The organism is Micromonospora sp. NPDC005197, assembly GCF_040608295.1.
Lineage (GTDB): Bacteria > Actinomycetota > Actinomycetes > Mycobacteriales > Micromonosporaceae > Micromonospora.
The window spans coordinates 1-44,924 of sequence record NZ_JBEXHY010000044.1; the positions used below are offsets into that span (position 1 = coordinate 1).

Genomic DNA, 44,924 nt, shown 5'->3' on the forward strand with positions numbered 1-44,924 from the left:
GGGGTTCGGCCGGGTCCGGGGGAACGATGGGACCCGGCCGGCGGACGGCCTGACACCCACGGTCAGGCCGGGGTGGGCCGGTCATCTGGCCAACGCAGCGGGTCGACCGGCCCACCCCACCGCCCGGACTGAAGACTGCCGCGAAAAAGCCCAGAAATTCGGGCTGTCGCGGGATCACACCAATGAGGATGACGGAGTAACGTACGTCACCGGAGAGGCCGCTCCCCCCGTGGCGGCCTCTCCACTTTTTATGCCCGCCGGGGCCCCTTCCCGGCCGGCTCGTCGGGCCGGATGTCCGGGTCGCCGGTGACCGGGTGACGCAGCCCCGGGTGCCCGGTCGGCAACGACCGGCGCAGCACCACCCAACTCACCGCGAGCGCCGCCGCGACCAGCGGCCAGGTCAACGCGATCCGGGCCACCACGAGCGCGAGCACCTGCCCACTCAGGTACAGCGGGACGAACACCGCCACCCGCACCACATAGGTAGCCGTCCACACCCAACTCGCCCGGCCGTACCCGCGCAGCAGCGCCGGATCCCGCCGCCACCGGGCCCGCTGGCCCAGCGCCGCGCCGACCAGCACGCCCAGCAGCGGCCAGCGCACCACGATGCTCACGGCCCAGGCCAGCGCGCTGGCGGCGTTCGACAGCAACTGGATCAGAAAGAAATTCTCGGCCCGGCCGGTCCGCACCGCGATCAGCGCCGCGACGCAGACGGCGAGCAGCCCGATCAGCACTGAGCGCGGCCGGTCGCCCCGCCGCAGCCGTACGCCGGCCACCACGACGCCCACGGCGAGCGCCGCGCCCACCCCGGCCCACAGCGACTCGCCGCCGATCAGCCAGCCCAGCGCGAACGCCACCGGCGGCAGGGTGGCGTCCACCGCTCCCCGCCGCCCACCCAGCAGGTCCGCCAGGGACTCGGCCGGGGCCGCTCCGCCGGCCTGCCGACCGGCCGTCGTCGCCCGGTCCGGGCCGGGCTCGACCTGGCCGGACTCCCGCTCCGGTGTGCCGCCCACCGCCACCTCCTCGCCTCCGCCTCAACCTAACCGCCGGGAGCCGGTGGGCCACCGGCCGACCGGCCGGCGCCGGCCGCTACGGTGTGCGGATGCGCGCGACGGCACGGGGTTGGACCGCGGTCTGGTTGGTCGTACTGGCGCTCGTCCAGGCGGCCGCCTTCCTTGCCGTCTGGCGGGTGGCCGTGCACACCGAGATCGGTCAGTGGGTCGACACGGTCGCCCTGACCGGCAACGAGATCGGCCACGACCGCATCGACGGGCCGGTGGACCGGATCCTCAACGCGATGTCGGTGGTCTCCCTGCTCGCCGCCACCGCGATGATCGGCTTCATCGCGCTCATCCGGGGGCGGATCGCCCTGGCCGTCACCGCGACCCTGCTCATCGCCGGGGCGAACGTCTCCACCCAACTGCTCAAGTACGGCCTGAGCCGGCCCGACCTCGGCCTCGACCCGGAGCGCGCCGCGGTGGGCAACAGCCTCCCCAGTGGGCACACCGCCGTGGCCGCGTCGGTGGCGGTCGCGCTCATGCTCGTCCTGCCGCCCAAGGTGCGGGCCGTCGGCGCCTTCGTCGGCGCGAGTTACGCCGCCATCGCCGGGGTGGCCACCCTGTCCGCCGGTTGGCACCGACCCAGCGACGCGGTCGCCGCCTACCTGGTGGTGGGCGTCTGGGCGGCGCTGGCGGGACTGGTCCTGCTGATCACCCAACGCGAGCAGGCCCAGATCGCGCCCGGTGACGCCCACCGCGTCGCCGCGGTCGTGCTCGGCGTGGCCGGCGTGCTCGCCCTGATCGCCTCCGGACTGGCCCTCACCTGGCTGGTGGACCTGCGCGGGACCGGCCCGGAGGAGTTGAGCCGCCGCCCGCTCTTCGTCGGGTACGCGGGCAGCGCCGCCGGCATCGCCGGCACAATGGCGCTGGTGATGGCGCTGGTGCTGACCGTCGTGCACCGGCTGGTGCCCCGGGTCAAGGGTTGAGCCGACCGGTGGACCCGGTTCGCGCGGCGTTCCGTGCCGAGTGCGTACGGCTCACCGAGATCCTGGCCGAGGTGGACGCCGTCGACCTCGACCGGCCCACCCCCTGCCCGCCGTGGACCGTCCGGGAGTTGCTCGCGCACGTGCGCACCGGCGCCGGACGGCTGGCCGACATGCTCGCCGCCCCCGCCCCGCCGCGCGCCGAGGTGGACGCCGCCCGGTATTTCGGCGCGGCGAAGTTCACCCCGCAGGTGGACGCCGACCGCATCGCCGGCGGCCGCCGCGACGCGCGGCAGGTACACCGGGAGGCGTTGGCGACCGGGTTCGAGCGGGCCTGGCGGGCCGCCGACGCGGCGGTCGCCGTGGCCCCGCCCGATCGGGTGGTCCGGACCCGGCACGGCGACGCGATGCTCCTCACCGAGTTCCTGCGGACCCGGGTGGTCGAGGTGGGCGTGCACGGCCTGGACCTGGCGGCGGCGCTGGACCGCCCGCCGTGGCTCACCCCGCGTGCGGCCGCGGTGATCGCCCAACTGCTCACCGCAGGGCGACCCGCACCGGCCGCGTTGGGCTGGGACCGGCTGACCCTGATCCGCAAGACCACCGGCCGTGCGGCACTGACCGTCCTGGAACGGGCCGCGATCGACGCCGCCGGTTTCCGCTGGCTCGCCTTCGGCCGCTGACCCCGACCGCCGTCGCGAGTCGCCCGCGCTGGCTCGTCACCGGGTGCCGCTGACGCCGGCCCGGTCGGTCAGCTCGCCGGTCGGGGCGCGGGAACGTGCGGGGCGACGCCCCGCAGGTGCGTGAGCACCACCGGGTCGATGCGCCCCGGCACCAACCGCTCCTCCAGGTTCTCCAGCCCTGCCCAGGAGACCAGCGCCGCCTCCGTCCCGGCGTCGCCGACCGGGTGACCGAGCGCGGTGAGCAACGTCGCCACCTCGTCGGCGACCGCGCCGCTCAGGTCGAGCAGGGTCGCCGGGTCGGGCCGGCTGAACAGCATGGTGTGCACGGCCAGCAGCCGACCCAGCTCGGTGACCGGGTCCGGATGGTCGTCCACCCGCAGGTCGATCAGCACGTCGCTGGTGCCGCCGTACCCTCCGCCGCGCTCGACCACCAGCAGGCCGGCGCTCTGCCGGCCGCGCCGGTCCCCGCCGGCCTCGTCACCGGCGCGCAGCGCCGCGACCAGCCGCTCGGCGAACGGCAGCGCCGAGGAGGCCAGCCACGCGTCGCCCAGCGCGTCGACGACCTCCGGGCCGGTGAGGACGTTGCCCTGCGCGGCCCAGCCGTCGCCGGTCCGCCCGCCGGCCCACGGGTGGCAGGCCGGGCCGGTCCAGCTCGCACCCGGGCCGCTGACGCCCACCACGCCGAGTTGCCGGTGCTCCCGCTCGGCGTCGGCGGCGATCAGGCCGGCCACCACGTCGGCGGCGGCCACCCCGGTGCGGAGCAGCGTCAGCCCCTGCGGGCGGTAGGCGAGGTTGACGTGCGCCTGGGTGGCCAGCGCGCCGACCTCGGCCTGCGCGGCCGGCACCAGCGCCCCGGCGGCGAGGAACTTGCTGGCCACGACGACGCCGTGGCGGCGGCCGTCGGCGGAGCGGGCGACGAGGGAGAAGGTCACCCGCCGAGACTAACCGGCTGTTGGGCGTACGCCGACGGTCAGAACGGGGTCGCGGCGGCCTCCGGCGGCGCGCCCCGCGCCCGGCGGGCGTCGGCGACCGCGACGCCGCCCAGCACGAGCACTCCGGCGGCCAAGGCGGCCAGCCCCGGCAGGAACAGCAGCGGTACGACCACCGCCGCCAGCACCAGGATGGCGATCCACCGCGACGGGGAGACCCGCCCGAACACCTCGTACTCGAAACGGGCCCGGCCGGCCAGGAACAGCGCGGGTCCGCCGAGCACCATGGCCAGCCACGCCCCCGGGGCATGGCCCAGCGGATGATCGATGATCAGCTCGTAGCCGACCGCCGTGGCGGCCAGGCCGACCACCATGACCAGGTGCGTGTCGGCCGCCGAGCGGCCGATGTTCGCCGGGTGGCGGGCCGTCATCACGGCCTCGCCCAGGATCTGCCCGGCGCGCTGGACGTAGATCCGCCACAGCATGATCGACGTGGCCACCGAGAGCGCGAAGGCCCACGCGTGCCCCGACTCGTACGGGCCCTTGCTGTACGCGAAACCGGCCACCAGGATCGTCTCGCCCAGCGCCACGAGAAAGAACTGCTGGTACCGCTCGGCCAGGTGCTCCCCGGCGATCTCCCACTTCGAGACCGTCGACCGGCCCAGGCCCGGCACCGGCCAGCCGCACCGCGCCGCCAGGTACTCGATGAGCAACGCCAGCGCCCAGAGCATCACCTGCCCGTTGATGGGCAGCAACGCCCCACCGATCCAGAACACCCCGCTGACGGCGAACACCACGGTCATCCGCACCTTCAACCGGCGGTACGGATGCGGTCCCAACGCGATCGACAGGATCAGCGGCCGGGTCACCTGCGCGACGACGTACGCTGTCGCGAACGTCAGCCCGGTCTCGCTGAACGCCCGGGGGATCGCGACCCCCATCACCATGCTGGCCACGAGCGCGGTCAACACCACGGTCTGCAGCGGTGCCCGGTACGGGTCGTAGCGGCTGGTCGTCCACGCGGTGCCCTGCCAGACCGCCCAGAGCGCCAGCAGCAACAGCAGCGTCTTGCCGCTGCCGGTGACCGCCGGCCAGCCCAGCTGCGCCGGGCTCTCGGTCAGGTCCTCGAACGCACGCGCGGAGATCCGGGTGAGCGCGAAGACGTAGACCAGGTCGAAGAAGAGCTCCAGGAACGTGGCCCGACCGGGCGCGGTCGCCGCCGGGACCGGCTCCAGGTGTCCCGCCGCCCTGGAACCCATGGTCAGCGGCCTGCGCCGGTGCTCCGGTCCACCTCGAAGTCGTAGCACCTCGGCCGGCACGCGCGGCCGCGAACCGGCGATTCTGCCCACTTCGGGGATCTTGCTCGCAGGCCCCGTCAACGGGCACGATCGATCGGTGACGAATCGATGGGGCATGACGGTGCCGTTGGGCGGGATCCCGCTGGCCGATCACCAGGCGGTCTACGCGACCCTCGATAGCGCCGGGTTCACCGACGTGTGGTCCTCCGAGGTCGCCGGGACCGACGCGTTCACCCCGCTGGCCCTCGCCGCGGCGTGGCAGCCGCGGCTGCGGCTGGGCACCGCGATCACCCCGGTCTTCACCCGCGGCCCCGGGCTGCTCGCCATGAGCGCGGCGGCGCTCGCCGAGGCGGCCCCGGGCCGGTTCGCGCTCGGCATCGGCGCGTCCTCGCCGGTGCTCGTGCGGGACTGGAACGCGGTGCGGTTCGACGAGCCGTTCCGACGTACCCGCGACGTCCTGCGGTTCCTGCGCGCGGCGCTGCGCGGTGAGACGGTGGACGAGGTCTACGACACCTTCACGGTGCGCCGGTTCACCCTCGAACGGCCACCGGCGGTGCCGCCGCCGATCCTGCTCGCCGCGCTGCGCCCGGGCATGCTCCGACTCGCCGGCGCCGAGGCCGACGGGGTCATCCTCAACTGGCTCAGCGCCGAGGACGTGCCGCGGACCCTCGCGGAGTTGGGCGAGCGGCGTGCCGGCTTCGAGGTAGCCGCCCGGATCTTCGTCTGCCCCACCGAGGACGCCGCGTACGCCCGCACGCTCGGCCGCCGGCTGATCACCAGCTACCTCACCGTGCCGGCGTACGCCGAATTCCATCGCTGGCTCGGCCGCACCGAGGCGCTGGCGCCGATGTGGGAGGCCTGGGCCGCGGGGGACCGGCGTGCCGCCAGCGCGGCGGTGCCCGACGAGGTGGTCGACGCCCTGGTGCTGCACGGCTCGCCGGAGCGGTGCCGGGCCCAGGTCCGCCGCTACGCAGACGCCGGCGTGGACGTGCCGGTCCTCGCGCTGCTGCCCACCCCCGAGGTGACCGCCGGCAGCGCGGCCGCGCTGATGACCCTCATCGCCCGGTTGGGCACCGAGCCCGTGGGAGCGTCCCAGTGAATCTGACCGACCGGATCGCGGTGGTCACCGGCGGCGCCGGCGGCATCGGGGCGGCACTGTCACGGCGCTTCGCCGCGGAGGGCGCCGCCGCGGTGGTCGTCGCCGACCTGGACGCCGAGGCGGCCCATGCCGTGGCCGAGGGCATCGGCCCGGTGGCGCACGCCGCCGCCCTCGACGTCACCGACGAGGCCCAGGTCCGCGCGCTCGTCGACGACACCGAACGGCGCTTCGGCCGCATCGACCTGTTCTGCGCCAACGCGGGGGTGACCACCGGCGGGGGAATCGAGGTCGACGACGCGGCCTGGGATCGCGCGTGGCGGGTCAACGTGCTCGCCCACGTCTACTCGGCCCGCGCGGTGCTGCCCGGCATGCTCGCCCGCGGCGGCGGCCACCTGCTGCACACCTGCTCGGCGGCGGGCGTGCTGACCGCGGTGGGCGACGCCGCCTACACCGCGACGAAGCACGCCTCGGTGGGTTTCGCCGAGTGGCTCGCCATCACCTACCGGGACCGGGGCATCCGGGTCAGCGCCCTCTGCCCGCAGGGTGTGGACACCCCGATGCTCGCCGACGGCATCGTCGAGGGCCACCTGGGCGCCCGGGTGATCGCCGCCTCCGGAGCGGTGCTCACCCCGGACCAGGTCGCCGAGGCGACCATCGCCGGGCTGGCCGAGGAGCGGTTCCTCATCCTGCCGCACCCGGAGGTCGCCGACTACGCCCGCCGCCGCGCCGAGGACCCGGACGGCTGGCAGGCCGGCCTCCGCAAGCTGGTCCGCCGACTGACGGCCTGACGGTCTGGGGCTTTGACACACGTCCTAGCGGCCCGGAACGCGCCCGGCGGCCAGGAGGTGCGCGCTCGATCCGATCAGCGCCGGCTCGGTGCTGTAGACGCGGGCCAGATCCAACGCCGCGGAGAAGACCGTGTCCTGCGCCGGCCCACCTGCCGCGGCCTCCGCCGCCGTCCACGCCGGGCCCTCCACCCCGTGTACGACGACGTCGGTCAGCCCTGCCGCCGAACACTCGTCGGTGATCTCCTCGACCCGGTGGAAGTACGCGTGGGTGAAGCCGGTCCGTGGATCGTTGGTGCCGTCGGTCAGCAGGTTCCTGGCCTCGTCGAGCAGCCGCTCGTCGAGGCGTGCGGTGGCGGCGAAGTCCAGCGGACCGGCGAAACGGGAGATGACGGCCGCCACGATGAGACCGCCGGGGCGGGTGACCCGGACGGCCTCCCGTAACGCCTGAACCCGGTCGGCACGGTCCAACAGGTGGTAGAGCGGCCCCAGGAGCAGCGCGGCGTCGTACGCGTCGTCGGCGTCGGGAAGCGCTCGCGCGTCGGCGACCCGTGCCTCGACGGGTGGCTGCCCGCCGCGTGCCTGCGCGACGTGACTCGGCACCAGGTCGACGAGACGGACCTCGTAGCCGGCAACGGCGAGGGCCCTCGCGTACTCGCCGGTGCCGCCACCGATGTCCAGCACACGGGCACCCGGGCCGGGCAGGAGATCCCGCAGGAGCTGCGTCGTGCGGATCCACTCCAGTCGTGCCTGCGGGCGGGCGGAGAGCCGCTGGTCCTCGCGGTAGCGCAGCGTGTAGTAGTCGACGATCTCGCTCGTGTGCTGATCCACCCCCTGATGCTCGTCGTTACGCCGTACCCGCCGCCACCGTGTTTCCGCTCCGGCATGCGGCCGCTACCTCGGCTGCGGGAGCGCATTCACCTCTGTCACGTCCCGCTGGTCGCCCGGGCCCCCGGGTGACAGCCGTGGCCGCCGACTACGGCCGCCGCGCCCGGCTCCGCTCCCCCCGATCCGTCACCGGTGATCAAGAGGTTCGCGTCAGGAACGGGTCCTGAGATGACGCGAACCTCTTGATCACCGCGGGGGGCGGCGGGGGTGGGAGTGGGGGGACCGGCGGGCCTGGCGGAGGGGGGAGGGGTGCACGGACCAGAGCAGGCGGCGCCACCAGGGGCGAGCCGCGCGCAGGTTGGCGATGTAGACCGTGGCCACCTCGGCGGCGCGGGCCGCCTGATCGGCCGCCGCGGCGCCGGGGGCGAAGCCCACCTGATTGAGCAGGATCGCCAGCTCGTCGACTGTCGGCTCGTCGCCGGGCACGCCGCTGCCGGTCGCGTCGCTGCCGTTCGTGCCGCCTCTGGTCGTGGCTGCTCGGGCGTCGGCCAGGGTCTGCCGGGCCTGCGCGGCCACCTCGGTCGCCGCCAGGTCGTCGCCGACCGGGCGGCCGGCCAGTCGCAACGCGTCGGTGACCTCCCGCCAGGCGCCGGCGATGCGCTGGTTGGGGTCACCCCCCGCCAGTCGCTTGCGGGTGAGGGAGCGGCGCATCGCCAACAGGGTGAGCAGCAGCGTCCCCACCACGAGCAGCAGACCACCGCTGCCGCCCGCGACCAGCACCGGCGTGGACACGTCACCTCGTGCGGGCGGCCCGTCGGGGGCGGCCACCGGCTCCGGCGACGCGGTCGGCTCCACGGTGGGCGCCGGTGCCTCCGACGGCGGCGGGTCTTCCGGGGTCGGGCGGAAGTCCTCCTCCACCGGCCTCGGCTCGTTCTCCGGGCGGGGCAGCGGGTCGAACGCCACCCAGCCCAACCCGTCGAAGAGCACCTCCGGCCAGGCGTACGCGTCACCGGCCCGCACCGGCCCCTGCCCACTGCAGGAGAAGCCGACCACCACCCTCGTCGGCAGACCGGAGAGCCGGCCGAGCACCGCGAACGCCGCCGCGAACTGCTCAGACGTTCCCCGCTGCCCGCCCCCGTTGCGCGGACCGAAGAGAAAGAAGGCCAGGTTCGGGTACGCGTGCCCGCTCGGCGCGTCGGCCACCACCCGGTAGTGCTCGGCCAGGAACTGCTCGATCGCCGACGCCCGCGCGTACGGGGCGCCGTTCTCCTCGGCGAGCTGCGCGGCCAACCGGCGCATCGGGTCGGGCACCCCGTCGGCGACCCGCAGCACCCGGGCCACCTCCTCGCCGGCCGGCACGTTCGCGGTGGCCAGCAGGTTGTTGTCCGGGCGTTCCCGGGCCGACGTCACCGTGTACCGCAGCCCCGGTGTCAGTCCCTCCGGCCTGATCAGCGTCCCCGTCGCCGGGTCGTACGCCACCCGCGCCCCGCTGACCTCGCGCGGTGTCGCCACGGCCGGGAGCAGCCGGCCGCTCAGCTCCGCCACGGTGATCTCCTGCCGAACGGTCTGCACCGTGCTGTCCCGGGCCGGCGCGGTGGCCGGCAGGATCCGCCCCGCGTTGCGGTACGTCGCACCGACCCGCCAGGTGATCCCGTCGTAGTCGCTGAGCACCGCCAACCGGATCTGTACGCTGCGGCCCGCCTTCGGGTCGTCCGCGTCGCCGGTCGCCGTCGGGTCGTCCGCGCCGCCGGCCGGTGGGGTGGCACCCACCGTGCTCACGTCGAGGAGCTTCTGCTCCGGTCGCAGCGCCCACCCGGAGATCCGGATCAGCGGGTTCTCGTCGAGCGTCTGCACCTGCGGTGGCTCCACGTACCGGCGCGGGTCCACCGGCCGCCCGTCGACCTGACCGGCGACCACCGGGCCGAGCAGCGCGACCAGGCCGATCACCAGCGCGACGCCGAGCGCAGCCGAGGCCGCCAGCCGAAGTCGTACCGCCGCGCGCATCCCCGGGGCGAGACCGGCCGTCGGGTCACCGCCGGCCGGCGGCGTACCCGTCGGCGCGGCGAGCCCGACCGCCGCGACCGCGACGAAGGCAACTGTCGTCCCGATCGCCGGTTCGGCGTTCGGGCCGACCACGTAGAGGGCCGCGGCGTAGAGCCCTGCCGCCGGCAGGTAGCCGAGCAGCACCCGGCCGGTGCGCAGCGCCACCTCCGCCCCGGCCAGACCGGCCAGCCACGCGGCCACCACCGGAACCAGCACCGTGTCCGGTGTGGGCTCCACGGGAATCATCGCGGTGAGCAGCCGGGGAATGCCGTTGCGTGCGGCGTCCGCGCTCACCTCCAGCAGGCTGCCCGGCAGGTCGGCGCGGGCGGCGGCCAGCCGCAACGACCACAGCGTCCACCCGGCCAACGCCGCCACCGACACCGGTGCGACGAGCCAGGACGGCAGTCGTCGGGCGGCGACGCTGACCAGCACCGAGCCCACCGCCGCGCCGATCACCAGCCGGGTCAGCAGGTCGCCCGCGTACACCCGGCCGAGCACCACCCCGGCGAGCGCGGTGAGCGCGATCAGCGCCAGCGGCACGACGGCCGCCCGCAGCGCGCGGACCACCCGCCCGGTCGCGTCGCCGGCTGCCGACGGCGCCTGCCGCGGGTCCGTCGCCACGTCCGGCGCGCGCTGCGGCTCGACACCCGTCACCACCGGCGCACCCCGTCCCACTCGGCGGCGAACTGCGCGCCGTCCACCGCGTCGACCACCACCAGGCCGGCCGTGCCCGCCGGCGTCGGCTCGGCCGCGCCGAACACCCCGACCACCACCGACGGGTACGCGCCGCGTAGCGCGCCGACATGTCCCAACCCGTCCCGCCCACTCGGGCCGGTCAGGAAGATCAGCGTGTCGCCGAGCCGGTCCTGGCGCAGCCGGGTGGTGACCGCGCGCAACGCGTCGTCCTCGTCGGACAGGTCGGCGGCGGCGAGCCGGTCCAGGGGCCCGACCTCGGCGTCCCCCGCCGGGCCGCGCTCGATCAGCTCCGGGCCGACCAGCAGCATCACCACCGGCAGGTCCGCGCGGTGCGCGGCGGTGACGACCGACGCCGCCGCCTCACACGCGGACTCGAACGACTCGGCCACCCCGTCGGACCGGTGCGGATGCGCGGCAGAGCGGTTGTCCAGGAGGACGACAAGGCGGGGCAGGCTGGTGTCCACGTTCTCGCGCACCATCAGCTCGCCGACCCGGGCGCTCGTGCGCCAGTGCACCCGACGCAGCTCGTCACCCACCACGTACTCCCGCAGCGAGTCGAACGTGATCGACCCGTGCGGCACACCGTCCACCCGGCCGTCGAGGCTGCGCCCCGCGCCGGTGGGCACCGCCGTGAGCGGATGGACCCGGGGATGCACCCAGACCGGCGTCGTCTCGCCGTACGGGCGGGCCAGCGCCACCAGACCCAACGGGTCGCGCCGGGTCACCCGCAGCGGACCGACCGGCACCACCCCGCGACGGTCGGTCGGCACGTCGTAGCGGACCTCGGTGTCCCGACCGGGTCGCAGGCGCAGCAGCGGCACCGGCACGACACGGCTCCCGCACCGGTCCTCGGCCAGCAGGTTCGCCGAGCGCAGCCGGCCGGCGTTGCGCACGGTCAGCGTCATGCTCGCCGGCTCCCCGCGCGCGACCCGGTCCGGGTCCGCCCGGCGGCCGACCACCAGCCGGGGCCGCCAGGCCGCGGTCAGCGCCGCGTAGCCCACCGCCGCGCCGGCCGCCGCGCCGAGCAACGTCAACTCGGGGTACGCGAAGCGGAACCCCAGGCCGAGCAGGACGACGGCGGCGACGAGCAGCCCGATTCCGCGGGCGGTGATCCCCATGGCGCTGCTGCCGGTCAGCCCTGCACCGGGGCGGGCTGCCCCGACGGCAGCGGCACCGGCACCGAGGCGATGGCCTGGCGCAGCACCTCCGCGGCGGTCACCCCGCGCACCTGCGCGTCCGGGGTCAGCAGCAGCCGATGCGCGAACACCGGTTCGGCGAGCGCCTTCAGGTCCTCCGGCATGATCCAGCCCCGACCGTCGATCAGCGCGTACGAGCACGCCGCCCGGGTCAACGCGATCACGCCCCGAGGGCTGACCCCGACGCGTACCTGCGGATGGGTGCGGGTGGCGGCGGCCAGCCGGACCGCGTACGCGTAGAGCGGCTCGGCGATGTGCACCCGACGGGCCATCCGGACCATCTCCCCGACGGTCGCGGTGTCGGTGACCGGGGCGAGCGCCTCGGGGGAGCGGACCGTCGCACCGCGCAGCACCTCGACCTCGACCGCCTCGTCCGGGTAGCCGACGGACAGCTTCACCAGGAAACGGTCGAGCTGCGCCTCGGGCAGCCGGTAGGTGCCGTCCATCTCGACCGGGTTCTGCGTGGCGACCACCAGGAACGGCGCCGGCACCGGGTGCCGGACACCGTCCACCGTGACCGTGCGCTCCTCCATGACCTCCAGCAGCGCCGACTGGGTTTTCGGCGACGCCCGGTTGATCTCGTCGGCGATCACGATGTTGGCGAACACCGGCCCCGGGTGGAACTCGAAGTCCCGGCTCGCCTGGTTGAAGATGGTCACGCCGGACACGTCCGAGGGGAGCAGGTCTGGCGTGAACTGGATGCGCCGCCACTGACCCTTCACGGTCGCGGCGATGGCCCGTGCCAGGGTCGTCTTACCGACCCCCGGCACGTCCTCCAGCAGCACGTGACCCTGGGCGAAGAGCGCGGTCAGCGCCAGCCGGACCACCTGCGGCTTGCCGAGCACCACCGCGTTGACGTTCTCGGCCAGCCGGGCGGCCAGGGCGGCGAAGCCCTGCACCTCCGGCTGGGTGAGCGGCTCGTGGGTGTTCACGGTCGGCGGTGCTCCTCGGCTGGTGGTTCAGCAGGTGGGCAGGACGTTGATGTTGTCGCCGCCCTCCAGGTTGAGCCAGGCCCAGGGAATGTAGTTCTTCCCGCTGTACTCGACCTGCACCCACCAGGTGCTCTGCTTCTGGTTGTTGTAGATCCACGAGTCGACGTTCTCGCCGGACTTCTTGCAGTACGCCTTCAGTCGGGTGCCGGGCTTCGCCCAGCCGGCCTGCTGGTCGTTGTCCTGCCGGGTGACCTTGAAGATCTCGTTGCCGTTGCGGCCGTCGACGTCACTGTTGCAGTACGTCCGCTGGTCGCCGTCGGGCCCGTTGTTGCACGTCGCGATGCCGTACAGCGGCTCGGTGCTCTCAGCCTTCTGCGCGGTGCCCTTGCCGGCGGCGTTGCTGGCGGTGACCGTGAACGTGTACGCCGTGCCCGGCGTCAGCCCCGTCATCGTGATGCTGGAGCACGCCCCGGCCTTCGCCGGCTCACCCGACGTACTCAGCGAGCAGGTGGCCTTGCCGCCGCCCGCGTCCACGGTGAACGTGACAGTCGCCGACGTGGCCGTCGCCGACGAACCGGTGACGGTGACCCGGGGCGCGGCGACCGTACGGGCCGTGGCGGTGGCCTCCGGACCGGGCCCGGCCTCGTTGACCGCCTTCACCTTCACCGTGACGTTCTGGCCGTTGCCCAGCCCGGTGACGGTGGTGCGGGTCTCGGTCACCTCGCTCGTCCTGCCACCGACGTCCACCAGGTACTTCGTCACCGGCCGGCCGTTCGCCTCGGCCGGCGACCACTGCACGGTGACCGCGCCGGGCTGGTCGGCGACCGTCCCGGCCTGCAGGTCGAGCGGCCGGCCCGGCGCCGCGAACGGCACCACGGTGTTGCTCACCGGCGACGCGGCCGAGCCGGCACCCTTGTCGTTGACCGCCACGACGGTGAACGCGTACTGGGTGCCGAACTCCAGCTCACCGGCCGGCACCACCAGCTCCGTCTTCGTCGACTCGCCGGCCGGCGCGTTCGTCCCCGCCGACGTGGCCGTCACCGCGTACTTGGCGATCTTGTTGCCCTGCCCGTTCGCGGCCGGCCACTTCACCACCACCGTGCCGTCCGGCCGCTCCTGCGCCGTGACGCTGGCCGGTGCATCGGGCACCGCCGCGGTCGGGGTCACCGGGTTGCTGCTGCGCGCCGGGCCGTCACCCTTGGCGTTGACGGCGTGCACCGCGAAACGGTACGTCTCGCCGTTGGTCAGCCCCTTGACCTCCACCGAACGCTGGTTGGCGCCCACCTCCAGGCGTTGACCGGCACCCTGCACGACGTACTTGATGATCTCGGCGCCGTTCGCGGCGGCCGGCCGCCAACTCACCCGAGCCTGGGCGTTGCCGGCGGCGGCGGTGACGCTGCGCGGCGCGCTCGGCTTGCCCACCCGAGGCTTCTTCGGCGGGGGCGGCGGCGGGGGAGCCGGCGGCGGGTCACCGCCCAGCACGTCGTTGGCGTACTTGTCGACCTCGCGCACCTGGTGCTTGTCGTCCACCACCCGGGCCGTCGCCGAGTCGGGCGAGTTGATGAAGAGGTGGTTTTCCCGCACCTCCATCTCCAGTGGCCCGTTCGCCCTGCCCTTGATGGTGTCGACCAACTGGCCGCCCGCGTCGAAGGAGTAGATGGTGCCGGTCGCCTCGTCGGCGCAGTAGAACCGGTCGGCCCAGGCCACCGCCGGGCTCAGCCGGTCGCCGCTGCCCGGCACCGTGAACGCCCGCTCCTCACCGACGTCACCCACGACCAACACCCGCCGCTCGGCCGGTACCGTCACCGGCACCCGCGGACCGGAGGTGCGGGTCGGCATCGCCGCCGGGCCGGGCAGTGTCAACGGCGTCGGGCGGACCTCACCGCGCTGCACCCGCACCAGCCGGGCGGCCGTGCGGTCGAGTACCGCCACCCCGTCGTCCAGGGTGGAGACCACCAGCTCGTGGCTGGCGTCGGCCACGTCGTACGTCTCGACCCGTTCGGGGCTGAGCCCGCCACCCGCCGGCGCGGCCGAGGCCGGCGCGGACGGCAGCTTCGCGGCGGTGATCGCCGAGACGGTGCCCTCGCTGGGCACCGCGATCCAGAGTCGGCCCTCGCCGTCGAACGTGCCGCCGGTGATGCCCGGGGGATAGCGCACCGGCTCGCCGACCGGGCTCAACGACCGCGGGTCTAGCTGCCGCACGATGCCCTGCACGGCGTCGACGACGAACGCCGCGTCCTCGTGCAGGGCGACGCTCACACCCAGGCCGGGGGTGGTCGGCGTGGTCGCGGTGAGCTGCAGGGTGGCCAGGTCCAGCGAGCTGATCTGCCCGGTCTGCAGATCACGCAGGATCAGCAGCCGATCGGTCTGGGCGACCTGCATCGGATGCCGGCGGGCACCGGGAACCTCGGTGCGGGTGTCCACCCGGGCGGTGACCCCGTTGACCCGGGCCAGCTCGCTGCGCACCGCGCTCCACAGCCACGAACTCGCGTCGTAGTTGGCCACCGCATTGTCCGCCGCACCCAGCCCCAGGACGGTCAGCCCCATGGCGGCCAGCAGCGCGGTGACCGTGCCGACCGTCACCAGCCCGCCGCGCAGTCGGGACCGGGAACGGGGGGCGTCGGTCCGCTCGGCGTCGTCGATGCTGGCCACAGCCGGCTGCCTTCCCTGAGTCGTGGCAGGTGGCGTACGCCTCGCGGCGACCCCTCCCCTGAGCCGGGTGCCATCATATGGCCCGGCCGGGAACGGGGGAACCCGCACCGTCACCCCTGTGGATACCGAGCGTGCGCAGTGGACGCCCAGCTCAGCTCGACGATCGCGAACCCGACTGTGTCGACTCGGCGGCGTGGACCGCTCGCGATCAGCTTGGCGGCGTGGACCGTTCGCGGTTGGTGCAGACCTGGCTCGACGTGGCGAAGCTGTCCGTGGAGTAGACCGCGAGCACCGTGAAGCAGTAGTCCACCCGCGAGCTGAGCCCGTTGACGGTGTGGCTGGTCCGCCCCGGTTCCACGGTGGCCATCACCCCGAGCGCCAGACCGGCCCGTCCGCCGGCGACCATGAACGGCACCGCCCCTCCGGACGGGTCCGTCCAGGTCAGGGTGATCGTCACGACGTCGTCGCGCAGCTTCAGGTCACCGGGAGGGGGGCCGGTCACCGCCGGCGCCGCCGTCACCGCACCCCCGGTCGGGGGCGGCGCGTCGTCGCGGTTCAGCACCACCGCGCCCAGGCCGGCGACCGCGACCAGGGCAACCCCGGCCGCCACCGCCGCACCGATCAGCGTCGCCCGGCTGCGGCCCGCCGAAACACTCTCATCGGCGTACGCGGCCGAGTAGGTGTCCTGCTGGTACCGCTGCCCCGGGTACACCTCGTGGCTCTGCTGATAGGGCTGCCCCGGGTACTGCTGACCGGACGGGTACTGCGCGGCGGGCGGGTGCGTGAGGGTGGCCGGCGGCCCGTAGGTCACGGGCGTCAGGGACGCCGCCGTCGTGTCCTGCGGCGGGGCCGGTGCCGGCCCGACGGCCGGGAACACCTCCGTGGACGCGGACGCGAACCCCGACGGCTCGCCCTGCACTGTCGACATCGTCGCGCTCGCGACCAGCATGCTCTCGCCGCCCGCTGTGGACTGGCCGTCCATGGTGGTCGCGCTGCTCGGTGTCGCCTCGCTGTCCGGTGTGGTCTCTGCGGTGTCCGTACGGGACGGGTCCTCGGGGTCGCCGCCAGCCGTGGGCAGCGGATGCGGGGGCGCGCTGCTGCTCCAGGGCGGGGCGGTCAGTCCCCAGGGCGGCGCGCTCACCGGCGGCGCGGAGACGGGTGGTCCGTAGCCGGGTGGTCCGTAGCCGGGTGGTCCGGACACCGGCTGGGCGTGGGCCGCCGGTGGGCCGGAGGCGGGGTGGGGCTGGTCGGGCGGTCCGGAGACGGGTTTACCGTGGTCGGGCGGAGCCGACACTGGATGCGAAGGGCCCACGGCCGGTGCGGAGGCTGGGCCGACGTGCACGGGCGGCGCGGAGACCGGCTGCGGCGCGGTGGGCGTCGCGGCGACCGCGTGGTGCAGGGGTGGCCCGCTCACCGGCCGGGAGGGCGCCGCGCCTGGAGTCGTCGGGATCGCCCCGGAGCGCCCCGGCCCGTCAGTCGTGCGGGTCGACCCGCTCGGCCCGGTCGCTGCGATCCGGGCGGCCTCCTCGGCCAGCAGGGGCTCGATCTGCCGTACCTGAATGGTCGGGTCGGCCCACCGCGGAGCCGGCGGTTGGGGTGCCGACGGCGTGGCGGAGGGCTGCGCGGCGGCTGCCGGGGCCGGGGTCGCGGGGTGGGCCGGAGGGTGAGCCGGAGCCGCGACCGCCGCCGCGGAGAGCGGCGCCTCGACGACCGGGTGGGTCGGCTGATCACTCGTGCGCTGACGCGGCGGTGCGGGTGGTGGCTGCTGCCGGACGTACGGCGTCGGCCGGCCGACCGCCCGAGACAGCGGCGCGACCGGTGGCCGGGGCGACGCCGCCGGCTGCTGCTCGGCCCGCTGGCGCGGCGGCACCGGATGGGTGGGAGTGGCGGGCGTCGGCGACATGGCGGACGCAGGCGGTATCGGACGGGCGGGGCTGGCTGGCGTCGGCGACATGGGGGACGTGGCCGGTGCCGGATGGGCGGGGGTCGGGGGAGGCGGTGGGGCCCAGGGCGAGGGGGGAGCCGGACGGTCGCCTGCCGCCGGGCGCATCGCGGCCAGGGTCGCCAGGGACAACGTCGGGCCGGTCAACGCCGATCGGGCGCCAGAGTCCGTCGTCGTGGCAACGGTGGCGGACGTCGGCGGCCCGACGTCCGGCCGGTTCGGGCCAGGGTTGGCCGCGCCGAGGTAGTCGCGGGCAGCGCGTACCGCCGGGTGGTGCTCACCGAGCACGGCGGGCCCGGCGCTGGCGACGCGCGTGTAGTTGCGGCGAGCCTCGTGCCTGTTGCCCAACTCCTCGGCGACCTCGGCCAGTTCGAAGGCGAGCGCGAGCATCATCGGCTCGGAATGGTCCCAGCGCCGCTCGCCCGCCGCGAAGGCCTCCTCCAGCACCCGGCGGGCGGCAAGTGGGTCGTCCGCCTCACGGTGCAGGCGGGCCAGCAGGTGCGCGGTGTGCAGCGTCTCGGGATGGTCCTCGCCGTACGGCGGACGGGCGGACCCGACAGCGTCCGCGAGCAGCTGCCGGGCAGTGCCGAGGTCGCCCTCGGTACGCAGTGCGAGGGCCCGTTGCTGGATGGCGGCCAGAGGAGAGGGATGGGACACAGGGCAATGCTGCCCGTCACCGGGCCGCCGACGCTACCCGGGCTCACGCCCGATCCCGCTTCGGTGACCTCGCGTGACGGGTGTGAGCAGGGGCGGGAGGACGACCCGGCAGGGACCAGTGGGCGATGTGCATGATCCACGAGTGCCGTGTACAGTGACTCCCCGTGCGGCTCGCCGTGCCGACCTCGGATGGAAAGATCATCTGGGCGGCGAGGTAGGCTGAACGAGCAGGTCCGGGTGGCGGAATGGCAGACGCGCTAGCTTGAGGTGCTAGTGCCCGTATAGGGCGTGGGGGTTCAAGTCCCCCCTCGGACACGAGTACGTCTCATATGTGCGACGTAGACGTAGCGGTGGTCAAGGATGCTTGACCACCGCCGAAACCCATCCGATGTAGCGTCTGGCGCTACTCTCAGTGATCAGCGGCGGGCGAGCCCCGCGCTGACGCGCGGCGGCTCTTCAGTGATCCCCGCCGTTGTCCTGCCGAGTCCGGCACCGGTCGTGGGCGTGGCTCCTGGCACCCCTGCGGCAGCCATGAGGTGTCCTCCGCTACCGCTTCCGAGTCTTGCAGTCACTCGAAGCCGTACAGCCCTCTATGGACTGGCAACGCTCGATTCGCGTGGTCGGATCGCCGATCGGTCCTGTACTGTGCCAAAACTGTGCTTCGCATTCGTGACCTGGGGATTTGCGAGTGGATCAAGCGGCTCGGCGGTATTCGTTGATCGCGCCACCGAGAACCCGTCGCCGGCGGATCGGCCTTTCGATCGCGATGACCGCGCCGGGGTCGTAGTCGGGTGGATGCTGGTTCAGGCTCTGGTGTGGCCGGTGCCGGTCGAAGTGGTCCTCGTAGGCGCGGAGCACGGTGCGGGCGTGCTGTTCGTTGTAGATCAGTACCCGGTCGGTGCACTCGGCCCGGACGCTGCGCACGAAGCGTTCCGCGAAGGCGTTCGCCCGAGGCGTACGTGGAGGATTCTTCACCACCTTGATGCCTTCGGCGGCGAACACGGCGTCGAACGACGCGGTGAACTTGGCGTCGCGGTCGCGGATCAGGATCCGGAACCGTGTCATCCGATCGCCGAGGTCCAGCACCAGGTTGCGGGCCTGCTGGGTAGTCCAGCCAGCAGTCGGATGTTCGGTGACGCCGAGGATGTGCACCCGCCGGGTCGTGATCTCCATGACGAACAGCACATACAGCCGCCGCAGCGTGACGGTGTCGATATGGAAGAAGTCGGTAGCCAGCAACCCGGCTGCCTGAACGCGCAGGAACGTCCGCCAACTAGTGTCGATCTCACGCGGGGCGGGACCGACCCTCGATCCGGCGAGGATGCGACGGATGGTGCCGGCGCCGACCCGATGGCCGAGCCCGACGAGTTCACCTTGGATGCGCCGATGCCCCCAGCCGGGATTCTCCCTGGCCAGCCGCAAGACCAGGTCCCGCAGATCGTCGCTGATCGGTGGTCGTCCGGGACGGTTCGGGCACCAACAGCTCGGCGACCATCGCCGACTCGCTACGCGTGGCCCGCGGCAACCAGCCGAACACCCGCACCGCACTCAGGTACAGCAGCCGAACCAACACGCCTGCCATGATGCGTCACCGTCGCGAAACAACAGCTCACGCGCTGTGCGACGAGTTTTGGCACCGTACAAGCCTAGGGAGCGAACAGAATGGGGCGATCATGGTGAAGTTTGGCCGCCAGAAGGCGGAACCGCAGGACGTCGAAAGTCATCTCCGCCAATTTCTCGGCAAACCCTTCAGCACCCTTAATGAGGCTCTTCCTGATGGGGCTGTGATTCGTCTTCACGGATTCGCCGAGGTGCCCAACGACGGCCAGGTGACCATGGTCACGGATGGGTTGGCCAGCCTCGCCCGCCAGCACGGCTGGGCTCGTCGGGACGGTTATGCTCAAGAGTTGCTCTTCGTGTTGGACGGCCAATTCATGGGCCCCGATATGCTGGATTTTGTGATGTCCTGCGCGGCGCGTTACGCGCAGCAGGGGCGACTCCTTTCGTGGGACGAGCCCGTTCGCCTGGACGTCGACGTGCCGTCCAGCTCCGGGATGAGGTTTCTCCTACCTACCCCGGCGGCCCTCTTCGAGGAAGATTTCCAGTTCGCAACCGGCCCTACGGGCGAAACCAACTTTTGCCTGTTGGTACCGGCCTACGAGGTGGAGGCTGACCTTCTGGCGTCCCGAGGGCCCGAGCATCTCTTTGATGTCCTTGATGAACAGGACGTCGACGTTTCCGACCTTCGACGGTCGGCACTGCGTATTCGTGGGCACGGCCTCACGTAGGAGTCACGGCCCGTTCATTCGTCATCTCTGATCTTCTCCCTGGCGTCGCACTGGGTTGCCACGGCTCGTTGACGAAGGAGGGCGCTCCCATCCGTCGCACCGGCCCCAACCCAGGGCCCCGGCAAAGTCGTCAGGTGATGCCGAGCAGTGCCAGCGGGCGGGTGCTGTCGCGGGCGTGATGCCGGTTGGCGGCGGCGATGTTGGCTATTCCGGCGGTGCGCAGGGGCACCGATGGCGGCGTTGCGTAGGGCGGCCATGACTTCGGGCCCGGTCCCGGTGCGGATCTGGCAGCGATCGTCGTCGTAGGTGACGTCCCGCACCCAGTGGTCTTTGTTTTCGATCGACCAGTGGCCGCGGATCCATGCGGCCAGTTGCGCCGGTCTCGCTTGGTGCACGCGCAGGTCGGTGATGGCGTAGACGGTCTCGGTGGTGAAGCGTTTCGGCTGGTCCAGGCGCCGCCTGCGGCGGCGGATCTGCAGCGCTTGAGCGGCGTGTGGGAAGTCGATGCCGGTGGAGACCGTCAGGACCTTCAAGGTTCGGATCTCACGGCGGCCGTGCCCACGGGCGGTGTCGCGGGTGGGCGTCGGGAACGGCCCGCCAGGGCAGGCCGGCGAGTTGGGCATGCAAGCTCGGCTGGTTGCCCTTCACGGTCAGGATCCAGTGTGCGCCGCGTTCGGCGAGGTAGTCGACATGCCCACGCTGACAGTGCAGCGCGTCGGCGGTGATCACGGTGTCGCGCAGGTCGCCGATCTGGTCGAGCAGCGGCTGAAACCGGGTGATCTCATTGGTCTTGCCGTCGACGTCGGTACTGGCCAGGACCACGCCGACAGCCTGATCACAGGCGGCCATCACATGCCGGGCCGCGTTGTCGGTGGTGCGCGAGCCGCGCAGGGTTTTGCCGTCGACCGCGATCGCTCGCCGGGACGTCGACGTGCCGGCAGCAGACCGGCCGGCAAGCCAGACGCTGACCGCCGCGGTCAGTAGCTGCGGGTCCATGGCCTGCAATAGCCGGCGGATCATCGCCTCGGAAGGGCGTCGATCCGGGGCCATGCCCAGCGCGAGCGCGGTCGTCGCCGGCACGTCGGCGATCCACTCAGCGATCGCGGTGTACGACCGGTGGCCGGCCACCACCGCGCACACCGCAGCAGTCACCACCACCGTCAGCCGGTGCCGGACACCGCGACGGGCCCGCGGATCAGGCAGATCGGCCAGCGCTGCAAGCAGCCCGCCAGCGGCTTCGGACACGGTCAGAGCCGGTGCACACGACACCGACGAGATCAGCGATGATGGCAGAGCGGGCATGACTCACTTCGGCGATCAACACGGCGTAGGAACCCTGATGATCTTCCGATACGTGCCGATCGACAGTATCTATATCGGTGACCGGGTTTCTGCAGTAGACCCAGAGACGGGCGCGGTGACCGCCCAGTCCGTTGTGGATGTCTACGTAGGTTACGGAAGTCGCCACATTGTCGACCTCGACGTCGATGACAATATTCCGGGTAAGCTGCGGGCTACCGCCGAGCATCCCATACGCCCAGGTGAACATCGGCCACGCTCCAGACCGCGATACCCTCAGCATGTGCTGGCCCGTGATCAACGCAGCCCTGAACGACTTGGCGGCCACCGCAACATGACACCGAGGCTGCGGCTCACCGCTCGACGTACTCGACATGCCTCAAGAGATCCATGCGCCAGCAGGCCCAGCCCTTGTCGGCCGGGTGACCATCGCAGACCTCCAACAAGGGCGGTGAATTCGTGCATTGAACCGCGAAGAATCCGGGTGCTATGGCTGCCAACAGGTCGACCCGCTGAAGCGCACCAAAGGCAGAGATGCTTAGCGGCGGCTCGCCGACGCCTGATGATTGAGCGGCCACAGGGGATAGCTGCACTTTCATCCTGGCTAGTCGATGACGGAGCGAGTCGCCGCGCATGTTCAATATGCTATTCGCGCTCACGCACGGTGATCTGGATTGTGGGATCGATCCAGGCCTGGCCGTACCGTAACCTATGAGCATGCGCACCCTGAGTGGCGCACGGGTGATACGTACAGGAGTTCGAATCCCCCCTCGGACACGTTATTTCCCCACGAAGCGTGATTTCTCTTCGCGTTTCGAGCGATCCCCGTCCCGTTGGGCGGGGATTTTTGCTGCGCGGGGCAGGACGCTCGTCGGGGCGGTGAGCGGGAAGACCTCCGTGTCAGTTTCGATGGTCCAGGCGTCGTGGTCACACACGATGATCATGTTGTTGAGCCGCAGGTAGCCGGCGACGCTGTCTGGATCCTGGTCGCGCATCGCCGGGTGGTGCCGACGCAGGCAGCTGTGGTGTCGAATCCTGTCCAGGAGATGGTCCTCTCGGACGTAGAGGGTCTTCTGTCGTCTCGATGAGGTGGGTCGGGTGCAGGTGTTGCCGTGTCGGCAGCGGTAGCCGGCACGGTCGTGGACCCAGTGGGAGTCCATGATTCGGCCGCACACGCCGCAGCAGATCACTCCGGCCAACACATAGCAGCGGGGGATGCCGTCGGCTGGGGTCGGTGCGCTGTGGATTGCCTGGACGGCGACGAAGTGTTCTTCGCTGACCAGCGGAGTATGCGCGATCTCGCGGGAGATGACCCAGTCAGTGGAGGCGCTCCACCGTTGGATCTCGTGGTGTCGATCGAAGGTTCCCTTGTCAGGGAGGGCATCACGGTCGGTGCGTTGACGGTTCCAGACCTGCCGCCCGGTGTAACGGGGGTTGGCCAGGATGGCCGCGACAGTGGTGAGCATCCATTGGCGGCCGCTGCGGTGGGGGTTACGCGCTGGGTCGGCGCCGGACGGGCACAAGACGCCGTTGTCGTTGAGGGCGCGGGCGATGCTGGCCACGCTCCGGCCGGCGAGCCGCTGCTCGAAGATCCACCGTACGTGGGGTGCGGTGGCAGGGTCGGGCGGCTGACCGGCGCGGACTCGCAGTGCCGGGGCTTGCGCTTCACCGTCGGTACGGGTCGATGATTTCCTTTGGGCGCAGCGCGGGGGCGGCGAGGTCGCGGAGTGTCGGCGAGGTGAGGTAGAACCTGCCTCGGGTCTCGCCGTGCTGTTCGAGCATGTCCGCCCGGACGAGGGCGCGAAGGTCGCGGGTTGCTTGGTCGTCGGTGAGGTTCTCGTCGCGTTGATAGAGGGTGCGGCGTACTCGACCGCCGGTCGCGGCGAGGTGTAGGGCGCTAACAACCCGCTCGGGCAGCCCGTTGCGCCGGACCCAGGTGTCCAGCAGTTCCCAGAGCTGCGCGGCTTGGTCGAGGCGTTGCCGGACCAGTTGGGCTTGTTGGTGGTGGGCGCTCAGGCAGAATCGGATCCACTCGCTGGTGTCGTTGTCGGGCTGCCAGGTCGGGCCGCCGACCTCACCGAGCGCGTCGTAGTAGGCGTAGGTGTTTCGGCCGACGCCGAGCCACTCCTCGATGGAGGAGAACTCAGGGGCGAGGACGCCGTCGCGGGCGAGTACGAGGGTGTGGAGGGACCGGGACATTCGGCCGTTTCCGTCCCGCCAGGGATGGATCTTGACCAGGTTCAGGTGGGCCATGGAGGCCCGGACAAGCAGCGGGGTTTCCGGTTCGCCGTCGGCCAGCCAGTCGATCAGCTCGGAGATCAGCGACGGGACGTCGTCGGCGTCTGGCCCGGTGTAGACGCGTCGGCCGGTGTGCGCCTCGTCGATGTGGATGTCTCCTGGACGGTAGCGGCCCGGCCACTTGCTGAGGTCATGGCGGAGCATCATGAAGTGCAGCGCGTTGAGCAGCATGTGCTGCCAGGTGAACTCGCGTGAGCGGGCGAGTTGTTGCACGTAGGTCAGGGCGTCCCGGTAGCCGGTGATGACCCCCCAGGTTTGCGGGCTCGTCTCTACCGGTTCGTCGCCGGCGACGGCCGCGGCGGCGACGTCCAGGGACACCTGGTAGCCCTCGATCGAATTCGAGCCCTGGATGGCGCCGCTCCTCAGCGACGGCCGGTGCGGGCCTCGGGTGACGTGCCGCCGTAGGTGGACAGATCGACGCTGATCAGGGCTGGGTGGATGGGACTTCACTGCCGGCGGGCTGACCGTGCGGGCCACCGTGGGCATGGGGGATCGCTCGGCGGCCACGTCCCGGGATCGGCCGGGGCGGTGGTGGCGCCGTCGAGGCGCGGACGACGAGCTCGACCGGTTGGTCGGCCGCCGGTGGAAGCTCGACGTCCGGCTTCTCGATGACCTGTACCAGCAGCGCGAGGCCCTGCCGCGTGACCTCGTCGAACGGCTGCCGCACGGTGGTGAGCGGGGGAGTGACGTAGGCGGCGACCGGGATGTCGTCGAACCCGACGACGCTGATGTCCTCGGGCACGCGGCGCCCGGCCTCGAGCTGCGCGCGGATGAGACCGATCGCCATGTCGTCGTTCGCGGCGAACACCGCGGTCACGGTGCCGTCGCCGGCCAGTTCCCGGCCCGCCGCGTAGCCGGACGCGGCCGACCAGTCGCCCTCGACGACCGGCGGCTCGTCCGCGCCGTGGGCTCGCAGCGCCTCGCGCCAGCCGGCGAGACGGTCCCGTGCCGAATACCACCGCTGCGGGCCGGCCAGGTGATGGACGGTCGCGTGCCCCAGCTCCAGCAGGTGCTCGGTCGCGGCCCGCGCGAGCCGGCCCGCGCCGACCCTGGCGGTCACCACCTGCGGCGCGGCGAAGGTGGGCGGCGCGCCGAGGACCAGGACCGGCACGTCGACGCTGATGAGGCCGACGCCCTCGTCGATCGGCTCGGAGATGACGACGCCGTCCACGCCCTGGCCCAGCAGCGACGTCAGGGCGCTCGCGATGCCGCCCGGGTCGCCCTCGATCGTGGCGGCCACCCGCAGCGTGTAGCCCACCTCCCGGACCGCCCGCTCGATGCCCATGAGCCACGACGCCGGCCCGTACAAGGCGCTGCCGAGCGTCACCACGCCGATCGACCGGGTCCGCCCGGAGGCCAGCGCCCGGGCCGCCTGGTTGCGCCGGTAGCCGAGCTCCGCGGCGGCGTCCAGGACCCGCCGGCGCACGTCGGCCGAGACATACTGCTCGTCGTTGAGGACCCTGGACACCGTCTTTTGGGAGACGCCGGCCAGCCGCGCGACGTCCACGCTGCGCGGCGTCGGAGGGCTTCCACCCGGCCTCGCCAGTCGCGTCATGGCACCTCCCGCCGCCGGCCATCGTCCTCTATGATTGCGCTGTCATGTCTACGCAGTCAGACGCTCGCCATCAAGATCCCGTAACCCGCCCGTGACGCTGGCGAAGCACGTTTCTTACCAGCACCCTAACCCCAGTTTCGAACCGAACAGGTCAGGCCGGGCCGCCCGCCGACTTCACCGAAGACGGCAGTGCTGCTGTCCACGCCTTCGGCGTGTCACGCGGCCGGGCGCCGCAGAGGCGAATCGGTTCGCTACTCGATCGGCGCCGCGTCGGTGGGCCGGCGACACGGAGTGCCTGAGCGCGATGCCCTAGCACTCCGGAAGGGTCGTACTATCGGCGGCCACTCGAAGCTTGCGAGGCGTCAGGAGCAGGAAGTAACCGTCTTGAAACCTTGACTTTACGCTCGATGCACCCATTAATACGTACCTATGTATTTGGCCGCAACCACCCTTCCCGGGTGGTCGGCGACGCCGGCAGCTTTGTCGAATCGATTCGAGTATCGGCCTTGAGGCTGTGCCCTGAACCGGTGTTGCGGAGTTGGCGGATGAGTCACAGGAGGTAACCGTGCATCGTACGAACGTCCGCTGGGGTGGCCGATTGTCGGCGTGGGCCAGAGGGTTGGCCGCGACCGTGGCGCTCGCCCTGCCCCTGACGCTGGGTGGCCTGACCCTGGCGCCCCCCGGGTCGGCCCTGGCCGCGCCGGTCGAGACGCAGAGTGTCGCGGCCGCCGGACTTGACGGTGTGGCGGCCGGGAACGCCGCGATCACCTCGATCGACCTGAGCGGGACCTGGGGCTTCACGCCCGCGGGCCGGGCGGCGACCACGATCGCGGTGCCCGGTGGCGGCTGGTACAAGCAGGGCTTCACCGACGTGAACGAGGCGGTGTACTCGCGCAGCATCACCGTGCCGGACTCGGGGCAGCCGCAGTCGACCTTGATCGAGTTCGGCGCCGTCAACCACCAGGCGACACTGTCGGTCGACGGCCGCGTGGTCGCCACCCAGACGACGGCGTTCACCCCGTCGAACTTCGACATCAGCGCATACGCGGCGCCCGGCACCACCCACACGATCACCGTGAACGTGAAGGGCCGCGGCGCGTTGAAGGCATCCAACGGCCGGTACCTGGTGCCCGACGCCGCCACGTGGTCCGAGGCGATACCGCAGGGGATCTTCGGGTCCGCGTTCCTGCGGGTGTACCCGGCGGTGTACGTCAGCGACACATTCGTGCGTACGTCGGTGGCGAACAAGACGCTGACCTACGACGTGACGGTGCGGAACACGTCGGGCAGTTCCCGGTCGGTGACGTTGACCGGGTCGCTGTCGTCCAGCAACGGAACGGCTTTCAGCTACCCGGCACTGCCCAGCCGTACGGTCACCGTGGCGGCCCGCTCGACCGTGATCGTGACCGTCGGGCCGGTCGCGTGGAACCTCGACAGCACCTCGTACTGGTGGCCCAATGTGCCGTACCGGTCGGGGTACCGGGCGCAGTTGCACGGGCTGACGGTGCATGCCGTCACCGACGACGGCCGGACGAGCGACGCCGAGTACCGGTTCGGGTTCCGGGAGGCTACCCAGAACGGTGACTACTACTACCTCAACGGCGTGCGCGTGAACTTCCGCGGCGACAACCTCCAGGGTGGCGACTATGACCGGATCAACAACGGCGGCAAGGGCGACGCGTACCACACCCTGCCCGGCTTCCTGCCCCCGTCGTCCGGCAACGGCGGCTGGCCGCAGGCGGTGGACAACTACCAGCGGCTGAACTACAACGTGGTGCGCATCCACCAGGAGCCCGGGAGCCCGTACATGTTGGATGTCGCCGACGAGATGGGCCTGATGATCATCGACGAGGTCGCGATTCGCGGCTCCCAATCCTCGCAGGAGTGGCAGAACTCCGTCGGGCGCGACAACATGGTCAACCACGCCCGTGCGCTGGTCCTGCGCGACCGCAACCACCCCGCGATCATCCGCTGGAGTCAGAACAACGAGCCGAACCAGAGCGGCCAGGATTCCGAACAGTTCGAGAAGGACCTGTACGCGGCGATGAACGGCGCCGACGGCACCCGGCCGATCATTGTCGAGGTGGGCGTCGGCGGGAATGTCAGCCTGTATCCCGGGATGACGTACGCCAACTTCGCGGTGATCCCGCACTACGTCGACGGCTTCGGCAGGTACGGGGAGGGCCTGATCACCGTGAATGGGCGGCCCGACGGCGAGGGCGAGTTCATCTGGCCGGCATGCAACAACAAGCAGGGCTTCGAGTGGTTCGCCACGGCAACCCTGGCCAAGCGCGGCAAGGGCGCCACCGACCTGCGCCCCTACACGCTGCTGTCCGCCTGGGCCAGCGTCGTGCCCGGCGTGCGGTCCACCGACTTCACCCCGGAGGAGGGCGGTCACCCCATCTACGGCGCCGACAACCTGCCCGACCCCTGGAGCAACCCGCAGATCCAGCGCGTGCAGGCGGCGTTCAACCCGGTGGCCGCGGTCGACCTCCCCTACTGGTCCGCCTCCGGCAATTCGGACTCGAACGGCACCTTCCCGCTGCCGCAGGCGGTACCCAGCTACGCCCGAAACGCCACTGTGACCCGCAACATCACCGTCTTCAACGACGACGTCACCAACACCTCGGTGGGCTTCACCTGGACCGCCCGGCTCGACAGCCCGACCGGCACTGTCGTCGCGTCCGGCAGCACCACCCTGACCATCCCACTCGGCTCACGGGTCACCCAACCGGTGTCCTTCACCGCCCCCGCCACCGGAAGCCGGGTGTACCTGCAGCTGTCGACCGCGAAGTCCGGCAGCACCGTCTTCACCGACGCGGTCGAGTACCTCAACCTCAGTGGAAGCGGCGGAACCGGGCCCGCAGCAGGCACCTACCGCATCGTCAACCGCAACAGCGGCAAGCCCCTCGCCATCGCCGGCAACTCCACCGCCGACGGCGCCAAGGCGGTCCAGCAGAGCGGCACCCCCACGTGGACGATCAGCACCACGCAGGACGCCTACACCCTGCGCTACACCGCCTCCGGCAAGGTGCTCGACGTCAACGGCGGCAGCACCACGGCGGGCCTGCAACTGCAGCAGTGGTCAGCCAATGGCGGCACCAACCAGATGTGGTACCTGCGGCCCACCGGTGACGGCTACTACACCATCGTCAGCCGCAGCAGCGGACTGGCAGCCGACGTTTCCGCCGCCTCGACCAGCGACGGGGCGCAGGTCGTGCAGTGGACCGCCAACGGCGGGACCAACCAGCAGTGGCAGTTCGTAGCCTCCTGACCAGTGGCAGAGGTGAGTGTCAAGTTCGGCCGCCGGTAACGGGCTGCCGATTGTCGCGCCGACTCGGGGGCACGGTTTGTGCCTCCGAGTCGGGCGCGATCCCATCATGGTGGGACACGAGCTACCGATCCGGACAGACGCGGGCCAGGTCCGCTCGCTACCCGTACGTGAGCCAGGCCCGGGCGTCGTGGCTGAGTGCACGGACGGTCGAACGCGCGTACTGGCAGTTGGAGTCCGCTGGCTACTCCCGAACCATCTTGCGGACGCAGCTGAGCCACCGAGATCAGCGATGACTACATGCTCTACATCTGGCGCGCTCAAGAGGGACGGCCTCTCGGCGTACTTGACACACCTCGTGGGGTAGTGCGCAGCATGTCGTGGCAAGACGCCCTCATCATCGCCTACGACGACGGCACGATCATGAGCTGGGACGTATGCAATAAACCCCGCGCAGGTTCCGGCTGAAGGCAGTGAGCACCGTGCGCTCAACAGCGAAGAACGCGAACGATATGGCTTGCCGCCAAAGCCAGTCGACTAAAAGTTCACCAGCGTGCAAAACGGCTCTCGTGGTGGCCCGCCGATGTCAGACAGAGAGGCCGTAGCGGACTGAATCCAACTTGATGGCTGCACACTTACACATGGTTATGGCGGTCAGTCTTGAGTCAGCCCTGGCCGTACCGTAACCTATGAGCATGTGCACCCCAGGTTGGTACACATATGATGCGTACAAGAGTTCGAATCCCCCCTCGGACACGAACCATAACCCCACGGTGCGCGCTGAGATCCACTGCAGCGCGCACCGTTTGCGTTTCGGTCTCGTAGGTGAGTCGGAGTCCGAGTTGCCGGTGGACCTCGGCTTTGTCGTCGGGGTCGGCTTCGCGCAGCACGGTGGCGATGTCGCCGAGCGCGGTCACCAGGGCCGAAATCTCTGCTCGGCTCATCCGGCGCGGGGTGGTGCCCGCGATGGCGCGTTCGGTCTGGGTCTGCGCGATCCGGGCGGTGACAACCGCCGGGTCGGCGCACTGCGCGCCTCGGGCGGCGTGGTGTGGGAGAACCGACGGTATGGTTCCCTGTACGTCATCGACGCACCCGGGCTACGTCAACAGCTCCGCCGACAAATCCCCGTGGTGCACGTTGGCCAGGTTGACGCGGTTGATGCTGTCCGCCTGGCCTTCCCCGACGTTCGGTGGACCGTGGTTGCTCTTACCTGTCCCCGAGACGTGGCGGAACGAACGAGTCGTCAAGGTGAGCTTGACGCCGTAGGGCGTGGCGGTTCGGTCACCGGGGCGGCTCGACGTCAACCAACTCGGCGTCCAGCAGATCGGCTGCATCCTCGACGATGGCCACGAATTCCTCCGGTGGGATCCTGGCGACGAAGACCTTGCCCAGGTCATCCGGAAAGGGATGGTCTGGCCGCCAGAACGCGAAGCCGATCACTAGGTCGTCGTCAAGGTAGGCGTACATGGAGACGTTGTCGACGGTCTCGCCCCACTGCATGAACCAGAACTGCTCCCGAAACTCCGTGTCGTCTGCGTGGAGCAGCCGGAAGATCTCCTCCGGCGTGCGGCCCGGGAAGGGACAGGGCTTGACGTCGCGTCGGCGCACCTGCGCCGCGCTCGACCGCATAACGCGGATGAAGAACGGGAGGAAGGCGTAGTTGTCCTCGGTGGGCAGTCTCTTGCCAGCCGCCCAGAGGTCGACGACGCGGATTTGGTGCGGCTCGACCTCGCCGATCTCCACCGCGAACGTGGCCCGGTCACCGAAGCGTCGTGTCATCAGCCCACGGGCGCAGTCATAAGGAAGGCCGTGCCTGACGGGGTAGCTTGCCATCCCTCGGCCAACGCCTTGCGGACAATCGCAGCGACCGCCGACGGGAGAACGGGCACGGCCGACCCGCCAATCCAGTTACTTGGATGGTCCTGAGGCATGCTGACCAGCAACACCCTGGCCTTGCAATCGACCTGTTCTACAGCGACAGCGAGCGGTCGCTCACACAGCCCTTGGACATAGGTTGGTTTGCCGCGCACTCGCCACCTGTAGGTGACCCCGTCAACAGTTATGAGTCGAGAGCCCTTCTTGACCAACGACATGACAACCCTCCTCGACGCCAGATGGCCGTGCCCGTAGCATGCCCGATGCGGCGGTCAGTATGGGGTAGCGCGGGACGCGACCAGCGAGGCAGACACGCTGCGTGCCGCCTGCCCCAGAATGTCTCTATGCGTCGTTTAGATCAACGCGGTTTCCAAGCTGAGCGTGGGCCGCGGCCCTAGTCACCTTGCTTGGGCTGGAAGTAGCGCTGATTGATCCGTGCAGCGCCGCCGGGCTTCCCAACCAGAATCTGACGCCCCTGCGTGAGGGTAGCCGTAGACCTGCTGAGAGGCTGCCGGGCATAGCAGGTGCCGCAGAACGCACGGATATGCGAATCGGGCTTGCCGCACGGTACCTCCGGGCACCAGGTCAATTACCGCTGGTCCAGCCCGCTCATGCCGATGAGGGTGTCGGCGCGAACTTCGCTGCCGGTTCGAGTTGCGCTGTGGACTCATGCTGATGCGGTTCTGTAGGTCGAAGCCCGAGTACCGATCTTTGCCAGGGAGCCGGCGCCATTGGCGAGGGGGGTCGTGCGGCTGCCCGGGAGACCAGGCTGTGGAGCCGCTGTGAGCAGGCTTATCGCTGAGTCCGGTCCGGGCTGTCGGCCGTTCTGGCACACGTGGGTCCTACTATCGTGGAATGTCCGTGCCTGCTCGTCCGCCGTTGCCGCCCGACGTCGACCCCAATTTGTGGTTCGACACCGAGCGATGCGGACGGCACTACCTCCTCGACGGCAACCCGCACACGTTCGCCGAACGCATGTTCGCCTATTGCGCAGAGCGCGGCATCCGTACCCAGGTGTCGAAGGGGGAAATCGGCGACTGCTCCGAGCAGACCCGGTACTTCGTACGGGGGTTCCTGTCTGGCAATGAGCTGCCCCCGCCGGTGTCCGGCGACGGCACCGAACCGGCCCATCTCGCCTGGCGCGAGGCGGCCGCTCATTTCCGCAACACCGGATACTGGCTCGACGTCGACGCCGCCGGTGACATCGATGCCGCCCCGCCGGAGGACACCGAAGCGAATACCGATGGCGGCGTTGTGACCGAGGCCGAGGCGGAAGAACTCCCCACCGAACTGCAGGCCTTGATAAGAGAACAAGCAACGGCACGCGTGGCGCTTGTGGTCGACGTGTCGACCAGCGACGCGGACCGTGCCGTTGAGGTGGCCACAACACTCGCCCAACGGGTCGGCAGGCGGACCTGTGACGGCCCCGGCCCTGTCGAGGTCAGTCCGCCGGTGTCGTTCACCCGGGTGTATGCGCTGGTCGGCGTCACCGGACACCGCCCACGGGTGGCGATGCAGACAGCGATGACAGCGCTGGGCCGCAGCGGCTGGGCTCCCTCGGCCGCAGTCGAGAGCGAGCAGTACGTGACGGCGGAGTTCAGGGCGTACCGCGAGCTCAACCGAGGTCTCGACGCGCTAGGAGTGAGCGCGGTGGAGATTCACGCCGGCTATGGACTGGGCCACGACCCGTCCCGTACGCCGGGCAGTCGGTAGCAGGGCGAGTGACGACGGCAGCCAGCCCGGCTACCGCCCCGCCCTCGATCGGGCAAGGTCACCGTGCTTCGGATCGGTGCCGCGCTCACTCTTCTGCCGCGGACAAGGCGCGTCGATCGTGAGCGTGCTCCCCGATCGACCGATGCGGCTGCGGGAGCCAGCGCTGGCGCCAACCACAGCACTGGGCCCGAGCTCACAATCGGTCGGCGGCCCGGTGCCGCCCTGGTTTGGGGGTGCAGGTTGGGAGCACCTCTCGCTGCCTCAAACACGCATAGCGCGGCGCAGCATGTCGGGCCGTCGAGTTTCGTCGCCGCACGGCCGACTGTCATCAACGAGGAGCGATCCGAGTGGCATCCCTGGGGGCGCCGGCGTGCCGCTATCTGGGACGGCTATCCCACAGGCAACACCCTGACCAGGCACCTCTGGTTGGTGACCTCTTTGGCGTGCACGAAGGTGTCAGCGCCCCCGCGCGGAGTGCTCGCCTTTGCTGTCGCCTCCGTGGCTGCCGGTTCCACCGTGAGCACTCGACGTGCAGTGCGGTGTAGGTCCGGCGTTGGTCGAGGAGGCCCCGAGATTCGGGCTTGTCGGGCCGTCAGGCATGTGCCGAGGCGCCCCAGAGGCGAAGTGCTCGGTCGCGAAGCGGCTGGGAGAGTTCGCGCGAGTCCTTCATGTCGGCCAGTACGTCGCGCAGATCCCGGGTAGGCCAGCCGGCGTCCAGCCAATCGAGTGCCAGTGCCGGCCAGTAGCTTCCCCATGCGGTGAGCGCGAACCGCACGAGGGCGGGAAGCGGTGTGTCGGCTATAGGCACGTCAGACAGCTCCGCACTGACGTCGTTCGGGGTGCGCTCCAGCAATGGCAACAGCCACACGAGCCGGTCCCCGGCCGGGTAGACCAACCCGTCGGCGGCGCCATGGATTAGCCAAGTGCCGACACCATCCCGCACCAGGAGCAGGCCGTTGTTGATCCTTAGCCTCGGATGGAGACGATCGTCGGCAGGGCCCATGCCGAACAGCCTGTCATGCCCTGATAAGGCGCGGCGTCGACCCGTCGGTAGGCTCGGTCGGCGACGCCTATGACAACGCCCTGGCCGAGTCGACGATCGGCATGCTCAAGACCGCGCTGATCAAACCACGTCGGCCGTGGCGGACCTGCGACCACGTCGAGATCGCCACCCTGGAGTACGTCGACTGGTACGACCACCACCGCCCCCACAGCGGAGCCGTGGACCTACCACCAACGCCCTGACCAGGTACTTCAAGCTGGTGACCTCTTCGGCGGATGCGAAGAAGTCAGCCGTGATTCTCCCGGTCGTCGGTCGGGCGACGTCCGCTCATGCCGATGCGCCGGCGCTCCAGCCCACGAACTGCCCCTCGCGGGCAGGAGCACCCATGACAACAGGCGCCCGCGGGGCATAGCGTGCACCCGATGATCCGACCTGCCTTCCTCGACGCCGCTGAGACCGCAGCAGCTCTGTTGCGCGAACCGATACTGGCCGAACGGTGGTCCACGCCCAGCGCGTTGGCCGACTTCTCGACGGGCGGCCTGGCTCGTCATCTTGCCTACCAGGTAACGCACACGGTGGCCTTCCTTAGCGCCGCGCCCGGACAGTCGGCGATCTCGGTGCTGGAGCATTTCACTGGCAACACCTGGGTGACGTCAGGCGTAGACAGCGCTGACAACATCGGCATCCGGCGCCGCAGCGAGCAGGCAGCCGCGTCGACGACCGCCGCGGACCTGGCGGACACCGTCGATGCCGCGTTGACCCAGCTGCGGGCCGTAGTGCCAGCACAACCTGTCGACCGCATCGTGGACCTCGGCGACTGGGGTCTGAGGGTCGATGACTTCCTATTGACCCGAGTCATGGAGCTGGTCGTGCACGTCGACGACCTCGCTGTCAGCCTCAGCCTGCCGACGCCGTCGGTGCCGACGGCAGCGGCCGAAGCGACGATCCAGCTGCTGAGTAGCCTCGCCGCCTGGCGACACGGTTCCCTGGACGTGATACGCGCACTGGCTCGGCAAGAACGAGCTCCCAGCTCAATCGCCGCCCTCTGAATGCCGGAGACCCTCTTGCATCGCCGAGGTAGCGGGCCCTCATCTGCCGCCGACCGTGCGCGCTGCTGCGGAGCGTCCGTCACCCCCGGTAGCTGTCGGAGGTCGTGCCGATTTGCAGCATGTGGCGGCGGCATCGGGTGACCGGGGCCGTGGCGGCCGACGATCTGTCCGAGGTCGCGGCAGCGGTGGCCCTGCAGGCCCCTTTGCGGATGCGTACGCTCGGCTTGAAATGACACACTCCAGAAGTGGAAAGCCTTCAGTGCGCGTCGTGCGGGAACGAGTTGAGCGTTCCGCTGCGGCTGGTCGAGCTGCCCGCCGGACCGCACTGGTCGCTGCTGGACCACCACCATGTGAACCCTCCGCGGCTCCAACCCGGCACCTATGCGATCGACGCGGCCGTCTACGGCCGTGATCAGGTCGTCAACACGTTCGTGCTCTCGCCCGGCGACGTCCGTGGCACACGATTCGTCCACGACCTCGTTCAGGTCGGCTGCTGGTCTCTCGTGGGATGGAACCCTTGCGTAGCCTGCGAGAAGTGCGGCGCCTTGGTCGCTTCTCGGACCGACGACTGCGATGTGGCCCAGGAGACGCGCTTTTATCCATTTATGGTCGTCCTGACGACCTGCGACGATAAGGCGGGCATCATCCCGGACCCGTTCGCGTTGATCGCTGACTGGGACAACGAAGCGCCCGACACCAGACGATACGGCTGGGTGCCCAAACCCGTCCGGCAGCGGCCGGAGCTTACGGCCACTCGCTGGAGCGGCCGAGATGTGAAATCGGATCTCTACCGGGACGACCCACCTGCCTGACCAGACGGCCGGGATCGGTCCACCAAGCGGCATACGGGATCTGCCGGCACCTCGACAGGGGCTATCGGACTCATCGCCGAGTCGCCACCTGCGCACTCATCTGCCGCGCTGGTCCGGGGACCGGTGTCGGGAATCGGCAACAGTGGCACACTTCGCTCGTGAACACGACGGTTCGCTAGGAGTGGAACACGCGCCTGCGGTCAGCAGCGCGACCATCACCGCGGCCAGCGCGCGACGTCGCGCGTGCACGTTCGTGCCGCTCACTGGGGACCTCCGGCGGTAGACAGCAGGCCCCGTCCTCGACTCGGATCAAGCGGACCGGTGGAACGCGGAGTCGGTGTGCCGTCCACGGCGACACCGCCACTCACATCGAACGTGAAGCCTCGAAGGCACGCCGGGAGCCGGGGAGGCTGCTCGATGACCCCAACCTGCGTGGGCGAGGACGGCTGCGCGAGTTGCCTTGACGAAAGTTTCGCCGACCGAACGTTCGACGGCTATCGGACGGTGTTGGCCGCCGGTGCCGGCAGGAAGGGAGGGCCTGCCGGTCGTGTGTGCGAGTGGCAATGTCAAACAATGGCAAGTAGTACCGCCTGGTTCTGGGCGGCGGCCGAGCGGTAGAAGCGGCAGAGGTCGGCGAAGGCCGGCGCGAGGAATTTGTCGAAGTCGTCGGCGCCGCGATCCCACCCACCCGGGTAGATGGTTGCGGCCGCTAGGGCGTCTGGGTCGAAGCGGGAGCGCAACGCGTCGACGTCCAGCATGTCGAGCGCGGCGGCGACGACGCGGACCGTCTCCACGTCGAGGAGGCGTGGCGGTCCGTAACCGCCCTCCTCGCCGATGTCGTCGCCGCCGAGGACGGCCGCAGCGGCTGGATCGTCCACCTCTCCGGCTGTGCCGGCCAGCAGGTAGTGCAGGGCATGCCATGACTTGTGCAGATCCAGCTCGGGATCGGGCATCTCTGCGTCTTCATCGTCGAGGTCGCCGAAGAGCAGCAAACTTACGGTCGCCGGATCGTCCAACACGGCCCGCAGTTCCTCGGCCGACAGCCGACGCCCGATCAGCTCCATGCCCACGAACAAGTCCTCCCGACAAACCTGCTCGCTTCCTGTTGCGGAAGCGCCTTGCTGGTGGCGCGGCACGATACCGGCGCCTGGTTCGGCGGTGAAAACCAACCTGGGCAACACATGCTCTACCCGTACGGCCAGAGCGTCTCGGTTCCGCAGGCAGGCGTGACACGGGCGTGCTGTAGCCGTCGTGGTGGGCCACCCACACAGTCCCGTCGGCGTCAGCGCGTGGCGGGAACGGATGGCTTGCGTACGTGCGCTGCCGGAGCCTGCCTCCGGCCAGGTCGACCGCGGTGAGGACGGTGGTGTACAGGTTGCGTGTGCTCGGGCTGCGGCCCGCATAGCTGGTGAGGTAGATCGGCCCGTCCGGGTCAGCGGCCGCTAGGCCCCGGACCTGCCCAGGCACGTCGATGATCTCGGGGTCCTTCACCTTGCCACCTCCTCAGCCGTGCGATGGCTGGCGCCGGCTTTCATGCTTGCTCGCCGGCCCCAGCCGGGGCGGTCAATTCGCATCGACGTGCAACAGCGGCATTGTTGCGCCAGCGTCGGTGCTGATCCGGCCGACTGAGACTTGAATCCCACCGGCAAACCTGTGGGCAGGTCTTCCTCGACGGTGACCTCTTCGGCGAGCCCGAATGGGCTGGGCGTGAAGACCGGTGGGGACGACGTCCGTTGTACCGCGTGGGACATATTCAACCGGCCGGGGCGTGCCCATCAGTACAAAGGCGTCGGTGGGGCGGGCTCCGCTGACGACTTGAGACATAACGCAGTGCCGCGGGTTCCGGCTGGCCCATAGTCTATGCGCAGTAGTCGCAGCGGCTCGACGCGGGCAACTCGGTGTAGCAGCTCGGGCAGCGCGGTCGGGGCACAGGCTCCTTCGCAGCCTTGCGAGCTGCCCGACGCTCGGCCACTTCTTTAGTCAGCTCAGGTCGGCCACCATCAGCAGGCAGGCCGACAGCGTCGTAAGTCCGGTAACACAGAAGGCGATGCTCGGCGGCGTAGGCCTCGATATCTTCGCCGGGGACACCCAGGACCGATTTTGGTGCCCTGGCGTAGCCATCCCCGATCGTGCCGTCCTGACGTACGCACAGCGACGTAAGCGGCGGCCCACCCGCAGCCTTCGCCAAGATGGCGACCTCCTCGAGGAGTTTCCCGATCCAGTTGGTCAACAGCATGCGCGTACGGATGCCTGACCGCTCCTGCACGTGCTCGCCGAGATCCTTGTACTTGATGACGGCGTTGTACCGGCGTGCCGTCGTGACCAACTCCTCATGGGCGAGCGGTACCCACGCTGCGAGCGCATCCACGAACGCCACGGGCGAATTGTCCGCCACGCGATAAGTGCCTGGCCCCGTCGTCACGCTTTGACCCTACGGCTCGCCGCAGTCAAAGTCGAAGATCGCCGCGAGGGAGCCCGGTCGCAAGCATGAGGTCGACCGAGGTCGAACCTTGCGTGACGCGCGCGGTGCGTGCGACGAGACGGCTCGGTGTTTCAGCTGGGGTGGCTGCTGGCGAACGGCGTCGGCCCGCTCGAGACGGTCGACGGCATCGAGCGCGTGCCCGAGCCCATCGCAGCGTTGACGACAATCGCACAGCGGCACACCGGCTCCGCCCGACGGCCGACCGCAGAGGTGATCGCCGCCGCGCAAGCCCAGTTCCCCGCCTTTGAGGCACTGCTCAACGCGCACGCACCGGCGGAGTAGCCCTGGAGTTTGACCTGTCAATGATGGAAGCCGGATCCTCATGATCGGCAAGACAGGCCCTAGACGGCAGCTACAGGAGTTGGTGGCAGCGAGTGGGGCGCGTTCAGGATTGCTGACCCTGGTTGCGCAACGGCCGGGCTTGGTCGACACCGCACCAGGCCCGGCCGCTGCGTCACGCGGCTAGGAAATGTTCCAGCGCCGGTTCCAGTTCACGCTGCAGGTCCATACCTGCGGTGGTGCGCCGATGTCGTAGCTGACATCCTTGACGCCGAGGCACTTCTTGCCCGTCATGGTGACGAGTTGCAGCCAGGGGTCACCCGGCGTCGCCGGAGCCGCGATCCATTCCTGCGGATTCGTACGCTTCAGCCTCCGTGCTCATGTGGTGCACCGACCGTGTAGAGAAGTGTGGCGAGCGACAGGAGCGCCACAATGATGCGGATTCTCATGCCGGCCCCTCAGCTTCCTTCTGTCATTGGTGCGCCGATGGTGTAGAGCAGCAGGGCCAGCGACGCTAACGTGAGCATCGCGTAGGCGGCCTGGCGCCAGACGGTGGACATGGTCATGTTTCACCTCCCGTGATGTGCTGGGGTCCCGGATCGGGTTGGTCGTGGCGGCGACGCATCGCGAGCGCCGTCAGCGCGACGGTCCCGGCGCCAATGAGCACGTCGCCGGGACTGACGAGCTTCTTCAACGGCGTGACCGGGATCGTGTCACCGAGGAGCGCGAACCGGGTCGCATCGTCCGCGGGTTCGTTCTTGGGCGTGGTGAGATCCGGCCGTAGGCCGACCGCCTCAGCCCCGCTCGGCTGGTATGGCATGCGTCCGTTGAGTGCGACCGTCACTCCATTGGCGAGCGCACCTACCGTGATGGCGACGCCAGCGACGCGGATCGCGAGCGGCCATCTGGGAAGGTTCATGGCCAGCCACCACAGGACCAGGCCGAATACGACGACCAGCGTGCCGGGATGCCGCAGGGCAGCCACGTGGTACTGCGCCGCCTGGACGACGGCGGCCAGCCACAGGAGCCACACGGCCGAGAGTCGGATGCTCCGCAAGCCGGCGATTCGACCCCCGCTGGCGTAGCCGACAAGGACACCCACCGTCGGCGGTGCGATGAGCAAGATCAGACTGTGGATCGACATGGCGCCACCGTGTGGGCCTCGACGGCCCTGAGTCCGGTCATTTGCGGTCCCTATCGTGGAGTTCCCCTCAATAGACCAAGTCCAGTGTGGATTGCCGGATCTGATCGCGGCATGGTTCTTCCGTCCATCGGTTCACTGATGATCGGGCTTCACGCGTAAGGGTTGAGGTTGCGTCCGCTGGAGTGGGGTGTACGACTTGCCCGTGATGGGCCGACCATGTGACGCGGAGCGGTGAGGCGGAAGCGGGGTGGCCGGAGGCGCTTGCGGGCAGAGCACAGGACGATTGCCGAATAGCCGTGTGAGCTCTCCCGGGCGACCTGCCGTACCTCAATTGATCCGTCCAGCGGCCCGAATTCGGGTCGCAGCACCGCCCGGAGGTCGTGTTCGTCGACATCCGCACTGGGAAAAGTCTTCTCCCCGACGGTGTAACCGCGGCAGCGGCGCAGGGCCGCGGTGACGAAGAGACCCCCGGGCCGGACCAGGCCAGTGATGTGGCGCATGAAGAACTGCCAGGTCGCCCGGTCGGCGGTGGCGGAGTCCGCGCAGTAGGCGCTGACCACCGTCGCGTATCGGCGGTCCATCGGGCGGGGCTGCCGGGCGTCCACCCGGATCAGCGCGGTGATCTTCTCCCGGGCGAGATCCTCACGGATCGCCACGTCCTCGTCGGTCGGGCAGCTGACCCCCTCACACCGCAGGGTGTAGCGGACGAACGGGCGCCAGTCGTGAGCATCGTGCTCGCGGTCGATCCACCGCTGGATCTCGTTGAGATTCGCCGGCAGGTAGTCGCCCAGGTGGATCTCCGAGGCCACCTCGGCGGCCGCGAAAACGTGATGCAGGGTGGGCCCCACCCCGAAGAACAACACGGGCTGACCACGTTCCGCGCGTCGCATCGCCTCGACGAGGAACGCGATGGTGGCGATCTCGTCCGGTTCGACGGTGCGGTAGTAGCCGGCGAGGTACTCCGCCGGTATCCAGTCCGTGTCGAATGACGCGTACCGGCGGCGCCGCCGGGTCACGAAGGCTCGGGTGAGGCGGGCGAGGCCGTACTCGTACAGGGCGGCGCCCAGGTTGGCACCGCCGAGGAACACGAGTGCCTCGTTCGAGGTGATCGAGTCGCTGAAGGCGGCGATCCCGAAGGCGCCCGCGTAGTAGGGCACCTCCTTGGCGACCTCGGTACCGGCGTACCCGAGGGCCGCCGCCAGGCGCGGTGCGCGGACACCGCTCGCCCTGCGCCGGAGCACGTCGTACAACGCCTTGGACAACACGTTGGTGCTGGTGCCCGTCGTCGCCAGGAGCGTCCAGTTCGCCCGCACACCGGTCCGCAGGCCGAACCCCCAGACCGCGTAGGTGGCGACCAGAAACGCCACCGTCCCGCGGTGGTCGAGGCTGCTGAGCAGGCCGGACGCGACCAGGCACGCGCCGGCCGCCACCACGCTCGCCTCCAGCGCGTAGGCCGATGCCGTGGTGGCGACGAGGCTGAAGACCCAGTTCCAGAGCTTGCGGTGCGTCGTCGGGGCACGGTCCGCCGGCCGGCCCACCGGAGCCGCACCGATGTCGTTCATACCGGTGCCGCCGCTCTGGCCGGTCGTCGGCCCGGCTCCCAGGCCATCGACTGGAACACCGCGACCACCAAGGCGCAGACCGGTCGCCCGGTGCAGCGGGCGCCGGCGACCGCGATGCCACGCGACGGGAAGCTCGTGCCGCGGTTGCGGCACAGCGCGTCCAGGGACGTGGTCACCAGCCCCCGCAGGCTCACCTCGTCGTCGGCGTCGTGTTCTACCAGCAGTCCGCGCCCGCAGTCGTCCTGCACCCAGCCGAGACCGGCCCAGGCCTGTGCGTCCGGCACCGCCGTCCGCGCCCGTGCCACCACGCAGTACAGCCGGTCGCCCCAGCTACCCGGTGTACGGCCGATCCGGTCGACCTGCTCGACGGAGCTGGCGGGCGGCAACACCGAGCTGAGGTAGATCAGGTTCCGGTCGGCGACACCGGCCGCCACCAGCGCGGCGTCGAAGGCGGCCAGCTCGGTCGGGCCACGGCCGACGGCTCCGGCCACCAGGATGTTCATCGCTGTCCGCCGTCCGCGCGGACTGCGGGCGGGGAGTCTTGCACTGTCCGCGCCCGTTCCGATCCGGTGCGCTCGGCCTCGACCAGCACCCGGCGGGAAAGCTTGCCCGACGGCGCCCTCGGCACTGACGAGGTGAACCGGACGGCGCGGAGCCGCTTATAGGGAGCGACCCGCTCGGCCACGTAGGCCAGCAGTTCCGCAGCTGTCGCCGGTCCCCGCAGCACCACGTACGCGACCGGCACTTCGCCGGCGTCCGGGTCGGGCCGGGGTACCACGGCCGCGTCCGCGACCGCCGGGTGGGTGAGCAGCAGGTGTTCCAACTCGGCCGGCGCCACCTGGTACCCCTCGTACTTGATCAATTCTTTCAACCGGTCGACCACGTACAGGTAACCGTCCTCGTCGAAGTAGCACAGGTCCCCGGTGCGCAGCCAGCCGTCGGCGTCGATGGTGGCGGCCGTGGCCTCCGGACGGTCGCGGTAGCCCCGCATGACCTGCGGGCCGCGGATCCATAGCTCGCCGGCGCGCCCGGCACCAAGGTAGGCACCGCCGTTCGGATCGACGACGCGCGCCTCGGTGTTCGGCACCAGTCGACCGACCGACCCGCGCCGCGGCTGGTCGAGTGGCCCTACGGCGACCATGGCGGTGGCTTCCGTCATGCCGAGGCCCTGGCTGACCACACACCCGAGCCGCTCGGCGCATCGCTGCTCCACATCGGCACCGAGGGGAGCCGCACCCACGCCCAGACTCCGCAACGAGGACAGGTCGTGATCGTCCACCAGTGGATGATCGGCCAGCGCGGTCGCCATCGGCGGCGACACGATACTGACCGTCACCCGGTACTCCTCCATCGTCCGAAGGAAGGCTTCGAGGTCGAAGCGCGCCAGGGTGACGACGGTCGCGCCGGCCGCCAGACTGCACGGCAGCACGACGTTGAACCCCATGACGTGGAAGAACGGCGTCGCGGCGAGCACCACGTCGTCCTCGCGGAAACCCATCACCGCCTGGCTCTGGCGAACGTTCGTCACCACGCTCGAGTGGGTCAGCTCCACTCCCTTGGGCAGGCCGGTGGTGCCGCTGGAGTACGGCAGGGCGGCGAGTCCGCGATCGGGGTCGTCCGCGAGCGTCGCCGGCGGGTGGTGGTGGGCGATCAGTTCACGGAACGACGTTGCGCCGACCGCGTCCCCGAAGACCAGCACCTCCTCGACGCCCGCCCGCTCGGCGGCGGCCACCGCGCGGTCCAGGAACGGCGCCCCGGTGACCAGCATCCGCGCCCCGGCGTCGGCGAGCTGACCGGCCAGCTCCTCGACGGTGAGCATCGGGTTGGCGCCGGTGATGATCCCGCCGGCTGCCATCGTCCCGTAGGCGGCCAGGGCGAACTCCGGCGAATTGGGGCTGTAGAGGGCCAGCACGTCACCCGGGGCGAAGCCTCGGGCGACCAGGCCGGCCGCGACCCGCTCCACACCGGTGGCGAGTTGCCGGTAGCTGATCGTGCGGCCGGTTGCGCCGTCGATCAGGGCCGGCTTGTCGCCGAGGCGGGCGGCATGCCGCAGTACCAGCGATGGCACGGTGGTCCCGCCGACCTGGACGTCCGGCAGATCGCTGCGGGACGGATGAACAACGGCCATGGCTACTCCTTCACCGTTGACGCCGGCACCAACCTGGGCAGGTTGCCGCTGGTGGGCCCGGGTTCCGACACTCATGAGCCGACCGTAGGGAGCTGCCGTGTGCAGACCGTTTCCCGACCGTTTTCGCAGCGTGGAAAGCGATAGAGTTCTTTCCGGACGACGACGGTGGTGGCTATGCGGAACCAACAGTTGCGTGTCCGGGTGCTCGGCGGGGCCGAGCTGACGATGGATGGGCGTCCCCTGGTGGAGCTGGCCTCCGCCAAGGCGACGGCGCTCCTGTTCTACCTGGCGGTCACCGGCACCGCGCACTCACGCTCGGCGCTGGCCGGGTTGCTCTGGAGCGACCTTCCGGAGCCGACGGCCCGGGCCAATCTGCGGCTGGTGCTGACCAAGCTGCGCCGGGTCGTCCCGGAGCAGGTGGCAGTGAGCAGGCAGACCATAGCGCTGGCGGACAGCCGGCAGGTGTGGGTCGACGTCGCGGAGGTGAGCCGGGTGGCCGCCGCCCACCAGGACGACGACGAGCTGCTGGAGGCCGTCCGGCTCTGCCGAGGCGACTTCCTCGAGGGTTTCGGCGTCCCGGGAGCGCCGCTTTTCGATGATTGGCTGACCGAGCGGCGCGCCGCTGTTCGGGCGGACATGCTCGCGCTCATGGACCGTGCCGTACAGCGGGCCAGAGACCGGCGGGATGCTGCCGGCGGGATTGAGGTGACCCGCCGCCTGCTGCAGCTGGAGCGCCTGCACGAGGAGGCGCACCGTGCGTTGATGTGGTTCCTGGCCGTGGGCGGTCAGCGTAGCGCCGCGCTCGCCCAGTACGAGACCTGCCGCTATCTCCTTCGGCGGGAGGAGTTGGGTATCGAGCCGGCGGCGGACACGCTTGCCCTCCGTGACGAGATCGCCGTCACCCGTGGGTTCACCGCGCTGGGTGTTGACCCGCTCGCGTCCGCCGCTCGGCAGGACGTGGCCCTGGCGGCCGGGCCGCCGCCGACCGATCTGCCTCGCCCGCTCACCGCGCTGGTCGGTCGGGAAAGGGAGCTGGCGCGCCTGCATGAGCTTCTCGATGATCCCACGTGCCGGCTCGTGACCCTGGTGGGTCCCGGCGGGATCGGAAAGACCCGGCTGGCGGTAGAGGTCGCCGCGTATCGGCAGGGGCGTCGTCGTGACGGGACGGTGTTCGTGTCGTTCGTTGGCACCAGCCCGGCCCGGCCGGCCGAGGCCGCCGATCTGGTCGTCGCCGGTCTCGCCCGCGCGCTCGAGATCGACCTGGCTGTGCCCCGCGAACCGCTGGACCTGCTCGCCGAGCAGTTGGCCGGCCGCGAGCTGCTTCTCGTGCTCGACAATCTGGAGCATCTCCGCGACAGCGCGGGGGTGCTCGCCGAACTCCTGAGGCGAGCACCCGGCGCGCAGCTGTTGGTGACGTCCCGGCGGCCGCTGGGGCTGGGTGTGGAGTGGCTGGTCGAGGTGCCAGGTCTGCCGTACCCACCGCCGGGCGCCGACGCGGACGCCGCCGGCTACGAGGCGGTGCAGCTCTTCCAGGAGCGGGCCCGGCTGCTGCGTCCCAACTCCCTCGCCATCGACGGCACCGCGGGGGCCGGCCGCGTGTGCCGGCTGGTCGCCGGTGTGCCGCTGGCCATCGAGCTGGCCGCCCGCTGGGTGCGCTCCGCCACCCCGGCCGCCATCGCCGATCGGCTCGCCAGCGGGCTCGAACTGCTCGAGACCACCGCACCCGACGTGGAGCGGCGACACCGCAGCCTCCGCTCCGTGATCGACTGGTCGTGGCAGCTGCTGACCGACGAGGAACGCCGGACCCTACGGCGGTTGTCGGTGCTGCGCCGTAGCTTCGACCTCGCGGCCGCCGGCGCCGTGGCGGGCGCCGGACTGCCGATGCTGGCCAGCCTCGTCGACCAGTCGCTGATCGCGGTCGGCGAGGACGGCCGCTACGAGATGCACGAGCTGCTCCGGCAGTACGCGGCCGAGAGCCTGGCCGCGGACCCCGCGGAGGAGGCGCGGACCCGGTGGCGCCACGCCGAGCACCACGTCGCACTGCTGCCCCCGCCGGGCGAGGCCCGCACCGAGGGCGGGCCGAGTCTGGAAACGGAGCAGGAGAACCTGCGGGCCGCCACCGAATGGCTCATCCTCGGCGCCGACCCGATCACGCTCGACGCTCACCTGGTCCGGCTGTGGGCGGTGTACCAGCGCCTGGGCTGGTTCCGGGAGGCTCAGGCCTTCTTCCGCGCGGCCCTGGAACGTCACGTCGCGCCCCTGCATCGGGCCCGCTGGCACCGCATGCTCGGCGAGACGCACCAGCAGATCGGGGAGGCGAACGCCGCTCGGTACCACCTGGAGCGGGCACTGGACCTTCTGGTCGGCCGCGGGGCCCGCGCGGCCGCGGGGGCGGCTGGGGTGCTGTCCACACATCTGATCACGCCGACCCCGTATGCGCAGGGGCCC

At 70.6% G+C, this 44,924-nt stretch carries 34 protein-coding genes, 1 tRNA gene and 1 pseudogene; 13 read left to right on the forward strand and 23 right to left on the reverse strand.

Annotation, left to right across the window (positions count from 1 at the left end; translation table 11 throughout):
• Positions 1-248: 248 nt before the first annotated feature.
• Positions 249-911, reverse strand: coding sequence for a DUF3159 domain-containing protein (locus ABZU46_RS16645; protein WP_354858597.1), 663 nt, complete (start codon positions 909-911; stop codon positions 249-251).
• Between the two features lie 185 nt (positions 912-1,096).
• On the opposite strand from ABZU46_RS16645, the gene ABZU46_RS16650 reads away from it, so the two are divergent.
• Both ABZU46_RS16650 and ABZU46_RS16655 read left to right on the forward strand, forming a co-directional pair.
• On the forward strand, positions 1,097-1,984 hold the full coding sequence (locus ABZU46_RS16650) for a phosphatase PAP2 family protein (protein WP_354858533.1): 888 nt from the start codon (positions 1,097-1,099) through the stop codon (positions 1,982-1,984).
• 8 nt (positions 1,985-1,992) lie between these two features.
• Positions 1,993-2,661 carry a maleylpyruvate isomerase N-terminal domain-containing protein gene (locus ABZU46_RS16655; protein WP_354858536.1) on the forward strand — a complete coding sequence of 223 codons (669 nt, stop codon included), beginning with the start codon at positions 1,993-1,995 and terminating at the stop codon, positions 2,659-2,661.
• A 68-nt stretch (positions 2,662-2,729) separates the two neighbouring features.
• Here the strand turns inward: ABZU46_RS16655 and ABZU46_RS16660 are convergent, their stop codons facing one another.
• Both ABZU46_RS16660 and ABZU46_RS16665 read right to left on the reverse strand, forming a co-directional pair.
• Positions 2,730-3,593: a DUF1028 domain-containing protein gene (locus ABZU46_RS16660; RefSeq protein ID WP_354858538.1), complete on the reverse strand. Its 864-nt coding sequence runs from the start codon at positions 3,591-3,593 to the stop codon at positions 2,730-2,732.
• 38 nt (positions 3,594-3,631) lie between these two features.
• Entirely contained in the window at positions 3,632-4,849 is a 1,218-nt protein-coding gene (locus ABZU46_RS16665; RefSeq protein ID WP_354858540.1) for a low temperature requirement protein A, read from the reverse strand.
• Positions 4,850-5,003: 154 nt separating this feature from the next.
• On the opposite strand from ABZU46_RS16665, the gene ABZU46_RS16670 reads away from it, so the two are divergent.
• Both ABZU46_RS16670 and ABZU46_RS16675 read left to right on the forward strand, forming a co-directional pair.
• Positions 5,004-5,987: an LLM class F420-dependent oxidoreductase gene (locus ABZU46_RS16670; RefSeq protein ID WP_354858600.1), complete on the forward strand. Its 984-nt coding sequence runs from the start codon at positions 5,004-5,006 to the stop codon at positions 5,985-5,987.
• Positions 5,984-6,775: an SDR family oxidoreductase gene (locus ABZU46_RS16675; RefSeq protein WP_354858542.1), complete on the forward strand. Its 792-nt coding sequence runs from the start codon at positions 5,984-5,986 to the stop codon at positions 6,773-6,775. Before ABZU46_RS16670 ends, ABZU46_RS16675 begins: the two co-directional genes overlap by 4 nt.
• A 24-nt stretch (positions 6,776-6,799) precedes the next feature.
• On the opposite strand, the gene ABZU46_RS16680 is transcribed toward ABZU46_RS16675, so the two are convergent.
• The 6 genes from ABZU46_RS16680 to ABZU46_RS16705 all read right to left on the reverse strand — a co-directional run bounded on the left by ABZU46_RS16680 (position 6,800) and on the right by ABZU46_RS16705 (position 17,718).
• Positions 6,800-7,603 carry a class I SAM-dependent methyltransferase gene (locus ABZU46_RS16680; RefSeq protein WP_354858545.1) on the reverse strand — a complete coding sequence of 268 codons (804 nt, stop codon included), beginning with the start codon at positions 7,601-7,603 and terminating at the stop codon, positions 6,800-6,802.
• A gap of 243 nt (positions 7,604-7,846) precedes the next feature.
• Positions 7,847-10,210: a transglutaminaseTgpA domain-containing protein gene (locus tag ABZU46_RS16685; protein ID WP_354858602.1), complete on the reverse strand. Its 2,364-nt coding sequence runs from the start codon at positions 10,208-10,210 to the stop codon at positions 7,847-7,849.
• Positions 10,211-10,293: 83 nt separating this feature from the next.
• A complete protein-coding gene (locus tag ABZU46_RS16690; protein WP_354858546.1) occupies positions 10,294-11,457 on the reverse strand; it encodes a DUF58 domain-containing protein in 1,164 nt (387 codons plus the stop codon).
• A 14-nt stretch (positions 11,458-11,471) separates the two neighbouring features.
• Positions 11,472-12,467 carry a MoxR family ATPase gene (locus ABZU46_RS16695; protein WP_354858549.1) on the reverse strand — a complete coding sequence of 332 codons (996 nt, stop codon included), beginning with the start codon at positions 12,465-12,467 and terminating at the stop codon, positions 11,472-11,474.
• Between the two features lie 27 nt (positions 12,468-12,494).
• Positions 12,495-15,119, reverse strand: coding sequence for a fibronectin type III domain-containing protein (locus ABZU46_RS16700; RefSeq protein WP_354858551.1), 2,625 nt, complete (start codon positions 15,117-15,119; stop codon positions 12,495-12,497).
• Between the two features lie 208 nt (positions 15,120-15,327).
• On the reverse strand, positions 15,328-17,718 hold the full coding sequence (locus ABZU46_RS16705; protein WP_354858553.1) for a tetratricopeptide repeat protein: 2,391 nt from the start codon (positions 17,716-17,718) through the stop codon (positions 15,328-15,330).
• Between the two features lie 231 nt (positions 17,719-17,949).
• Here ABZU46_RS16705 and ABZU46_RS16710 point away from each other — a divergent pair.
• Positions 17,950-18,033 (forward strand) — tRNA-Leu (locus ABZU46_RS16710).
• Between the two features lie 378 nt (positions 18,034-18,411).
• On the opposite strand, the gene ABZU46_RS16715 is transcribed toward ABZU46_RS16710, so the two are convergent.
• The gene (locus ABZU46_RS16715; RefSeq protein WP_354858556.1) at positions 18,412-18,957 is read right to left on the reverse strand and encodes an integrase core domain-containing protein; all 546 of its coding nucleotides are present in this window, start codon (positions 18,955-18,957) and stop codon (positions 18,412-18,414) included.
• 212 nt (positions 18,958-19,169) lie between these two features.
• On the opposite strand from ABZU46_RS16715, the gene ABZU46_RS16720 reads away from it, so the two are divergent.
• Entirely contained in the window at positions 19,170-20,006 is an 837-nt protein-coding gene (locus ABZU46_RS16720) for a suppressor of fused domain protein (protein ID WP_354858557.1), read from the forward strand.
• A 14-nt stretch (positions 20,007-20,020) separates the two neighbouring features.
• On the opposite strand, the gene ABZU46_RS16725 is transcribed toward ABZU46_RS16720, so the two are convergent.
• From ABZU46_RS16725 to ABZU46_RS16745, 5 genes are all read right to left on the reverse strand, one after another.
• The gene (locus ABZU46_RS16725; protein WP_354858559.1) at positions 20,021-20,539 is read right to left on the reverse strand and encodes a hypothetical protein; all 519 of its coding nucleotides are present in this window, start codon (positions 20,537-20,539) and stop codon (positions 20,021-20,023) included.
• A gap of 10 nt (positions 20,540-20,549) precedes the next feature.
• Positions 20,550-21,308 carry an ISAs1 family transposase gene (locus tag ABZU46_RS16730; RefSeq protein ID WP_354858560.1) on the reverse strand — a complete coding sequence of 253 codons (759 nt, stop codon included), beginning with the start codon at positions 21,306-21,308 and terminating at the stop codon, positions 20,550-20,552.
• Between the two features lie 776 nt (positions 21,309-22,084).
• On the reverse strand, positions 22,085-22,954 hold the full coding sequence (locus ABZU46_RS16735; RefSeq protein ID WP_354858605.1) for a recombinase family protein: 870 nt from the start codon (positions 22,952-22,954) through the stop codon (positions 22,085-22,087).
• Positions 22,955-22,970: 16 nt separating this feature from the next.
• A complete protein-coding gene (locus ABZU46_RS16740; RefSeq protein ID WP_354858562.1) occupies positions 22,971-23,921 on the reverse strand; it encodes a Fic family protein in 951 nt (316 codons plus the stop codon).
• 106 nt (positions 23,922-24,027) lie between these two features.
• Positions 24,028-25,158 (reverse strand): LacI family DNA-binding transcriptional regulator, encoded by a 1,131-nt coding sequence (locus tag ABZU46_RS16745; protein ID WP_354858565.1) that lies wholly within the window; start codon positions 25,156-25,158, stop codon positions 24,028-24,030.
• 565 nt (positions 25,159-25,723) lie between these two features.
• Between ABZU46_RS16745 and ABZU46_RS16750 the strand changes: the two genes are divergently transcribed.
• Positions 25,724-28,432, forward strand: a complete 2,709-nt coding sequence (locus tag ABZU46_RS16750) for an RICIN domain-containing protein (protein WP_354858567.1) — start codon at positions 25,724-25,726, stop codon at positions 28,430-28,432.
• Between the two features lie 1,278 nt (positions 28,433-29,710).
• Here the strand turns inward: ABZU46_RS16750 and ABZU46_RS16755 are convergent.
• Positions 29,711-30,208, reverse strand: a complete 498-nt coding sequence (locus ABZU46_RS16755) for a hypothetical protein (RefSeq protein ID WP_354858568.1) — start codon at positions 30,206-30,208, stop codon at positions 29,711-29,713.
• 951 nt (positions 30,209-31,159) lie between these two features.
• On the opposite strand from ABZU46_RS16755, the gene ABZU46_RS16760 reads away from it, so the two are divergent.
• On the forward strand, positions 31,160-32,017 hold the full coding sequence (locus tag ABZU46_RS16760) for a hypothetical protein (protein WP_354858571.1): 858 nt from the start codon (positions 31,160-31,162) through the stop codon (positions 32,015-32,017).
• A 592-nt stretch (positions 32,018-32,609) separates the two neighbouring features.
• Here ABZU46_RS16760 and ABZU46_RS16765 read toward each other — a convergent pair.
• Positions 32,610-33,020 (reverse strand): hypothetical protein, encoded by a 411-nt coding sequence (locus tag ABZU46_RS16765; RefSeq protein ID WP_354858573.1) that lies wholly within the window; start codon positions 33,018-33,020, stop codon positions 32,610-32,612.
• Positions 33,021-33,052: 32 nt separating this feature from the next.
• Here ABZU46_RS16765 and ABZU46_RS16770 point away from each other — a divergent pair.
• From ABZU46_RS16770 to ABZU46_RS16780, 3 genes and pseudogenes are all read left to right on the forward strand, one after another.
• Positions 33,053-33,262, forward strand: a pseudogene (locus ABZU46_RS16770) (integrase core domain-containing protein); the annotation flags it as partial.
• A 180-nt stretch (positions 33,263-33,442) separates the two neighbouring features.
• Positions 33,443-34,069 (forward strand): maleylpyruvate isomerase N-terminal domain-containing protein, encoded by a 627-nt coding sequence (locus tag ABZU46_RS16775; protein ID WP_354858576.1) that lies wholly within the window; start codon positions 33,443-33,445, stop codon positions 34,067-34,069.
• Between the two features lie 245 nt (positions 34,070-34,314).
• Positions 34,315-34,881 carry a hypothetical protein gene (locus tag ABZU46_RS16780; protein ID WP_354858579.1) on the forward strand — a complete coding sequence of 189 codons (567 nt, stop codon included), beginning with the start codon at positions 34,315-34,317 and terminating at the stop codon, positions 34,879-34,881.
• Positions 34,882-35,447: 566 nt separating this feature from the next.
• Here ABZU46_RS16780 and ABZU46_RS16785 read toward each other — a convergent pair.
• Together ABZU46_RS16785 and ABZU46_RS16790 are read right to left on the reverse strand one after the other, a co-directional pair.
• Positions 35,448-35,945, reverse strand: a complete 498-nt coding sequence (locus ABZU46_RS16785) for a YfbM family protein (protein WP_354858607.1) — start codon at positions 35,943-35,945, stop codon at positions 35,448-35,450.
• 794 nt (positions 35,946-36,739) lie between these two features.
• Positions 36,740-37,258, reverse strand: a complete 519-nt coding sequence (locus ABZU46_RS16790; RefSeq protein WP_354858581.1) for a hypothetical protein — start codon at positions 37,256-37,258, stop codon at positions 36,740-36,742.
• A 171-nt stretch (positions 37,259-37,429) separates the two neighbouring features.
• On the opposite strand from ABZU46_RS16790, the gene ABZU46_RS16795 reads away from it, so the two are divergent.
• Entirely contained in the window at positions 37,430-37,645 is a 216-nt protein-coding gene (locus tag ABZU46_RS16795; protein WP_354858584.1) for a hypothetical protein, read from the forward strand.
• Between the two features lie 559 nt (positions 37,646-38,204).
• Here the strand turns inward: ABZU46_RS16795 and ABZU46_RS16800 are convergent.
• The 4 genes from ABZU46_RS16800 to ABZU46_RS16815 form a co-directional block, all read right to left on the reverse strand.
• Entirely contained in the window at positions 38,205-38,786 is a 582-nt protein-coding gene (locus ABZU46_RS16800) for a DUF5317 family protein (RefSeq protein WP_354858586.1), read from the reverse strand.
• 149 nt (positions 38,787-38,935) lie between these two features.
• Entirely contained in the window at positions 38,936-40,348 is a 1,413-nt protein-coding gene (gene gntF, locus ABZU46_RS16805) for a guanitoxin biosynthesis pre-guanitoxin forming N-methyltransferase GntF (RefSeq protein WP_354858588.1), read from the reverse strand.
• Positions 40,345-40,851 carry a pyruvoyl-dependent arginine decarboxylase gene (locus tag ABZU46_RS16810; protein WP_354858590.1) on the reverse strand — a complete coding sequence of 169 codons (507 nt, stop codon included), beginning with the start codon at positions 40,849-40,851 and terminating at the stop codon, positions 40,345-40,347. The genes gntF and ABZU46_RS16810 overlap by 4 nt, the downstream gene beginning before the upstream one ends.
• Positions 40,848-42,476, reverse strand: coding sequence for an AMP-binding protein (locus ABZU46_RS16815; protein ID WP_354858593.1), 1,629 nt, complete (start codon positions 42,474-42,476; stop codon positions 40,848-40,850). Before ABZU46_RS16815 ends, ABZU46_RS16810 begins: the two co-directional genes overlap by 4 nt.
• A gap of 174 nt (positions 42,477-42,650) precedes the next feature.
• Between ABZU46_RS16815 and ABZU46_RS16820 the strand changes: the two genes are divergently transcribed.
• The coding region (locus tag ABZU46_RS16820) for a BTAD domain-containing putative transcriptional regulator (RefSeq protein WP_354858595.1) at positions 42,651-44,924 on the forward strand (2,274 nt) is incomplete at its 3' end.

What these genes read in the sequence shown, in the direction of transcription:
- ABZU46_RS16665 (WP_354858540.1), bottom strand. Translation starts at nt 4,849, where the DNA reads ATGGGTTCCAGGGCGGCGGGACACCTGGAGCCGGTCCCGGCGGCGACC.
- ABZU46_RS16785 (WP_354858607.1), bottom strand. Translation starts at nt 35,945, where the DNA reads ATGGAGCTGATCGGGCGTCGGCTGTCGGCCGAGGAACTGCGGGCCGTG.
- ABZU46_RS16815 (WP_354858593.1), bottom strand. Translation starts at nt 42,476, where the DNA reads ATGGCCGTTGTTCATCCGTCCCGCAGCGATCTGCCGGACGTCCAGGTC.
- ABZU46_RS16810 (WP_354858590.1), bottom strand. Translation starts at nt 40,851, where the DNA reads ATGAACATCCTGGTGGCCGGAGCCGTCGGCCGTGGCCCGACCGAGCTG.
- ABZU46_RS16755 (WP_354858568.1), bottom strand. Translation starts at nt 30,208, where the DNA reads ATGACACGACGCTTCGGTGACCGGGCCACGTTCGCGGTGGAGATCGGC.
- ABZU46_RS16670 (WP_354858600.1), top strand. Translation starts at nt 5,004, where the DNA reads ATGACGGTGCCGTTGGGCGGGATCCCGCTGGCCGATCACCAGGCGGTC.
- ABZU46_RS16745 (WP_354858565.1), bottom strand. Translation starts at nt 25,158, where the DNA reads ATGACGCGACTGGCGAGGCCGGGTGGAAGCCCTCCGACGCCGCGCAGC.
- ABZU46_RS16765 (WP_354858573.1), bottom strand. Translation starts at nt 33,020, where the DNA reads ATGGGCCCTGCCGACGATCGTCTCCATCCGAGGCTAAGGATCAACAAC.
- ABZU46_RS16800 (WP_354858586.1), bottom strand. Translation starts at nt 38,786, where the DNA reads ATGTCGATCCACAGTCTGATCTTGCTCATCGCACCGCCGACGGTGGGT.
- ABZU46_RS16730 (WP_354858560.1), bottom strand. Translation starts at nt 21,308, where the DNA reads ATGCCCGCTCTGCCATCATCGCTGATCTCGTCGGTGTCGTGTGCACCG.
- ABZU46_RS16760 (WP_354858571.1), top strand. Translation starts at nt 31,160, where the DNA reads ATGTCCGTGCCTGCTCGTCCGCCGTTGCCGCCCGACGTCGACCCCAAT.
- gntF (WP_354858588.1), bottom strand. Translation starts at nt 40,348, where the DNA reads ATGAACGACATCGGTGCGGCTCCGGTGGGCCGGCCGGCGGACCGTGCC.
- ABZU46_RS16690 (WP_354858546.1), bottom strand. Translation starts at nt 11,457, where the DNA reads ATGGGGATCACCGCCCGCGGAATCGGGCTGCTCGTCGCCGCCGTCGTC.
- ABZU46_RS16775 (WP_354858576.1), top strand. Translation starts at nt 33,443, where the DNA reads ATGATCCGACCTGCCTTCCTCGACGCCGCTGAGACCGCAGCAGCTCTG.